Genomic DNA, 57,671 nt, shown 5'->3' on the forward strand with positions numbered 1-57,671 from the left:
ACTCCTGAAACTAACCAGACGCAGGCTCACGATGTAATCCCTTCAGATGCCAAGCACAGTCACCATGACAACGACACTACCAATCGCTCTATTTTGCAACAGCTCGACGGTGTATTGGCAGAGCGTAAACAAGCAGATGCTGATAGCTCATACGTGGCAAGCTTATACGCAAAGGGTTTAAATAAAATTCTAGAGAAAGTTGGCGAAGAGAGTACTGAAAGTATCATTGCCGCCAAAGATTTTGCCAATTGCGACGAAAATAGCAATAAAGCGCAATACGATGACGCTCGTCATGAGCTCATCTATGAGGTTGCCGATGTCTGGTTTCATACATTAGTAGGACTGGCGTGGTTCGATATTGAGTCGGATGCGGTATTAAATGAGCTAGGTCGACGTTTTGGTCTATCAGGTATCGATGAAAAGGCGGCTCGATAGTTTCTATAAGCTTGGCCATTGCCCTGTTTGATTATTGTTGATTTCACCTTTTTGTCACAAGTGCAGGTTATAATATAGCTCTGCTTTACTTCGCATTGTATGTCGAGGCTGTTTATTGAGTATAACAATATTCAATACACCCAAAGTAGGCATACAAAGACTGAAAATCAAGACACAAGGATACCTTTATGGGTAGTTTTTCTATTACGCATTGGCTGATTTTATTGGTGGTAGTGGTGGTCGTATTTGGCACCTCGAAGCTTAGAAATGCTGGCAAAGATTTGGGCGGCGCAGTCAAAGGCTTCAAAGAAGCGGTCAAAGACGAAAATACTGAGCATGCTAAAAAGCATGTGGTGCTCGATCATGATGGCAATGCACACACTGAAGAGCGCCCAACAACCACCAAGGTTGATGATACGCATAATGTATAGCCTCTAGACAGTGACCTTTTAGACAATGACATCGGAACATTATGTTTGATATCGGCTTTTCTGAACTACTCCTCTTTGGTGTTATCGCCCTAATCGTCTTGGGCCCAGAAAAACTGCCACAGGCAGCGCGTACCGCTGGGCAGTGGTATGCCAAAGTTCGCCGCACGGTATCCACCCTGCAATCTGAAATCGAAGCTGAGCTTGATTTGGCAGAGACCCGCCAGCTTATGCAAAAAGAGCTGGCCAAAATTCGCCAGACTGAAGCAGATATGAGGCGCGAGATGGCGGAGATGCGCGGCAGTATGCAAGAGTTTGAATCCTCGCAAAACCAGCATTTAAAAGCATCGCCTGATCCAGGCAATGACAATACGCCTAGTCAAAGTAGTCAAGTCAGTAGTGAGAATGATGATAATCGACCAGTGCAGCCAAAAGCGTTTGACTACGCCTATGACAGTAATAGACAGGCTGAGAAACCAGAAAGCCCTGAACAGTCATCGGCACAAGGCGATAATGATAGTCTAAAAACTGACTGTAGTGATAACGTCAATCCAGTGTCTCAAACCATCACAACTAGACCGTGGGAAAATATGTGGTTTCGTCTTGGAGCTTATGATAAAGCGCGTCGTTTGCCGCAACCGCCCTACTTACCAAATTATAAAGCCGATATCTTACTAAACAGCCATATAGACAGTCCTTTACCTAAACAGGCTTCTGTTCATGAGCAGGAGAGTCATTAGTGGGCTTATTTAAACGTAAAAAAAGCCGTCAAGAAAAAGTCGCGGATTCAGATATCGAGACCTCAACAGCTACCCTTGATGGTAATGTCGACAGCAATACTGAGGACTCTGGCGATATCTTAAGCTCACTTGGCGATATGCCGATTACCGAGCATTTGATTGAGCTGCGTAGACATCTCATAAAGATATGCGTCGCGGTACTGGTAATATTTTTAGCATTGGTCGGATTTTCACGCGAGCTCTATGATTTTTTGTCCAACCCATTGGTTGCCCAGTTGCCTGCCAACGCAACGATGATCGCGACGGATATCACCTCTAACTTTATGGCACCGATACGCCTGACTGTTTTTGTCGCTGCATTCTTTGCAATGCCCTACATCTTGTATCAAATCTGGTCGTTTGTCGCTCCTGGTCTCTATAAAAAAGAGAAAAAAATCGCTATTCCCGTTTTAATGTCCTCTATATTTTTATTTTATGCGGGTGTGGCTTTCTCTTATTTTATTGTACTCAAAGGCGTTCTCAAATTCTTTATTATGTTCGCGCCGCAGAACGTCTTGCCGATGACCGACATCGACAGTTATTTAAGTTTTGCACTCAAACTCTTTATGGTATTTGGTTTAACCTTTGAGATTCCAGTCGTCACCTTGCTATTGATATTGACGGGCGTCGTCTCCATTCAGAGCTTAGAAGATAAACGCCGTTATATTATTGTCGGCTGTTTCGCCGTTGCTGCGGTCGTGACACCGCCTGATGGGGTGTCGATGTTGATGCTCGCCATTCCGATGTGGTTGTTGTTTGAGCTAGGATTATTTTTAGCGAAAATATTAATTAAAGAAGAGCACAGTCCTGCCTTAGCAAGCGATACAGGGTTAAATAAAGAATAACATCACTTGTCAGATACTTATTCCAAAAACAGCCAACGCGCTAATCTGTTACTATAACCTGCTTATTTCTACCTTTATTTTCTATCAGTTTTTTTATTATTGTCATGTGCACTTGCAAGTGCACATGACGAGTCAGCCATTGTCTATGCAGTGGCTTTTTTTACCCCCGTCATTTTTGATCCGTTTTACTCTTTTAGGTAATTTTTTATGTCCGCATCTATGCCAGCTTATATGAGCGATCCCACTGATGAGCAACTAAGCGCGCTCAACATGGCGATGGATCACAAGTCATTTAAAGTAGTGGCTTATGCGGGTGCTGGTAAAACGACGACCTTAAAACTGATTGGTGAGCGTTTGCGTGGACGCGGCTTATATTTAGCCTTTAACAAAACAATTGCCAATGATGCACGCTCAAAGTTTCCACCACATGTGGAATGTCGCACTTTTCATTCGCTTGCCTATCGTCATGTCGCCCGTGATATCACTGCTAAGCTGTCGTTACCGCGTTTTTCACCCAAACGTCTGGGTGATGATTTGGGTTTGCAGCCCGTGCAAGTGCGTCGGCAAATGGATGGTATAAACAAATATATTACCCTTACTCCAGCCCGATTATCGCGTTTTGTCAGTGACGCCGTCAGCAATTTTTGTAGTACGCATGCCAGTTATCCTGCACCTAGACATATATTGTTTCCCAGCTGGCTCGATGATTCTGATGCCGAGCAGCTGCGTGAAATGCTCTACCCTGCTGTTGAGCAGCGCTGGTTACAGTCAATTGATGCACGCCATCCTGCTGGTATCGGGCATGATATTTATCTTAAATTGTGGGCATTATCGAAGCCTAGTATTCCCGCTGATTTTATTTTGTTTGATGAAGCCCAAGATGCCGATCCCTTGATGATGGGAATTTTGACCCAGCAGCCACGGCAAGTGATTTATGTGGGTGACGCTCATCAGCAGATTTATGAATGGCGCGGCGCAGTCAATGCGATGAAAAAACTGCCCTTACCACAAACCTTGTTGACCCAGTCATTTCGTTTTGGCGAACCGATTGCTGAGATTGCCAATACTTTGCTCAAAGCATTGCAAGAAGACGTCCCGTTAAAAGGCAATCCTAATAAGCAATCTTCTACTGATAAGGGTATGGTACATAGTAAAAAAGATGCCATCCTTTGCCGCACTAATGCCGCCGCAATGTCGCAATTATTAACTGGATTAAAATTGGGTCACCGCGTGGCGCTACAAGCCGATACCGATCGTATGCTTAAATTTTGTCAGGCAGCTGAAAATTTAAAGAATGGTAAATCGGCGTACGGTGTACCTGAACTGGCATATTTTTATAATTGGGGTGATGTGCAAGAGTATTCTGAAACCAATGAAGGCAGTGATCTAAAAACACTGGTGAAACTCGTCGATGATCATGGCACCAATGTCCTGAGCCAAGCGGTCAATAGTCTCACCAGTATCGAAAATGCTGACTATGTTATCTCCACTGCCCATAAGGCCAAAGGGCTCGAATGGGGAAAGGTACAGCTGGACGATGATTTCTATTATGATGTGACGACCAATGCGGTCAAGATCAGCCCTGAAGAGTTGCGTTTGCTCTACGTCGCTTGCACACGTGCCCAGAGCAATTTGGACATCCATAATATTAAAGACTTGATATCAGGTTTGCAGACAGGCAAAAAAGTGATTTTTGGGACTTAATGCTATAATATATATCAGTTATTTCCCAATTTGGTTAAATGCCTGTACATAATCGCCTAAAATACCCGCACGCTCTAGCATACTAAAGGCATTTACAGATGCATCACGCTCATGTTCCTCTGTGATTAAGCACTACGAACATACCTCATTATCATCATTTATCATTGGTTCTTTACACGAGCTACAAGAAAAAGGTGATTTTATGACTCCGTTTCCATCAAATATATATGTTTCAAAACTACTATCTATTAAATAAGGCGTCGATGTTGTTTTTCCTACATTTGCTTTTAGAAAAGAAATATCATATTTTTTTGATAATTCGATACCCTGCTGTAAAAAAATAGACTCTATTCTCGGCCCTGCAATTATTTTACTGATACAGTCTATTGGTATGTATAAGATCATGTTTCCATATATATTTTCAATATCACCGTCACCAACTATCAATCTTCTCTCTAACTCATAATTCCAACATGAACTCTTTGTGAAATAAGCAGCGTAATACGCAGATTGTTGTAGAAACATAAGATACCTCGGCTTTCCTATCTGATAAGCCCTTTGAAGAGTGCTCTCTATCTCTGCTCTTGCTTCATCCTGATATGTGACATCATCTAAGCCTCTATGATCTATATAATTAGACAGCTTATCTTCATCAATCTCTATCACAAAACCTGTGCCATTATTGGCATAGTGTGCCCACATTGGCGTCACAATAGGCGATTTTGAAAAGCAAGTTGTAGGATATTGCTGTATCTCACTGACTATTGATTTATAGAAAGCAAGAACCTCTGGTGTTTGGTTAAAACTGATTGTCAAAAAAAGCTCATAAGGATCATTATAGTCTTTGGGATAAGAGCACTTTAAGCTGCAAAAACCCTCTTTTTCAAAAGCCATATTGAGAATTTCTGCTCCCATATACTTATAAAGTTTTTTTCCCATGCGCACAAAATCCTTTAATATTTAGTAGTTAAAATTCAAGAAAAAATCATACTCAGTTTACTGCCGCTATAAGGCTTTAATCATGTTGGAAACTGTTCGAAGGTTTTCTCAGTATAACTTTTAATACAGCCTCTCATAGCTTATTAACAACCACATAATTCAACACAGATAAGCTATCATACTTTCCTATTATCTATTATAATTTTTAGCAGTGAACAACAAGCATGAATACTAATCAGCAACTTCAAATACGTCAAAATACCATCCGTCAGTTATTCGCCAATCCCGTCCGTCTCCTTGCACCAATGGAAGGCTTGACCGACCCATTAATGCGGCAAATCCTCACGCAAATTGCATCAGACTTGGGTCGCCCTTATGATTGGTCGGTTAGCGAATTTATCCGTGTGACTCAGCACGTATTGCCTGCGCATGTATTTTATAAATACGCTCCAGAACTGCATCATGATGCTAAAACTGCCTCTGGCACGCCTATTCATGTCCAGTTGCTCGGTAGTGAAGCGCAACTCATGGCAGAAAATGCTGCTTATTCTGCCGAGCTTGGTGCACCGGCGATTGACATCAACTTTGGTTGCCCTGCCAAGACGGTCAATAGCCACCGTGGTGGTTCAGTATTATTGGATGAACCCGAAACCATGTATCAGATTATCAGCGCGGTGCGGCAAGCTGTTCCTGTTCATATTCCAGTATCAGCCAAAATTCGTTTAGGTTACACCGATACCAGTCGTATGTATGATATTAAAGCTGCGATTAGCGACAGTGGTGCTGATTGGCTAACCATTCACGCACGAACCAAAACCCAAGGCTATAAACCACCAGCCTATTGGGACAAAATTCAGAGCTTTAACACGCTCGATATTCCAGTCATTGCCAACGGTGAAATATGGAATACAGAGCACGCGCAAAACTGTATGACTCAAGCTGGTACAGAGCATTTGATGTTAGGTCGCGGCGCGGTTACTCGTCCAGATTTGGTTGCTCGTGTGGATTGCGGTTCAGATGATGCCATGCTAAGTGCGGCAACGTTGTCATGGGAAGCAATGGTCACCCATCAGATAAGATTTTTGGAAGGTCAGGCTAAAACTGAAGTTATCTTGGTTGGTCGTTACAAGCAGTGGTTAGCAATGCTCATCAAAGGCTATAGCGAAGCAAAAGTTTTATGGGACAGTATTAAAAGAGAAAAAAATAAAGCAGCTATCATTAGTGCACTGCAAGCCAGTGTGCGCCAATAATAGCTGCTTTTATCTTAAAGCCAATCTGTTTTAAAACAGAATTATCTTAAAGCCAATCTGTCTAACGAATAAGATTAAATACTCACTCTAATCGCTAAATAGAATAACATCAAACAACAGGCAATCGATAACACCCAAAGTATGGAGCGAAACGTCGCCAAATTAGTAATATAAGCCACGCAAAAACCGATACGAATCAGTACGTACAACCACGCCAGTATATTGATAATCGATTGTGGTACGAAAAACAGCATTGCCGTCAGTACTGCTGCCAAAAATATTGGCAACGTCTCATAGCTGTTTTGCTGGGCCGCGTTAGCACGTGCGGCCGCGCCCGTCGTACCTTGTAAAAAATCACGTGGATGGGCATTGTCAGCCAAATTAAAGCCGCCAATAGCTTTCGCTGTCAATGCCATGGCAAGCGGTAGTAAACTTGCTGCGACCATCGCCCAAATTGCGGACGCTGCGGTATCAGAGACTAATTCCAGAAGTGCATTCATTAGTATACTTGCCCCTACCCTGAAATCACTTCGAAATCATGGGTGACGTTCACCCCACCTTGTACCAACATTCTACTGGCCGAGCAGTATTTTTCTGCTGACAGTTTTATGGCCTTCTCTACTTGGCTTTCCTTGACATCTTGACCTGTCACCACAAAATGCATGTGAATGTCAGTATAGACAGCTGGTACAGTTTCAGCACGCTGAGCGGTAAGCTCACAACGTACGTCTGTCACCTCTTGGCGCGATTTTTGTAAAATCGCTACCACATCGTAGCTAGCACAACCACCAAGCCCCAATAGAATCAGCTCCATCGGACTTGCGCCTTTTTCTTTATCTGCATCGATCTGTACATTATGCCCTGATGGTGACACGCCCATAAAGGCTTTATTTTCTTGCCACGTTACACTTGCTTTTGACTCTGACATCTTGACCATTCCTTATTTTAATTAGCTCGTTGCCCGATTTTTATTTTCTGGCAATATGTTTTACTTGGCTAGTGTAGCATAAGCCAATGGCACATTTTATCGAGCCCTTATCACCCAAAATCATTATCGTTATGAATGGCTCACCTATTTGTCTTTTGCAGCCTTATTTTTAATTAAACCTTTTTACTAAAATTTTCTTAGCAGTGAATTAACATTCATACACCGCCTACTGTTTATTATTCAAACCTATCCTCTTATAGTTCGAACCTATCTTTGTAGTAAGATTCTCTAAAAAACATTACAAAAGTTTAATTATAACTGGTTGATTTTAAACAGTTAAGCTCGTGAAACATTTTATAGCAAAATACTGTTACACATTTTGCTTGTTTCTTGGTTTAATAACGGTAATGAATCTTATTTTGACCTAATATCGACAACCATCACCTTATAATAATTATGATTGCTGTCACGGTTCTAGCTCAAAATAAGCTATTTTAAATAAATTAAAAAGGTTTAATCATGATAGATGCAGACGGCTTTCGCGCCAATGTCGGCATCATCTTGGCAAATACACAAGGGCAGGTTCTGTGGGCAAAACGTATTGGTCACAACGCTTGGCAGTTCCCACAAGGCGGTATCGACCGTGGGGAGACGCCGATGGATGCGATGTATCGCGAGCTCTGGGAAGAGGTCGGCCTACACCCGCGTCATGTAGACTTATTGGCAGTGACGCAAGATTGGTTGCGTTATCGTCTGCCAAAACGCTATGTGCGGCATGGACAGCACCCTTTATGTATTGGGCAAAAACAGAAGTGGTTTTTGCTACGCTTAGATGAGACGAACACTCAACATATCCGCTTTGATGAGGGCAAACCAGAATTTGATCATTGGCAATGGGTCAGTTACTGGTATCCACTTGGACAAGTGATTCATTTTAAACGAGGCGTTTATCGCCGTGCCTTGCAAGAGCTAGTGCCTGAGCTACCTCTAAGACAAGAGCTGATTATTCCTGAACAAGATAATCACTTGTTGATAGGATGAACTGACATTTTGATTAAAAGTAACACGTAATAGAAGAGCCTGTATCCTTTAGATGCAGGCTCTTCTATTATATAGCGATTATATCTTGCGGAATAATTATGGCTTGATAGCAATTTTTAGTACGCCGTTACGCTGATGCATGAACAAGTCATAGGCCTCTACGATATCATCCAAGGCATAGGTATGCGTCACCATCTCTGATAAATCCACTCGACCAGACTCGATGACATTCATCAATCGGCGCATACGCTCTTTACCTCCTGGGCAGAGAGCCGTTCTTATCGTATGATCGCCAAGACCAGAAGCAAAATGAGCCATTGGAATGACTAAATCTTCAGAATACACACCCAAGCTTGAGAGTGTACCGCCTGGTTTTAATATTTTGAGACATTGCTCAAACGTAGACTGTAAACCTAACGCCTCGATACTGCTATCCACCCCACGACCACCAGTGATTTTCATGATCTCATCAACCACGTCAACTTCTGTGAAGTTTAGAGTAATATCTGCTCCCAGTTTCTTTGCCATGGCCAAACGGTCATTATTGCCATCGACAGCGATAATCATCGAGGCGCCTTTAATCCTTGCCCCAGCAGTAGCGCATAAACCGATAGGTCCTTGTGCAAATACAGCAACCACATCACCAATCTGAATATTGGCGTTTTCTGCGCCTTTGAAGCCTGTCGACATAATGTCAGGACACATCAACACTTGCTCATCCGTCAGTCCATCTGGCACTGGACATAGATTGGCCTGCGCATCTGGCACTAGCACATACTCTGCTTGCGTACCGTCAATGTGATTACCAAAACGCCAGCCGCCTGTGGCTTTATAACCGTGACAAGAACATCTACCATCTGCATCAAGATAACCACCGTCTTGTGACGGGAAGCCATCTTGACTGGCATAGGAGGTAAACGTTGGGCAAATGGCGCCAGCAATGACTCGCTGCCCTTCTTCATAGCCCATGACTGCGCTACCAAGCTTTTCAATGATACCTACTGGCTCGTGACCAATGGTCAAGCCTTTTGCAACGGCATACTCACCTTTAAAGATATGGATATCAGTACCACAAATGGTCGTGGTCGTAATTTTTATCAAGGCATCATTAGGGCCTACATCAGGGATTTTTTTATCTACAATTTCAATTTTACCTGGTTCAATAAATATCAGTGACTTCATCATGCTCATTTCACACTCCTTGTTTTATAAACATTTACTCAACTGGTATGAACTTTAGTGACATATATATTTATCTTACGCCATATAAATAGTAATTTAAAGTGAAATCCATTCTTTAATAAAGGGATTGGTGAGTCTCTATTGTTAGATATTAAAACTGTAGTATCAAACTTCTCATGGAAATTGTACGTGAGCCTTATTAAGAGTAGATGAAAAAGCTAATAGATGAAAAGCCTATAGGCTACTTATGACTATCATGCTGACATTCTTTATAATTATCATGCTGACACTCTCGGCTTACTAATCTAGCAATCTCATCCACTGCTGAATCTGCCAACTGAGAATGACATTTCAGGGTTAAAATGCTTTGGGTACGTGTCGCATAAGTGGGCAAATTATTTTGCGTATGATTAAAAGTGACAGGCTCTATATAAATAGAAGACAGAATCTGCTCAATCTCAACAGCCACTCCAGTCTCCGGCAGCTTATCCACTGGCGCTTGCGTATTGTCAGACAATACCGCAAAGGCAGCTTCTTGCCAGTACTCAGGTTCGCTATTCTCAGCGATTAGTGGCAATACTTCTTGGCGCAGCCTGCCTCGCAGCTTTTCAGTTTTAAACCAGCTGTCCTCAGGCTGACCATTGGAAATGACATGCAGTCCTGCATATAGTGGCATAGGAGCATGACCACGATTATTGACAATAACGGCTTGCTCACTATCACCAATAATGAGATTGAACCCAGCATAGTTTTGCAAACTAATCTGCCGTGCAAACTCCATCGGGCTGATATCACCGGTTAAGAAATCCGTGACTAGCGCCCCGCGTGAGCGCTCATCAGAGCTTGCCTGCACGCCATCGCGAAAATTCAATACCGCAGCCCAACGTCCGTTTTGCTGATAATATTCTTGAGGCGCTTGATGACTGGCTTGATGGGGCTGTTGATGAATACCCAGCCAAGTACCGCCACTTTGTACATCGCGTCCTGCAAAAACAGGCTTATCTTCCCATTGATGTAGCAGCTCTGTCGGACGCTGCAAAAACTCATCGCGATTGGACAATAGCACCAAAGGCAGCTCATCAAATAGTTGCCAAGCAATGGCGACAATACACATAAGACTCCTAATTTTACTAAAAATGTGCTTAGCAAACAGCCAAGCTTGATTTCAGTTTAACTTAGTTCACTGACAGATTAGTTTACTGATAAGTTTTTGCTAGCAGGATAACTAATCTGAGAGGTCGACTGTATGACTTTTGATTGTTTGCTTGGTAAATCAAGCTCCCACGCAACCATGCCTTTATTGTCATTCCAGTCACGCTCAGTCACTGGCGGTGTATGAGTGACGGTTACTTTAAGACTATCGTCGCGGCTAATTGGCTCACTGCCTAATACTTGTAAATGCATAGGTCGGTTTTGCTGATTGGTAAATTGATAAGCTTGTGTTTTAGTCAAGGTTTGCGTGCGATTAAACGCGCCTTTATCACCCTGCTTATCTTCATCAGCTATCTGCTTTACGATGGTATTAGGGTCAATACCAAAACCGATACCTTGCTCTTTGAGCGCTTGATAATTATAGCGCGCCTGCCCGACATAATTATCATCACGGTATAGCTGTAGCGAACCATCTACCCAAGCTGGTGTCAAGAACGGTGCGGATGCATACCAATAGCCAGCTGCCTCCACGCTCGGCGTACTACGAATCCATAGCTTGCTACTGCCCGACTGCTCATCAATGACTGTCCGTACGCGCCTGCCATCGCTTGGAATACTAATACGCTGCGGCAAGCGGTATTCGGTAATGCCGTTTTTATTCTGACTGCTAACGGTAAAGCTTGGCAGCGGCGCCATGTTAGGTGTCGAGGCACCGTCATAGCTGTCTCTTGCAGATACCACAACAGGCATGTTTTCCGCCATAGGTGGTACAGATATAGTCCGGTTTTCTCTATCTTCTTCATATAAAGAAAAACGCTCAACTCGTGGTAATTGGCTAGTGGTGTTTTGATTGGGATTGACAGAGCTTAGCATCAAAGGGACATCGAGCCAGTTTTCTCCTGTCTGCTGGGCAATAACCGCAGAGGCAATGATATTTAATTGCTTGGTTTCAGTATTCAGCCTTGCTTGATACGTTGGCTCCCAACCCGCGCCGCGTACTTGATAGTGTAATTTTACACTGCTTGGTACTCGACTGGCAGTACGTACACTCACTTGAGTCACACTATTTTGAGTGGAAGTCGCGCTGCCCGCCATTAGTTGGTTGAGCGCATCTTGTGCACGGGCTTGGCGCTGCTGAATTTCTAGTATGCGTTTATTGATACTGACCGCTTGGGTTTCCAAATCTCGCGCATTATTGGCAAGCGTGCCATCTGTACTGATTTGCGTGACCTTGGTTAAATTCTGCAAGTAAGCTTTAGCTAAGCGTGCCGCTTCTAACTCAGCATTGATAACTGCCAAATTATCTTGCTGTGTCTGTACTCTCGCCTCACCTTGATACTGGCACTGTGCTGCTTGCTCATCGCTTAAAGTCTCGATACTGACTTCACCAATATTGATGCCATTTGCTGCTTGTACGCTCACACTGTCTTTATCGATATAAGGGGACAGACAAGAAAAAACCAATGTCTGCTCGCCGCTACCATTGATTGGTAACGCACGAGTCACGCTAGCTAAGCCCTGATAAATGGTCACTTGCTCAATACTACTATTCGCTGCCTGAGCAGGAGTCAAAGCTAAAGCCGCTAAGCTAAATAAACCCAGTGGCGTCAACTGTTTTTTACAAGGTAAAAACTTAGGTAGTATTGCTACTTTTGATAACTTAGCTTGCATAATCATTCCTTAAAAATACGGTTAATCCATTAATACGGTGCATTAGCGCAAGCGCGCAGTATCTAACGCTTTATTAAATATAATGAGGCAATATTTATGATGGCACTTATCTTCAGCAGATTTTTTATATCTTAGCGGTTTTCTGGCTTTCTTTCTAGATGTTACCCGTAGCAGATAAGTTGTTACCATGAGATGAGCCTCACCGTAATTTGGTATGCCTCACTGGCTATTTTTGCTATTATGAGCAGCATTCTATTACCAAATTTATGATGCCCTTATGATGATACATCCTCAGTACGATCCTGTAGCGCTGTCTTTGGGTCCAGTAGAAGTGCACTGGTATGGCCTAATGTATTTATTAGCATTTGCCGCCGCCTTTGGTCTGGCTTGGTATCGCAGCACAAAACGTGACAATTGGAACACTGACATGGTGTCCGACTTGGTGTTTTTTGGCGCACTTGGCGTCATTTTGGGCGGTCGTGTCGGCTATGTACTGTTTTATCAATTCGGTGAATTTTTACAAAACCCCGCTTATCTTTTCAAAGTCTGGGAAGGCGGTATGTCTTTCCATGGCGGCATGATTGGTGTCTTACTGGGCATGTTATATTTTGCCCGTAAGTATAAAAAGACCCCGTTTCAGGTGCTGGACTTTATCGTTCCTTGCGTGCCAACAGGCTTATTATTTGGTCGTATTGGCAATTACATCAATGGCGAGCTATGGGGCCGCGTCTCTAACGGTGGCTACAACTGGCTTACCTACTTCCCGCAAGCGGCTGCTACTGATATGCAGCAATTGCAAACCAACCCTGAGCTACAAGAGTTGATGCTTGAAGTAAATGGGCAGTATTTGCTACCTCGTCATCCCTCACAGCTGTATGAGGCACTTGCCGAAGGGTTATTATTATTCCTATTCCTATGGTGGTATTCATCAAAACCGCGCCCACGTATGGCAGCATCGGCAGTATTTTTATTAGGCTATGGCATCAGCCGCTTCATCATTGAATTTTTCCGCCAACCAGATGCTGACCAAGGATTTGTATTACTAGGTTGGATGACCAAAGGGCAGATACTCAGCGCTCCCATGATTATTATTGGTTTCATTATGCTGGTATACGCTTACAAACGTGGTATCTATGACTGGGGTAAGCAGTCGGCTTATTAAGCACTAATTCACATCAAGTAGCCTGTTAAAAAACAATACAACTATGCGTTTTAATAGCGTAGAAGAGCAATTTTATGATTATGAGTAACTCCATTATTAGTAACAACAAGCAGCGTAAAAATGAGCAAGCCTATCTAGATTTGCTGCGTCTTGTCCTCACTGAAGGCACTGAAAAAGGCGATCGTACTGGCACTGGTACGCTGAGCCACTTTGGCGCGCAGCTCCGTTTTAATTTAGCCGATGGTTTTCCATTATTAACCACCAAAAGAGTCCACTTTAAATCTATCGTCTATGAGCTATTTTGGTTTTTAAGTGGCAGTACGCATGTTGATTATCTGCAAGCCAATGGCGTACGTATTTGGAATGAGTGGTCAACGGCTGAACAGACAGCGCGCTTTAACCGCCCTGCTGGTGATTTAGGCCCTGTCTATGGTCATCAGTGGCGCAATTATGGCGCAAGCCAGCGTGAAGATGGGAGCTACAATAATGATGGTGTCGATCAAATCACCCAAGTCATTGAGCAAATAAAAACCAATCCCAATTCAAGACGTTTGATTGTGTCTGGTTGGAATCCCGGTGAAGCAGATCAAGTTGCGCTGCCGCCTTGTCATACGCTATTTCAGTTCTTTGTGGCGGATAATAAACTGTCATGCCAGCTCTATCAGCGTTCAGCAGATTTATTCCTAGGCGTGCCATTTAATATTGCCAGTTATGCCTTGCTGACCCATATGGTCGCACAAGTATGCGGATTAGAAGTGGGCGAATTTATCTGGACGGGTGGCGATTGTCATATTTATCAAAACCACCGCGAGCAAGTTGAATTACAGTTGACACGTGAGCTTTATAAGCTACCAACGCTGACGCTTAACTCTAATGTGAATGATATTTTTGCTTTCAAATACGAAGACATTAGCGTTGATGGTTACGAGTCGCATCCTGCGATTAAGGCAAAGGTTGCAGTCTAGCCTTTGTCTGATTGAAAGTTTCAAATAAATGCAGCAAATGAAAGTAGCATGTTAAAGACAATAAAAAGGATACGTTATGAGTTATGCCCACACCGAAGTTGCCCAAATCGCAGCTATCAGTAGCAACCGCTGTATCGGCAAAGATAATGAGCTACCGTGGCATATCTCAGCAGATTTGCAGCATTTTAAAAGCATGACGACCAAACAAAATGATGGTGCGATTCAAGGTATCGTCATTATGGGTCGTAAGACGTTTGAATCAATGGGCAGCAAGCCTTTGCCAAAACGCGTGAGCTTCATCATCAGCACCCAGCTAGATTATGCCGAACAAAAAGGTTTGGTCGGCAAAAGCAATGCCTATGTGGTGCATAATTTAGATGATGCATTAACGCAAGCAGCAAGTCTGGCACATGGTGCGCATCTGGATACGATTTGGGTGATTGGTGGCGAGCGCGTCTTTAGCGACGCCTTAATGTATACCGACCGTATTGAACTGACCCACGTCGATACTGAGATTACGGATGGCGACGCTTTTTATCCTGAATTGCCAAATGAGTTTGAAGTGGCCGAAGAATCTGAGAAAATGCACGATGAAAAAAGTGCACTAGATTTTAAATTTGTGACCTATAAAATAAAAGCAGACTAGGTCAGCTGGTTATGAAACTACTACCCTTTATCTTTACTGGCATATTACTATCGGGCTGTCAGAGTCTAGCGATAAGAGAGCCTGTTATTAAGCCTGCTGAAATATTGCGTCAACCTCAGTTCACAGTTCCACACAGAGCAGCTAGACGTTTGAAAGCTGGTGAGGAATATGAAGTTGTCCTGAGCATGTTGATTGATAAATCTGGTCAAATTAGTTCCATTTCCGTTACTGAGTCATCAGGCGTCGTGTCATTAGACCGAAGTGCTCTACGTGATGCTAGAAAAATGATATTCAAAGCCGGTACTAAGGATAATGAGTTTATTACAACAAAAGTTACTGTACCCATTACTTATGTAATACATTAGAAACTGTTTACCCTACTACTAAAAATTTAGACAGATAGATAGGTAGGTAGAATGTAAACGCCTACTCGTGCAATACTTTATAAACCGTTTTTGCAAGTACTGGCCCAATCCCTTGCACGCCTGCCAATTCCTGCTGCGATGCACCGAGCAATTGTTGCAATCCGCCAAAATGATTGAGTAAATCACGGCGTCGCTTTTCACCGAGCCCCGGTATGACTTCTAGTACTGACGATGAACGGCGCTTGTCACGTTTCTTACGATGCGCCGTAATCGCAAAACGATGCGCTTCATCGCGAATATGCATCAGTAAATGCAGCGCCTTGCTATCCATCGGCAAATCAAGTGGCTCATGATCGATAAAATGCAGCACTTCAAGCCCAGCTTTACGTCCCTCGCCTTTTGCCACGCTAATCAGCAAAGTATCACCAAGAATACCTAACTCGGTTAATACTTCTTTAGCGATGCCAAGCTGCCCTTTACCACCATCAATCAGCAACAAATCAGGCAATGGCTGCTTTTTATAGCGCCGTGTCAGCACTTGTTTCATTGCGGCATAATCATCACCACCGACAATGTCATGAATCGCATATTGGCGATAATCACGGCGACGCGAGCCACCTTGGTCAAAGACTACGCAGCTACCAATGGTCGCCTCGCCCATCGTATGGGAGATATCAAAACACTCTATGCGATCAATGGTTCTATCAGTGACGTCCGCTAAGATATCTTTTAAGGCACCAAAGCGCGCATGCAACTCTAAATAATCACCCAGCTTGGTTTTTAGTGCGTTATTGGTATTGAGTTTGGCTAAATCTAACCATTCAGCACGGTGTTCACGGACACTGGTTTTGATCACGACTTTACTGCCAAAATGGCTCGCTAGCGCTTCACTGACCGCCACCTGATCCGGTAATTCATGACTCAACATGATTTCGGGTGGCAAGTCATCCGTCACCTGAAAATAAAATGAAGTAATAAATGCCGATAAATTATCAGCAAGTGGCTCGCTACTATCAACGTCAGGGAAGTAATTCTTACCACCCAGTACACGACCACCACGTACGGTCAGTACGTTGACGCATGTCATGCCTGCCTGACTAGCGATAGCAATCACATCCGCCTCACCTTGTACGATATAAACGGCTTGCTTAGCTTGTACTTCACGCAGCATAGACAGCTGATCGCGATAAAACACGGCCTTTTCAAAGTCTAATTCTTCAGCAGAAGCTTCCATTTTTTCAATCAAAGCGCTATGAATATCGCTAGAGTCGCCTTTTAGGAAACGAATGGTATTATTGACATCTTCTGCATATTCTTCGGCCGATACCAAGCCCACGCAGGGCGCACGGCAGCGCTTAATCTGATACTCAAGACAAGGACGCTTACGTTGCTTAAAAAAGGTATTGGTACATTGGCGCATTTGAAACATTTTCTGCATCAGCACCAGTGTCTCTTTGGCGGCATGAGCAGAGGGGAAAGGACCGAAAAAGCGACCTTTTTGGTGATTGCCTTTACCGCGACCATAAGCCAATCGCGGGTAAGGCTTATCTGCTGAAATAAACACATAGAGATAGGATTTATCATCGCGCAACAGTACGTTATAAGGCGGACGATATTCTTTAATCAAGTTTTGCTCGAGCAATAACGCTTCGGTCTCACTACGGGTAATAATGGTTTCAATATTATGTATCCGTGCCACTAGCGCCCGTGTTTTTGGATGGTCAATGGTTTTAGCAAAGTAGCTGTTAACACGGCTCTTGAGTGATTTCGCTTTACCGACATATAAAATATCGCCATTTTTACCCAGCATTTTATAGACCCCTGGCAAATTTGGCAGGCGCTGAATTAAATGCTTAAGACGGACTTTCTTGTCATCGACGGGACTCGATTCTGAGACATTGACCATAGAATTTATTGCTCTTAAAAGTCTTGTAATACTGCTAGTTATGGGGCGGGAGTCATTGTTTTACAAGCCAATTATTAGCCATAGCATCACCCATAAAAAAGCCAGCACCGAGGCTGACTTTTTATAGGTAAGCAAGATGTCATTAATGGCGGAAGTTAGCCATCAATGCCGGAATACCCGGTAGCATACCAACGATAGCCATCACGCCAGTCAATACCACAAACATAATACCCGGTATGATCCAGCGGCTCATTTTAGTCAAATTGGCGCTACGTTCTTTAGAGCCAATCAAGCCCAAGTTATCGAGCAACAACGTGAGTGACCAACCAAAGGCAGGATTTACAAGCGCTGAAGCAAATACTACGATTGCAGCAGACTGAGTCGTTTTTCCTTCGCGAGTCATCTCCATGCCAGCTTCAAGCAGTGGAATGAAAACACCAACGATTAAGGCCACACACATCACTGGCTGCCAAATAGCCAAATCCATCGGATAGCCCCAAACCCCTGCGATAATGCAGAACAATGCTGTCAATAAGGCACCGGCAGGAATCGGACGCTTGGCAATCGCTGCTGGGACAATATAGGTACCCCACGATGACGCAAAGTTAGCACCGCCCAATACAGAGCCAACTACCTGACGAAACGATGCGCTGGTCATTGTGTCATCGATATCCATGAGTACCTTTTCAGTACGTTTAGGATAGCTGATTTTTTGAAAGACCTGATGGCCTAAAAAATCTGGTGACCACATCGCAACCGCCAAAATAGCAAACGGCAGTACGACAATGAAACTTTCAACCGTCGGTAATCCTAACATCCAGCCGGTACTCTCGCCCCACCAATACATTGGGTTCATATTCGGCAAGCCTGGTGCAGTTTTGAACTCAAAGGGTGCACCCAATGCAAATGCAAGTCCGCCACCTAGTACACAGCTTAGCGGAACCGCAAGCCAGCGTTTTTGCCAATGCTCAAGCAATGCATATAACAGGATAGTAGCCAAAATAATGAAGAAGGCAATATGCGACATGCCAATACCTTCTGCCCATGCAAAGAGGTTTTTCACCTGTGAGGTGGTACCGATAAACCCTAAGTAAATCAAGAGACCACCGCACACGCCTTTACTGGTCAAGTTTGCCAGCAGACTGCCCCCTTTACTGATTGCCAATAGCAAACCGAAGGCACCGATGAGCAGACCAAAGGCCATCGGGTGACCACCAGCAGCAACGACGATAGGAATAAGCGGAATAAGGGGGCCGTGAGTACCTGCAAGGTTGGCTGTCGGGAGTAGAAATCCTGAAAATAAGATGATAAAAAATGAAACGATTAATAGCTCATAACGAACGTTTTCTAAAACAAACGCATCGCCCAAACCAAGTGGACCTGCAAATGTTGCCGCAATAGCACCCACCATAACCACTTTACCAATCGTCGCCGCCATCGCAGGAATCGTATCTTCATACTCAAAGCGATAATCACGAAACGGCAAATTGGGACGCCAACGTTTTGGCTGCATGATTTGTAGTTCATGATTTAGATAAGCGTCACGACTGTCAAAGCTTGCGCTTGGTTTGTGTAAATCAAGGTAGCTACCTGATGGCTCGCTGTCGTAATTAGATGGATTTGATGACTGCTGATTAGACCCTGAATAAGGGATCTGAGTGTTACTCATCACATTTCCTTATGTCGACTGAGGCTTTATTTAACTGATAATTTGATAGTGAAATTTAATGTGACTAAAGCGTCCATTAAAAATTGCAAGCCATTGTATGACATGAGAACTCGAAATGCGAACTTAGAATCACTAAAAAAGTCCATACACCATTATAATATATAAATTAAAGTTTCCATTTAATACAAAATTGAACTTAATAGAAAACTATGAGGAAAAAATACACTTAATATAAACTTTAAATTAGAATAAATGACCTTTTGTTTAATAATTATCTGTATCTAGATATTTGTTATCACATAACTAAATATTAAAGATAGTTATAATAAATAGTTTATTATAACTTTTAAGTAACTATAGAAAATCCATGTCAGTTACGCTTTAAGCCTAGCGGTTTTGATATTTTTTACTTATGATAAATGCCCTTTCGTGACTGCTCTTTGATAGAAGTACACTAAAAAATTTGATTCAAACGGTATCACTAAAAAATATAAAAGAAGCAATAGGACGAATTTATGAGTTTGCTACCCACCAATTTTGAGACGCTAAAACGCAGAGCCAAACAAAGTATCATGCCGTTATTGACACCCCACCTACTGAAGCTGCGTATCAACACTTATGCACCATACGTAGGCGCTGGTATCAGAATCGATCACCTCAATCTCGATCAAGGTTTGTGTGTGGTAAGTATGGGGCTGAATACGCTGAACAAAAACATCGTGGGCACTCAGTTTGGCGGCAGCCTGTATTCGATGGTAGATCCATTCTATATGATAATGCTGATGCACCAACTGGGCAGCAGTTACGTGGTCTGGGACAAAAGCTCACATATTGAGTTTATTGCCCCTGGTAATAGCAAAGTCACTGCGCGCCTAAAAATTCCTAGCAATGAAATCACCACGATTCAGGAATTAGCAAAAGACGGCGAGCCAGTATTTCGGGAATACCAAGCAGATATCGTCGATGATCAACAAAAAATTATCGCTACTGTCACTAAGACGCTCTATATACGCTTGCGTAAGTACAGCAAATCTAAAGACCAAAATAGCCGTATCGAAAATCTCGATGGTTAGAACTTTAAAGGCAATTTTTAAAACGTTTCTCTAGATTTGTGATTTAAAGCATATTAATTAAAGCGCATTAATTAAAACAACAGAAACAAAAACCCCAATCTGGCATACGCACAGATTGGGGTTTTGTCTTTTTTGGTACTACCCGCTTATTTATATGATAAACCTATGAATAAGGGCTTGTATCTGGCTTTTCGCTATTGCCGAATCGCATAATAGACGGTTCAGCAATAAAGCGATATTAAGCACAATGCTTAAAAGCAGATACTGGATATAATCTAAGCGTTAGCTTTTGGCTTAACAGCTTTAGGTGCACGCGGAGCAAGCTTCTCGCGGATACGTGCTGATTTACCAGAGCGCTCACGTAAGTAGTATAGTTTCGCACGGCGAACAGCGCCACGGCGTTTCACTTCGATGCTATCGATAATTGGTGAATGCAATTGGAATGCACGCTCAACGCCAACACCGCTTGAGATTTTACGTACGGTAAACGCTGAGTTTAAACCGCGGTTACGTTTAGCAATTACAACGCCTTCAAAAGCCTGTAAACGCTCACGCTCACCTTCACGTACTTTTACTTGAACCACAACGGTATCGCCGGGTGCAAAGCTTGGGCGCTCAATCAATTGAGCATTTTCGATGACCTGAACCAATGGATGCTTGTTGCTCATGAGAGTTATCTCCTCACATTAGATAATAGAGGCTTGACGCATATCACCTGTTTGTAATAATGGATCGTATCTTTTTAATGAGACACAACGTAAGTGGGTTATGACAAACGGCCATTATGCTATGACTCGTTTTGTTGTTGCTCAAAATTCTGTTGCTTAACTGTTTATCTTTTTAGCCGCTATCAACGCTGTTTTTTATCTGCTTTCGCCAATGCTTTTAGCCACTTTGCTTGCTCTACCGTTGGCGTAAACGCTTGCCATAAGTCTGGACGACGCGCTTGCGTACGTTCGACTTGCTGACTAAAGCGCCACTTCGCAATATTGGCATGGTGACCTGAAAGTAACACTTCAGGCACTGCCATACCCGCAAACTCATGCGGCTTAGTATAATGTGGACAATCAAGCAAGCCATCGACGAACGAGTCTTGCTCAGCTGACTTATCATCACCCATAATATCAGGCAGACGACGTATCACACTATCCATTAGCACCATTGCTGGTAGCTCACCACCGGTAAGTACGTAATCACCAAGCGATATTTCCATGTCGACATATTGCGACAGTAGGCGCTCATCAATACCTTCGTAACGACCACACAATATAATCATGCCGTCATACTCAGTCATATCGACCACACTACTCTCACTCAGCGTCTGTCCTTGTGGCGACATATAAATCACCGGACAGTGCGCTTTGTCGACACGGCAGCCGTGCTGAATCGCTCGTAGGCGCGCATCCTCGATCGCTTGGGATAATGGCTCAGCCATCATCACCATGCCAGGACCGCCACCATACGGACGTTCATCAATACGGCGATAATTATCACTGGTAAAATCACGCGGATTAATGCATTCAATCGTCACTTGTTTCTGAGTGACTGCTCGACCCGTGATTCCAAACTCACGAATCGTGGCAAACATCTCAGGGAAAATACTAATAACGGCAAAATACATTAGGTATCTACTTGCGCAGTGGCTAATATTGGCTAAATAAATCGGTGTTATTACTGATAAAGCTTAACCGCAAAGTTAAAACTATTATCAATAATCACTCGGCCATGCCACTAGCACTGTTTTTTCAGTCAGACTGACCTGTACTACAGTTTGCTTGTGCCATGGAATCAGGCGCTCATCGGCATCTAAGCTGTCTGAGTTTGCCGCAACCCGCATAATAGCGTGAGCACCAGTCTCAAACATCTCAGTAATGTCGCCTAGATACTCATCCTGCTCATTTACAACGCGCAGGCTGACCAAATCCGACCAGTAATATTCATCTTCAGCGGGTTCTGGCAAGATGTCTTGCTCGACCCAAAGAGTTACCCCGTTCATAGTCTCAGCAACATTGCGATCAGGAATCTGCTCAAACTGAGCCACAATTCCTGTGCCTTGCTCACGCCAAGCCTTAACGGTTAAAGGTTTCATGCCGGTAGCGGTTTTCATCCACCAAGGTTTAATGTCAAATATCGCCGTACGATCATCTGTCTCGCTAAATACCCAAAGCCAACCTTTGATGCCATAAGGCTTTTTGAGCTGACCAATTTTCATAAGGGCACTAGCGTTTGGAGCAGAAGACATAACGGCTAACCTAACAATGATGAACACAGCGAAGATAAATAAAAAGCAATTAAAAACGATAAACGCAGTTAAAAGCGATAAACAATTAATGGCGTACCTAGTTAGACCAGTTACGCTATGTTTTTTACTAAAGTCTATCGAGACTGCTTATAGACGAGCTATCAGCGTCTCAGTGACCACAAAACTTAAGCAGTTGCTTCAGTTTGCGCGACAGACTTGTTGAAAGCTTTTACCAATGAAGCAACGCGATCTGAAGGTTGTGCACCTTTTGCGATCCACGCATTGTACGCTTCCATATTTAGGCGTACTGCTTCTTCAGACTCTTTAGCGAGTGGGTTAAAAAAGCCGATGTTTTCAATATAGCGACCGTCACGCGCGCGGCGTTGATCAGCAACAACTACTTGATAAAATGGGCGTTTCTTGGCACCGCCCCGTGCTAAACGAATAACAACCATGTGAATTCTCTCTTTCGCAGGTATACCAAAAAGGGCATAATTATATCACAGTCTTGATTTATTGAAAACATAAACTGCGCTTATTTAATTATTTATTAACAATAGCTTAAATGCCCATCGATGTAAAATACAATTGATCATCACCACTGATTTTTAACTGAAGATACTGCCTCTACATCATGTCCAAATGGCTCGTTGCTGTATTATTCAGCGCTGTATTATTCGGTGCTATATTACTCAGTACTATATTAGTGCAAATTTGAGTATTCAATTGTTGCCTACTGTTTTAAAGCCATCCGTGTCATTCATTGATTATGCTACTCTATGACATAGTCAGCGAGTGAATGATGCTATCGCTCAAGAATCACAACTATTACGCTACTCATAAGTATGGCACGTTGTGTTTGAACGACATAAAAAAGCACCATTTTTACACTAAACTCAATAAAGCATCTTTTAATATGTTGGATCCATATGACCACACCAAAATCGCAACCACGTCGCAAAGGGCGGTTCACGCGCTCTTACTCCAACACTTGGCTGACAACCTTGATGGTCTCTTTCATTGTTCTTATCAGTGTCAGCTTGTCGATTCTGTTTTTTTGGCGCAGTCTATATTTACCCGAGCTTAAAAACCATGCGCGTTACTTAACGAGCGAGCTGCAGTTGATGAATAGTGTCAACAAAGACTGGAAAAATCGTCCTGAAGTACGCCAATGGATTTATCAACACTCGCATGTCGTGGTAGTGAATAACCCTAATGACTTTCCAGCAGTGTCTGATAAGGCATTTGTCGGCGTCTTCACTGATGTCTTACAACGCGAAATCGGTGCGCAATTGGGTCGACCTGTCGAGGTTTATTTTAAATTCAAACCGACACCGCAGCTTTGGGTGCGAGACAGCCGTGATGACAGCTTTTGGATTCGTGAACCCGTGGTTTATTACTCGCAATATAGTCCAGCATTATTAGTGCTGTTTCTCATTGGATTACCTATTTTATCGCTGCTGACTATTATTTTACTGGCGCGGCAATTAAATCGTCCGCTACGATATTTACAGCGTGCTGCGACCAACTATATTCGGCTCGGTCATGCCACTACGTTGCCAACACAAAAAGGACCTACGGAGATACGTCAGGTCAACATGGCATTCAATCGTCTATTCACGACGTTAAATCAAGCACAAAAAGAGCGTACGATTATGCTTGCCGGTATCTCGCATGATCTGCGAACGCCCTTAACTCGTATGCGTTTGACTGCTGAGATGTTACCTGATGACTTTTTTCGAGAGGGATTAATTTATGATATTGAAGACATGGATGCCATTTTAGAGCAGTTTATCTCGTTTATGAAAGATGGCTCCGATGAACCAGTCAGCCTAACCAATTTGGATACCATCTTTAATGAGATTATGGTGCAATTTGCACCAATGGAGTTCATCTATCAATCAGAGTGTCACAAAGTGGTTCCTGTGCGCCCCATGTCTATCAAACGCCTCGTGATCAATCTGGTCAATAATGCCAAGCGTTATGGCAAACCGCCCATTTACCTGTCAGCGACTGTTGTGCCAACTTTTATAGAAACCATTGAAGAGGAAGATAGCGATGTCGTCAGTGAAAATGTCGTCAATAGAGAGGCACAAGAACAATTGCTGATATGTGTGCGTGACTGTGGTGATGGCGTTGCAGAAGATCAGTTAGAACGTATTATGCAGCCTTTTGAGCGCGGAGAGACAGCACGTACCACACAAGGCAGTGGTTTAGGTCTAGCGATTGTCGACCGTATTGCCAGATTGCATCATGGGACAGTAGAAGCCATTAATCATCCCGACGGGGGTTTACAAGTGTGTGTGCGTATTCCCCTACTTTCCAAGGTTGCTGGAGATACAACCATGGCAGCCGATACACAAAAAACGCCTATCTTTAATGACAAGACATGGAACAAAGAAGACTGATAGCCGCTGAATGGTTCATCACTAAAGCTAATAAATGCTCAAAACAATTCGCTGCGACTATTTAGTTTTATAACACCTAGTCCTTGTTTCCAATGATAGGTGGAATATATTTGGCACTATTCGTAAACGCTAATGGCTGAGTAATATTTTCTTGCGCTGCTGTCAACGTTTGCGTTGTCGATGGCTGCTGCAAGAATAAATAGTAGCCCAACGTTATTGCATTTAATACCACCAAACCACCAAATAAATATGGCATCCTTTGCCCTCCTCTGATTTAAAGCTATCTTTAAACCGTTAATAATAAAAATTAACCGACAATTCTATCTAAGGTGTGTATTCATTCTAAACATGAAATTGAGAACACTGCTTAGAAATTGAGCAAGTTTATTTGTCAAACACTGCTTAATTGATGCCGCTATTTTTATACTAGAAAATAACGACAATTCTTTGCAGTGGCATTATTTATCTTCAAAACCACGCTCGCTTTTTTCTTGCGTCAGTTCATCAGCAGCCAAAATTTGTGTCAGTGGTTTGATAGGCCACGTCATGACAAATCGTGCACCGCCAAGCTCTCGGCTCTCATCGACTTTCATACTACCATTAAACCAAAAGGCAATGCGCGATACGATAGACAAGCCTAAGCCATAGCCGCCTGAGGCGCGTGTGCGACTGTCATCTAAACGTGAAAATGGAATAAAGACCTTTTCGCGATCTGCTTCTGGAATACCATGACCATCATCCTCAACAATAACAAAAGCATTGCCCTTTCTGACGCCAGCACTAATGATAATCGTGGTTTCTGCATAACGTAAGGCATTGCCCGCAAGATTTTGAATCACACGGTGTAAATAACGCCTATCTGCGACAGCGGTTACTTTAGCATTCGGCAGCTTGGTCACTATTTTGATAGGCTTACCCAAGGCATTGGTTTCACGCTCAATCTGCTCCAATAGCTCTCTAAGATTGACTGGTTCTAAATCCAGCTTTGGTGAGCCTTCTTCGAGCTTAGCATAAGTCAAAATCTCATCAATCAAACCATTAAGCGCTTCGATATCTTCATCAATAAAATCACGCTGCATAAAACGTGAGTCTTCGTCATCCGTATCAGCCAACATATCAACGGCAAAACGAATACGAGCCACCGGTGTACGCAGCTCATGTGATACCGCTCGCGTTAATTCTCGCTGCGACTCAATAAGGCGCTTGATATGCGAGGTCATGGCATTAAAAGTCGCGGCTAAACGGGCAATTTCATCTTGCCCAATGACTTGAACTTGACTTTCAAGATTACCTTTACTCACCTCATTGACGCCAACCTGAATCAACTGCAATTTACGCTCAAGCGGAAAAATCAACGCATACACGCCTAAGCTGATCAAAAACATGCTGATAAGAATCATACTAATAATCAGATTAAGTGGGAACCAATTGAATAATGGCACCGGACCAATCAATATCGCCATGTCATTGATTTCAGAAGGCACCACTACTCTAATAGCCGAATTACTTTTACTGCTATTGGTATCTTGTAAGGAAATAACCACTTCATCTCGGCGTAATCGTGCAAGCTGATCGGTATCCAAATCCAGTGTATTGACGGCTTTAAACTCTAAAGGAAAGGAAAACTTTTTTTCCAGCTCAGCCAAACGGGCACGCTTGTCAGATAACGTCACATAGTAAGACAAATCATCTAATAAAAACACAGCGATTGCCCGTACTTGCTGCTCAGTCACTTGCGATATTCTAGCGGTCAAAACGCTTTGATTGTCTGGTAGACGATAATACACATCGGCATAGACAGGTTGCTCGGTATAACGAACGACCGTATTGCCATTTTCAAAACGCCGCAGTTCACTGGCATTAAAGTCTACTTCATCAATAGGCAAAACTTTGAATTCTGAGCCAAATAAACTACTGGCATCAGACAACCAATATTCACGCTGCTCTTCACTTTCCTGATGAGCAATACCTTCACTCACCAGATGAAAAGCCCCTGTTGCCATGTTTTCACGGTAGGATTGGACGCGCTCTTTGTTGATGGTATCCATCAACAGTTGAGCAAACAATGCCACACACAAACAGACTATGAGTAGCCCAGCATAAATACGAACAAAGATACTGTGTTTTAAAGAAGAGACTAATGACATACGTGCCGTAACCAACTTAATGAATAAAAACTGCCGACATCATTCAGCAAACAAGCGCTGCGTGATAAATGATATCAAACACTGTTGAATAAAAAACCATTCTGGCTGCTGTATTTTAATTTATAACTGAGCATCACCTAAAATCCATTTACCTCATGTACATTTAGGCAGCACCCACAATAATTGCTTAATTAAACCACATAACGCTGTATTTAAGTTTAAAAATTAAAATTTAGCCACAAAAAAACCAGCCTAGTTGCTGGTTTCTTTGGTCATGCTAATGAGCAATAAGCCGTTGCCGGAGCAAAATTGACTTAGTTGCCTTCTTTAACGAACAAATACCCTTTACTACGAACGGTTTTGATACGTTTTGGATTTTCTGGATCATCACCGATTTTTGGACGAATGCGTGAGATACGAACGTCAATTGAACGATCTTGACCGTCATATTCGATACCACGTAGGCGCTCAAAGATATCTTCACGCGAAAGAATTCGACCCGCATTAGAAGCAAGCAACCATAATAAGTCATATTCAGCACTGGTGAAATCAACCAACTCATCACCTAAATTCACTGAACGACCGCCATTGTCGATGACCAGTTCACCAAATTCTAGGCGCTGCGGTACATCTTCTGATGGGGCATTTTCTGAGCGACGTAATAACGCACGAATACGTGCTAGCAAGACACGTGGCTGAGCAGGTTTAGCGACATAATCATCAGCACCCATCTCAAGACCCAGTACCTGATCCATATCTTCAGTACGCGCAGTCAGCATCAAAATAGGATTCTGATAGTGCGGGCGTACTTCACGACATACCGTCAGTCCATCGCTACCAGGAAGCATGACATCAAGTACGACCAAATCTGGTTGTTCACTGACGATGCGACGAATAGCACGATTACCATCGGTTTCGATAGCGACTTCTAAACCATTTTTGACCAAGTAATCTTGAGTCAACATGGCCAGACGCTCATCATCCTCAACAATCAAAATTCGGGGGGTGTTGTCTTCTTCATTCGTTGTCATTGTTATATCCTCTAATACATCTCATTTAAAAGCAGTAAAAGTAAGAGCGGTAAAATTAATAGCACCATTAAGTGGCACAATTGATGTTGGTATAGCTGTTACAAACTTGGTAGCACAGTATACTATTAAACATACAGCTTCCTATACTATAGCTTATAGTCGTTAACAAAACCTATAAACTACACCCATTAAAACTTTAGTTTACGTCCAAAAATTATGAGCTTTATACAAATAATAGCAAGTGAAATGTTTTTTTACGACCCTTTCCTCACCTGAATTTCTATAAGTAGCCAATCTTAATATAGCGCACAGCGATAGGATACTTGATTGATACCGATACTTGTATTCCTGTTACGTCTAATATAGCGACATATCACCTTTGCTGCCAGTGACTTTTTCATCTATTATCCCAGTATTGCCTATTATTATTCGATACATAAGTAGTAAATGCATAGTTCATGTATGCATAGTTAGTTAACACTCATATTAAAAATACTGGCTGTCGAGATCAAAATTGCATCATAAATCGTGTGTTTAGCCTCGATAAAAAAACATAGAATATTAAGTAATAGACATAAAAAAACAGCCCATAATGGACTGTTTTTTTATGTCTGTGGTAAGAGTCAAAAAGAAACTCTAAAATTTTCCACAAAAAATTAAGCGCGGTTTTTGTACTTACGGATAGTCTGTAGCTGTGCCACAGACTCTGCTAATGATGCTAAAGCTGCATTAGTTTGTACAGTATCCGATTGATTAACCAGCATCTGCTCAGCCTTTTTACGTGCTTCGACAATTTTGCTTTCATCAAGGTTATGTGCACGCATCGCTGTATCAGCCAATACGGTAACCATCTTCGGCTGTACTTCTAAAACACCGCCTGATACATAAATCACTTCTTCTTCACCGTTTGGTGTTTGCACTCGCATCGCACCCGGTTTTAACAAAGTAATAAGCGGTGTGTGACCTGGCAATACACCAATCTCGCCTTCGGTACCAGTAGCTATTAACATGCTAATTTCGCCTGAATACAACTCTTCACGAGCACTTACGACGCGACATTGTAACGTTGCCATACTTAACTCCTTACGATCAAAACACAATCAAAACTGCGAGGCGTTACTAACTGGCAAATAGACTTTTTATGGCCTATCTGCCCTTTAGCAAATGCTAACACAACTTACGCTGCAGTAGATTTCATTTTTTCTGCTTTAGCAACAACTTCGTCGATGCCACCAGCCATGTAGAACGCTTGCTCTGGTAGGTCATCGTATTCACCAGCGATGATTGCTTTAAAGCTAGCAATGGTATCGCGTAGTGGTACATATTTACCAGGTGCGCCAGTAAAGACTTCAGCAACGTGGAATGGCTGTGACAAGAAGCGCTGAATCTTACGCGAACGATAAACGACTAGTTTATCTTCTTCTGATAACTCATCCATACCCAAGATAGCGATGATGTCTTTTAGCTCACGATAGCGCTGCAAAATTTCTTGCACGCCACGAGCAACATTATAATGCTCTTCGCCAATGACTAATGGATCTAGCTGACGCGAGGTTGAATCTAGCGGATCAACCGCAGGATAGATACCTTGTGAAGCAATATCACGACTCAATACAACCGTTGCATCCAAATGCGCAAACGTCGTTGCTGGTGATGGATCCGTCAAATCATCCGCAGGAACATATACTGCTTGAACTGAGGTGATAGAGCCAGACTGAGTTGAGGTAATACGCTCTTGCAGCATACCCATCTCTTCAGCAAGTGTTGGCTGATAACCAACCGCAGATGGCATACGACCAAGTAGTGCTGATACTTCAGTACCGGCTAGTGTATAACGGTAGATGTTATCAACGAACAGCAATACGTCACGACCTTTGCCAGTGGCAGGATCTTTGGTATCACGGAAGTATTCAGCCATGGTCAAACCAGACAACGCAACACGCAAGCGGTTACCCGGTGGCTCATTCATCTGGCCGTATACCATCGCAACTTTAGATTTGCTAAAGTCTTCAGTGTTTACAACGCCGGCTTCTTGCATTTCGTGATAGAAATCGTTACCTTCACGAGTACGCTCACCAACACCAGCAAATACTGACAAACCTTCATGTTTTAGAGCGATGTTATTGATCAGCTCCATCATGTTAACGGTTTTACCAACACCAGCACCACCAAACAGACCAACTTTACCACCTTTAGCAAACGGGCAAAGTAGATCGATAACTTTAATACCAGTTTCTAACAGCTCAGTGCTGTTTGACTGATCCGCGTAGCTTGGCGCTTCACGGTGGATAGACCATTTTTCATCAGCTTCTACAGGACCTTCTTCATCGATAGGACGACCAAGAACATCCATGATACGGCCAAGCGTACCAATACCAACAGGCACAGCAATAGGCGCACCAGTATTAGTGACTGTTAAGTTACGCTTTAGACCTTCAGTTGAACCCATTGCGATAGTACGGACGATGCCATCACCTAGTTGTTGCTGTACTTCTAGGGTGGTTTCGGTACCATCTACTTGCAAGGCATCATAAATCTGAGGAACTTCACTACGGTTGAACTCAACGTCAAGAACCGCGCCAATAATCTGTACAATACGACCGCTACTCATTGCGTTCTCCTTGAACTTCTGTATATAGTGGGTTTCATAAGGGGTTTCAATTATGAAACAGCAGCAGCACCGCCAACGATTTCCGAGATTTCTCGAGTAATCGCCGCTTGACGCAGCTTGTTATAAACCAACTGTAAATCGTTAATTAGGTCACCAGCATTATCTGTCGCCGCTTTCATCGCAACCATACGTGAGGACTGCTCAGAGGCAATGTTTTCCATTACCGCTTGATACACAATCGACTCAATATAGCGGCCAAGCAACTCATCAATCAATGTTTTGATATCAGGCTCGTAGATATAATCCCAGCTCAGTTCTGTTTGAATGCCGCTCTCTTCTTCACCAAACGCACTGTCTGGTAAAGGTACCAACTGATTGACAGTCGGCTTTTGGGTCATCGCATTAACAAACTTATTATAAACCACATAGATGCGGTCTATTTTACCGTTAGTATAATCGTCAAGCATCGCTTGAACCGGTGCGTTTATCTGCTCAAACGTTGGCTTATCACCATAATCGGTTACTGCCGAGGTCACTTTACCACCAAAGTTTTTGAAAAAACTCACACCTTTAGCGCCAATGACTGCAAACTCAGTTTGTACAGATTGATCTTGATACTGCTGGATACTCTTAGATAAAGCTTTGAATAAGTTAATATTCAAACCACCCGCCAGACCGCGATCAGAGGTAATGACAATATAGCCAACCTTATTGACTGGACGCGAGACCATATACGGATGTTTATAGTCTGATGAGGCATGCACCAAATGTGAAATAACCCGGCGCATACTATCAGCATACGGGCGACCCACTTCCATGCGCTCTTGGGCACGGCGCATTTTACTTGCCGCAACCATTTGCATAGCACGAGTAATTTTTTGGGTGCTTTTAATACTGGTGACTTTGGCACGTATCTCTTTTAAGCTTGCCATAATGATTCCAATATAAGAGGGTTAAAAAGCATTGGCGCATGCGACAATTATTTAGTATATAACATCAATCTAACAGATTAATGTTATATATTTTGTGCATGACGCGATCTAATACCGTCAATGGTTAGAACAGTGGCGCTACTGTCTTAATAAAAAAATACAAGACAATGCGCCACTTTATTAGCCATCAAAGACAGCCATAACCAATTCGGCTTAACCCGTTAAATTAATAACTGTGATTTTGCTTAAAGGTCTCTAAAGATGACTTCAAACGACCTGCGATATCATCATTATAATTCGCAGTATCATCAATCTCACGCATCAATTCACTTTGCTCATCATGCATATAGCGTAAGTAAGCTTCTTCAAAAGAACCGATTTTTTCGACAGGAACGTCCGCTAAAAAGCCTTCATTCGATGCATAGATAACTGCAGCTTGCTCAGAGATTGACATTGGCTGATACTGCTTCTGCTTCATCAATTCAGTCACACGCTCACCATGATCAAGCTGTTCGCGAGTCGCGTCATCAAGATCTGATGCAAACTGAGCAAAGGCGGCCAATTCACGATACTGAGCTAGTGCAGTACGGATACCACCAGATAGCTTTTTGATGATCTTAGTCTGAGCTGCCCCGCCCACACGAGATACCGAGATACCAGCGTTAACTGCTGGACGGATACCTGAGTTGAATAGGCTTGATTCTAAGAAAATCTGACCATCGGTGATTGAAATCACGTTGGTTGGTACGAATGCAGATACGTCACCAGCTTGGGTTTCAATAATTGGCAGTGCGGTTAAAGAACCGGTTTTACCAACTACTTCACCATTGGTGAATTTTTCTACGTACGCCGCGTTTACGCGTGATGCACGCTCAAGTAAACGTGAATGTAAATAGAATACATCACCAGGATACGCTTCACGACCTGGCGGACGACGTAGCAATAGTGAAATTTGACGATAAGCAACGGCTTGTTTTGATAAGTCATCAAATACAATCAGTGCATCTTCACCGCGGTCACGGAAGTATTCGCCCATCGTACAACCTGAATACGGTGCGATATACTGTAGTGCGGCAGGCTCTGATGCTGATGCAACCACAACCGTGGTATATGCTAATGCACCAGTTTGCTCAAGCTTGCGTACGACGTTTGCAATGGTAGAACGTTTCTGACCGATTGCGACGTATACACACTTGATACCAGATGATTTCTGCGCGATGATCGCATCGATAGCCATCGCGGTTTTACCCGTCTGACGGTCACCAATGATAAGCTCACGCTGACCACGACCGATTGGGATCATGGTATCAACGGCTTTATAACCCGTCATTACTGGTTGATCTACTGACTGACGATCAATAACGCCTGGGGCGATTTTTTCGACTTTGTCAGTCATTTTGGCATCGATAGGACCTTTGCCATCAATAGGATTTCCCAAGGCGTCAACAACACGGCCTAGCAGCTCAGGACCTACTGGTACTTCAAGAATACGACCAGTACAATAGGCTTTTTGACCTTCTTGCAGCTTTAGGTAATCACCAAGTACTACCGCGCCGACAGAATCACGCTCTAAGTTAAGCGCCATTCCATAGATTTCGCCTTCAAACTCAATCATTTCGCCGTACATGGCATCTTCAAGACCATGAATCTGCACGATACCGTCAGATACTTTGACAATCGTGCCTTCATTCTTTGCAGTTGCACCCGCATCAAGGTCTTGAATACGCTGCTTAATCAGGTTACTGATTTCCGCTGGATTCAATTGTTGCATTGCCTTGTTTCCTTTAATTTATGATAACCCGCCCACTGACTTAAATGCTCTTACTTTCACGCAGATCATAGATGACTGCGCTGGTAAATGGCATTAGGCCGTTAGCTGTGTTTTTAACTGTTGTAACTTGCCGCGCATCGAATCATCAATGATTTTATCACCGACTTTGATGGTAGCGCCTGCCAATAGACTTGGATCGACCGACTCATGAATCACCACACTAGCATTTAACGATGCAGCAAGGCGCGTTTGAAGCATTTCACGCTGAGCGTCAGTCAATGGATAGGCAGAGGTCACGTAAGCATCAAGCTGCTTTAAGCTTATTGCCTTGTGGCGGCGATAATGCTCATAAACTTCAGGAAGCAGCGCCAGACGCTCTTGCTGCGCCAACTGCTTAATAAAATTATTGAGCGCTGGTGACACTTTAGGATAGCTAATACTATTACCATAACGAGAGCCTTTGCTCTCGCCTAGTAGCTGTTTAAAAGCAGAGTCGCTATCACCAGCCACTTGTGAGTCATAAAGATCAACCAAAGCAGCTGACTTATGCTCAGCCGTAACGGCTGGATTTTCTAGCCATGTACGGAACGCTTTGTCATTGACAATTGCACTGGCGACAAACAAGAAATTTTCCCACTCGTTTACGGCCCCGTTTTCGTTGGCATAGTCAAACGCGGCTTTAGCGTAGGGTCGTGCTAAGGTTGATAAGTCAGCCATTATATCCTCACAGTTACAGCTTTGCCGCCAGTTGGTCTAACATACTGGCATGTTTTTGCACATCGACTTTGTCTTGCAAAATCTTTTCTGCACCAAGTACAGCCAGTTCAGCAACTTGGGCACGTAATGATTCACGCGCTTGATTGATTTCTTGGTCGATAGACGCTTGCGCTTGTTGACGAATGCGCTCGCCTTCCACTTGGGCCTGCATTTTTGCATCTTCGACAAGCTGGTTGGCACTCTTGTTCGCTTGCTCGATTAAAGCAGCAGCTTTGGTCTTTGCAAGATCAAGCTCCTGCTGGACGTCTTGCTCAGCGGTCGCCAGATCTGCTTTTGCTTTTTCTGCGGCATTCAGGCCTTCAGCAATTTTACGCTGACGCTCATTGATGGCACCAATAAGTGGTGGCCACACGAATTTCATGCAGAACATCACAAAGATTGCAAAAGCAATGGCTTGACCGATGAGGGTAGAATTGATATTCACGTGATCACCTCTTTGTTAATGAAAAATCAGTTTCATTGATCATATTTGATAGCCAAATTTTGGCTATGGTTAAGATACAAACTTTGACTACCAAACATTTACAACTGAGCTTTCTGATTAACCTGCTAGAGGGTTAGCGAACAACAATAGCATAGCAATACCAACACCGATCATCGGAATAGCATCAAGAAGACCTGCTACGATGAACATACGAGTTTGCAGCTGTGAACCAAGTTCTGGCTGACGCGCAACGCCTTCTAGGAATTTACCACCTAGAATAGCAAAACCAATACCTGTACCTAGTGCACCTAAACCGATAAGTAGTGCTACTGCGATAACTGTGTAACCACCTAATACTGGATCCATGGATGTATCCTCATTTACCTATTGAATGTCTAATTAATGTTCAGTTGATGATGCAAGTGACATATAAACTATAGTCAGCATCATAAATACGAACGCTTGAAGTGTAATAATTAAGATGTGGAAAATAGCCCACGGTACTGATAACGCCCATTGAATCCAAAACGGCATTAGAGCAATCAGTATGAAAATCAACTCACCAGCATACATGTTACCGAATAGACGCAGACCTAAAGAGATAGGTTTCGCTATCAAAGTAACAAACTCTAAGATAAAGTTGATGGGTATTAAAATAATTTGTACGATAGGGTTTTTGGCACTAAACGGATGCAGTGTTAGCTCGCCAACAAAGCCGCCCAAACCTTTTTCTTTGATACTATAGAACAGAATCAGTATAAAGACAGAAAAAGACATGCCAAGCGTAATATTAGGATCCGTCGTTGGAACGATCTTAAAGAACACATGATGTGGATCATGTCCCATCATTGCGCCGATTTGGCCAGCAATCATAGGAATAAAGTCGACGGGTAGTAAATCCATCAAGTTCATTAAGAATATCCATACAAAGATAGTCAACGCCAAAGGCGCAATCAGCTTTGAGGTACCACTATACGAATCACGAACGTTGTTATCAACGAACTCAACGATCATCTCAACCGCGGCCTGAGTTTTACCCGGCACGCCTGAAGTGACTTTTCTAGCGACCATCCAGAAGATGGCGCAGAAAACAATGCCTAGACCAATTGACCAAAGCATAGAATCAAGGTGGATGGCTTTAAAGCCCATTGCACTAGCTTCTTCAGCAGTATAGGCAACTTTCCAGCCTTCGCCCGGCAGATAGCCGTACGTCCAGTTCGTTAAGTGGTGAGAGATATAGTCTGTTGTTGTTTGCTCGCCTGCCATAATGTCAGCTTCTTATTAATCAACGATTTAATCAACTACCAAAAATATGGTTGTCATCTGATGAGGTTTTAACGATCCTATTTGACCTGCTAGCAAGCCGATGAACCATGCTAAAGCGCTCATGTAATCAATAACATCCAACCCATAGTTCTATTACTAGTGCGCAATTTGATAACTTAAGATAAATTTTAGCTATCAAAAAAGGGCTTATGATGATTCAGTAATAGCCCTTGTATATGTACGCGAAATTATTATATCTGTGTTTACTTACTGCCGCGTTTCCACGATCGACGCTTAATACAGCGTTCATAAGCAAAATATTTAGCTGCCTATATTAATGCAGCGTTGTATTCGTGTAAAGTCAATTATGACTTTTTTATGCACTGTATGAATAAGTTAGCTACTATTAACGTTTACTAACATAGCTTTGCGTGATTAATTAAATTGTAAGAATTTAATTAGAGGCAATACTGATAGCTAATAATTGGCTATCAACTCCATTATCACACGCTATACTCATTTAAACGCTCATATCACAGTCTTTATAATCATTGGCGCTGTCTTTAGACAGTTTTGTATGTTTTGACTTTCTTATAAAATCAGTCATAGAGAAGCTGGACGGCAGGGTGACTTGCCTAGCACTATTAAGCACTCAACTATTGATATAGTCATCGTCTATTAATGCTAGCGTATATGCCACAACATCCAACTGTGACTAATTTGCATTACCATAAAACCGATAAACAGCGCAGGCGCAGATAGGGGTTGTACGGTAATAAAAATTAGTGCGAAACCAAACACAGTCAATAGCCATTTGGCCATTTGACCTCGATATAGCTGGCTAACAATATGTTGGCGCGCGCGATATCCAGTGTACCAAAAGATAAAAAAAGCAAATACAGCTTGGGTAGCAAAGCTGAGTAGCGCACCAATAGCGGCGCTTTTTGCAACAGTAAGCTCACTATGTAGCCAACTGGTATCTAAAGCCCAAGCAATAATAATAAGGATAAATAATATCCACGCTTGGCGTTTGATATAGATGCCAATTTTATCTTTTTGTGTGCGTTTGGCAGGCTTGGTCATCGGTAATGCAATCCTATAGCCTTACAGCATTGGGATAAGGTGGCAATATAACATCGTCGCGACACTTTTATCCGTGAACGGCTCACTCTACAGGTGTTACCTTTTAACCAAAATAAAACGCCACTTATTATAAGGGGCATACCACCGTTAAGCAAGAAAAATATACCTTTTATCAGTGACCTAGCTGAATCAATCATAGACATCATAGTTACTGACCAATGGATAACACCCAAAGTATGACTACATAATGGCTGCTCAAGCGTTGGAAGCCACTATGGTTAATCAGTTATCCTACGATATACATTGATAGATTTGCTGTGCCATCGTCTGCCAACCACTCACAAAGTCTTTACTATTGCTCATATCTTCAGGTTGCACAGTGGTTTTTACAGGCTGTAACTTAGCGAGTAGACCTTTGGCTGGTTGACTTGGGCTAACCAGACACATTTGCTTGGCTGGACGCTTCTCATTTAGCCAGCGTATTTGGCTTGCTCGAGGTGCTAAATGGTGGTCAGTGCTTAAACTGCCAACAAGCTTTAGGTTTGTGCTGGATTCGATGTATTGATAAGCATCATGATAGGCCCAATAAGGCTGGGTTTGCTGCTTGCCTTTAGCTTGTTTTACGAAAGATGCCACTCCCCTATCCATTCGCTGAGCAAATTTTTGCGCATTGGCCTGATAAAGTGCTTTATATTGCGGATTGGCATGGCTATGAATCACGGCAAGGGCACGAGTCATGGCTTTGGCATTATCGGGATCAAGCCATATATGTGGATCCAAGGTGCCAGAAATAGGCTTGCCTTGAACGTCACGTAGCGGATGACGATTAAAGGCATCAAATTCAAATAAGGCAATCGCATTGGGGGCGGTATTAAGGCTTGCCGCCAAGTTATTTTCTAATGGCTCACCAAACCACACGACAAATTTACTGTCCTGAATGGCTTTAATATCGCCTGGGCTGATACTGCCATGATGACCTACCTCCCCGGCCTGCAATAACTGCTTGGCGGGCGGTGAACCTTCAGTCACTGCTTGACTCAATAAAAACAGTGGGTAGTTACTCACGCTGACTGTTGCCGCTTGTGCACTCACAGTAAAGATGCCTAATGCAACTATGCCCGTAATGAGCCATCGCTGTAGTATAATGGTTGAGCTTAAAAAATATTTGAGAACTGAGTTCATAATAGATTCTTTAATGTATGAAAGATAAAATATAAGTGGAAACATTTAGACGTTATTGCCGTTGTATCTGAGTGATCATCAAGGTATCAATAAATAAGCCAAGATCATTTATCTGCTCTTATTTTTAGTATGTTATACTATAACATTATAAATTACTATAATAACAGTGCCATTTTTTTTCGTAGGAGCTTGCACCATGTCCACCAGTTTATCAGTCTGCGAACATTTACATGATGTGCAGGACTTTACGCCGCATGACGTGACCGAGCGCCTAATGGCAGCAAAAGAACAATGTCGCCTGAATGGTGCACGCTTTACCCCATTGCGCCAGCAAATATATCAATTGGTATTGGCAGCCAATAAACCTATCGGTGCATATGATTTGATCACGCAATTGCAGCAAATGCGCTTATCAGAGCCCAATAACAATGATGACAGCAGCGAAGCGCTTAGCTCGCAACAGCACCCAACGAAAGCGGCATCTAAAGAAATTAGCTCTAAAAAACAAATGCCAAAAAATGTCGCGCCACCCACTGTCTATCGCAGTCTGGAGTTTTTATTGAGTGAAGGCTTGATACATCAATTGACCTCTATCAATGCTTATGTGCCTTGCTGTCACCCGCGCGCGCAGCATACCGCAGCATTTTTAATCTGTGGTCAATGTCAGCGTGTACAAGAATGTAGCAGTGTACCCGTACAGGAAATGATGAGTTTTGCTGAGCAAGACGTTGGCTTTATTGTGGAACGCAGTGTGATTGAGCTGAGTGGTCGTTGCCAAGCGTGCCAGTAACACGCCCTAACCACTGAAGCGTAAGTCATTGTCATCCGTTTTTTATTTGTATTACTCATTCACTTATTGGTTGCCATACTATGAGCCTGTCTACCTCACCGTCTAATCAACCGAACTTTTCCGCTGTTGATGGTAATACCATTAATAATGCGAGTAAACTGCTGAGCCTAAGCAATATCAGCTACGACATTGGGCATCAACGCTTACTCTCACATATTGATATTGACATTGCGGTTAATGAAACAGTCAGTCTTATTGGACCTAATGGCGCTGGTAAGTCAACGTTGGTCAAACTTATTTTGGGATTGATTGAGCCAACTAAAGGGCACATTAACTCTCATCAAAATTTACAGCTTGGCTATGTGCCGCAGCGCTTTGCTGTACCGCCGATATTGCCATTACGAGTCTGCGATTTATTGGCACAAGCGGATAAAAGGCGCTTAACGTCTGAGCAGCGTCAATTTATCTTCGATAACTTGTCATTGACGCACTTATTATCGCGACAAATGCTGCACCTGTCGGGTGGTGAGACACAAAGGGTCTTGCTCGCGCGAGCATTGTTAGACAAACCCAACTTATTGATTTTAGATGAGCCGATGCAAGGACTGGACCCTGATACTGAGGTTTGGCTCTATCAATTTATTGATGAGCTGCCGGAGTTTTTGCGTTGTGCCATGCTGGTGGTATCGCATGATCTGCATTGGGTCATGAAAGGCAGTCGACGCGTGATTTGTCTTAATAAGCATATTTGCTGTGAGGGACAGCCAAGCGAGCTTGCCATTAGTAGTGAATTTCAAAAGCTATTTGGGCATCATTACGAGCAGCCCTATGTGCATCAACCACATGCCTGTGAGCATCACGCCCCAAGCGAATTATAATCATTAAGACGCGTCGCACATTCACAAATATAAAATATATCGAAGCTTGATGACTCAAACACATATCGAGCTTTATAAAAACTTTTATGGATATTTATTATGACTGCTTGGTTAGCCATCATTGCCCCCGCTTGGATCGCTGGCAGTATTTTAGCGTTACTATCAGCGCCTTTAGGTTGCTTAGTCTTGTGGCGACGCATGGCCTTTTTTGCTGATGCTTTAGCACATGGCACCTTGCTTGGCGTGGCTTTAGCAGTATGGTGGCAATTACCTATGGGCATTGGCATTGCCTTGGTCAGCGTCATGGTAGTGCTAGGGCTAGTATTAATCGATGATGAGCGCCTGCCTGTCGATGCGGTTTTGGCCGTCGTGGCGGTGTCATTGTTATGCTTAGGCTTATTGGCTTTGACTCAGTTGACTGACCAACAAGCAAACGTACTGGGGTTTTTGTTTGGTAATTTGCTAGACCTTGATTGGGCAGACTTACCTCTGCTTGCGGGTAGTGTACTAGTGGGTTTGGGCTTACTACGCTATATATGGCCTGCACAAATTAAGCTTGCCACTCACGAAGCATTGGCACGTATCCAAGGTATCAACCCGACACGCCAGCGGCTGTTCTTTATGGGCGTATTGGCGGGATTTTGTGCGATTGCCCTGCAAGCGGTTGGTAGTTTACTAATCAGTGGTTTATTGGTATTACCAGCATTAACGGCACGTCTGTGGTCATCATCGCCAAAACAAATGGTCGTTATATCGCTACTGATCGCACAGCTTGGCGTGACGCTTGGCGTTTGGGGAAGCATCTGGCTAGATATTCAGACAGGACTTGCTATCGTATTAATATTAGCCATTTTATTTTTTATCGCGCTGATTTTCTCAAAGCTCAGCACGGCAAAAATTTGGTCAGCGCGCCGCTAGACAGATTATGGTTCACATAAAGCCGCTGGTTTTTTTATCCTCTTATCCAACTTTATTTCATCAATATGATAGAGCTTTCATTGACTTTATGTTATAAACTTGCCCTAATACCATCGACATACTAGCGGCGTCAAGCCAAAAAACATATTGGTCAGACCAAAATTCATTAGTCTACTCGATGCAGGACATCCATTTATTTATCATTCGTTTTAACAGCATCACTTATTTCGATTCGATGAGGGACTGACCCAATGCTAAGCTATCCTGTTAATAACATTAGCACACCAGATGAACAGGTAAACATACTACAAATCACAGATTTGCATTTATCAATGCCCGTTTCTTCTAGTGTTGATGGCGATACTAGTAATAGCGAAGCCACTGTCTGTCAGCAATGCTTTGAAACAGTACTACAGCAAGCATTGAATAGCGACATTCGCTGCGATTTGATTATCGTGACTGGCGACTTAGTCAATGAAGTCAAACCCGCTATTTACGATCATATTTTTGAGGTATTGCAAGCCACCCATATTCCTTTTGCTTGCATCGCAGGCAATCATGATGTGACGGATGAGATAGGCAGTGACTTGCCCTTCTTTGAGCGCGAACTGATTGCTCAACCTGCCGACCCGCGCTTGCTAAGCAGGCATGTCATTGAGACTGATCGTTGGCAGCTGTTGTTATTAGACTCATCCATCACGGGTAAAGTCGCGGGCGAGATAACGCCTACCGATATTGACTGGTTATACGAAAGACTCGGAGCCTGTGATAAGCCTGCGCTGATTGCTCTACATCATCATGTCATTCCCGTAGACTCTGACTGGATTGACACGCATATGGCAGAGAATAGTGAGGCCTTTTGGCAGCGCCTGTTAGGATTTGACCATCTCAAGGTCATTATCAGTGGTCATACGCACCAAGAGCAGGTTCGCCATCGTCAAGGAGTCACGGTCTATAGTACGCCTTCTACTTGCTACCAGTTCAAGCCTTATGAAAATGACTTTTCCTATGATAAAAGCGTCCCGCCTGGTTACCGTTGGTTGCAATTAGCCAACAATGGAAAGGTTGCAAGCTGGGTAGAAAGACTGGATACTTGACGCCCAGATTTATTGGCAGCCATACTGATGTAAGCCCTTATATTTCAAGCTATTGACTGATATTTCTGAGTTCAGAATACAATGGCTGGCACGGTAAAAACGACATGATGATGAAAAATGACTTCATTATTGTCAGAAACAATGATACAACGTATAAAACGAAATGAGGACTGCCTAGTATCTGGTATTAGGTAGAATTATAATAGCTAGGATGGCTAAATCGATCACAGCTAAGTCTTCACAGTCAGTGATTTGTCGCATTATTAAGACAACGCTATTTAAATAAAAATATGCATAACCATATACCCGACCATTGATAGATTGCTTTGAGCATATCAAGATAACTGTACTATTAGATCCGCTGTGTTACTTGTGTTACCAAGTGGTAAAACGTTTTATAAAGGGACAAATTATAGCGTTTATGACATTGATAGCGTCTTGTCTTTTGATACGTCGTTTTATTGAATTAATTTGAAAAAAGTAGGATACCCATATGAGCACCCTGACCACGAATCCAAGTGAAGCTAAGTTTACTCCTTATGTGCCTGCCAAAGACGAAGAGTACATGTCTGATGCGCAGTTAGAGCACTTTAAGGCTATATTATTAGATTGGAAGAGCCAACTGATTGGCGAAGCGGATCGCACCAAGACTTATATCCAAGACGAGTCCAGTGCTATGCCAGATATCAATGATCGCGCCACCCAAGAAGAAGAGTTTGCCCTCGCATTGCGTACGCGTGACCGTGAACGTAAGCTCATTCGCAAAATTGATAAATCTATGTCAGAAATTGAAAATGATGATTATGGATTTTGTGAAACATGTGGCGTAGAGATTGGTCTGCGTCGTCTCGAAGCGCGCCCAACGGCTACCCAGTGTATCGATTGTAAAACCCTGTCTGAGATTAAAGAACGCCAAAATCAAGGCGCTTAAACGAGTTACGACTCATCTCAATAGTAGAATGTAAGCATAAGCGACCAAAATATGGTCGCTTATTGCGTTTTAGCTGGCTGGTTTTTAGTCAATAAATCATGGCTGATACAGAGCTTTAAGCTTGCTTATATTGATTTGCTAACAAAACAGACTCATTTCACAAATATCTTTTTACGGATATATTTATTATTCTATCTTCTACCTTTTTTACCGATAATTTCCTACTTTGAAAACTAACCTTATTCCTATGCCCACTCCAATCATACCAGTACAGCCGATTGGTCGTTTTGCTCCCTCACCGACTGGTGAACTGCATCTTGGCTCATTGACGACTGCGCTTGCCAGCTTTTGCCATATAAAATCCATTGGTGGTAAATGGCTACTGCGTATTGAAGACACTGATACCGAACGCTGTGATCAGCAATTTACTGAGCAAATCTTGATTGATTTGGAAGCGCTTGGATTGTACTGGGACGGTGATATCATTTATCAATCTGAGCGTATTGATATTTATAATGATTATCTACACTCAGCCCTGCATCCGCTCACTTATGGTTGTCAGTGCTCGCGTAAGGATTTGGAGCAATACTGGGCGCAAGAAGAGCTGAGCCCAGCTTATGACGCTAACCCATTGCAACCAAACAGGAAGCGCTATCCACGCTGCTGCGTCAGCGCTGACCTTGATAGAGAGCAACATAAGCTACGCATACAGCTACCGAATTATAAGATTGGTTTTAACGATGGTATTCAAAGATTGCAGTGGGATAATCCTCAGCAGACATTGGGTGATATGGTGGTGCGTCGCCAAGATGGTATGATCAATTATATTTTGGCTGCCAGCCTTGATGATGGACTGCAACAGGTGACACATATTACGCGCGGTCTAGATATCCTACCCATGACGACAGCGCAAATCAGCATCATGGATGCTGCACGCTTACCTGCCATCGATCACTGGTATCACTTGCCACTGATATGTCATGCTGATGGACAAAAACTCTCCAAGCAAAACCTAGCACAACCCATTGATACACGAGATCCAAGTAAACTCATCGCCGATGCTTTACAACTATTACAGCAACCAGCCGTCGATAGAGACACACCTACTCGTATGTTAAAGCAAGCCATTGCTCAATGGGACAGTATGCCGCTACAAGGCAAGCAACAGTTAAATATGCCCAATGGATAAAAACCAGCTAGCAAAAAGCGCCACTATTTAGCGACGCTTCTTTGGATAATGCCAGTTATGATGCATCGAGCCTATCACTAATGCTCAACCTATCAATAATAACGGCATTGGCTTTTTTCGATTTCAGGGCTTTCTTTATAAATTTTTAGCAATAACGCAACCATCACCAAACTAATCAACATCGAAGAGCCGCCATAACTGAAGAATGGCATGGTCAATCCTTTGGTTGGAATCGCGCCCATATTCATCGCCGCATTGATAATTGTTTGTGCAATAAACACCACACCGATACCAAAGGCGGTATAGCTCATACGCATCTGCCGACGTTTGAGCGCGTTATAACTGATACGCATCGCGCTACCGATAATCAGCGCTTCGAGCACCAGTACCATAGTAACCCCAACAAAGCCTAACTCTTCCCCTGTAATGGCTAGTAGAAAATCAGTATGTGCCTCGGGCAAATGCGACAGTTTTTGTACGCTCTCACCATAACCAACGCCTGTAAATTGTCCACGACCAAAGGCAATCAAACTGCGTGCCAGCTGATAATCCGTGTCTTGCACATCATCAAACGGATCCATAAATGACATCACACGTACCAATCGGTACTGCGCTGTCGTCACCATCAAGACCGCACCACCGATGGCAGCCGCGCCCAGTGCTAAAAAGTGCTTGTAAGGCGCACCAGCGATATAAAAAATCGCAAAGATGGTACCTAAAATAACGACAAAAGAACCAAAATCTGGCTGTGACAATAGCAGCATGGTGATGAGTGCCACCACTAACATAATCCGCAAAAAACCGTCTAAGCCGTTACGAACTTCAAAAGAGCGACGCACCACAAAATCAGAGACAAAGACAATCATCACCAACTTGGCCAACTCTGCCACCTGAAAATTAAATACCCCTAGGTTCAGCCAACGCTTGGAGCCGTTAATAGGGGTACTAAATAGGGTTGCCACTAGCAGCATGCCAGTGATACCCAATAAGATAAATTGGGTTTCAGTCTTATATAGTGTTCGCAAAGACACGCTGTAATAAGAAACCGTAGCGACCGTCAAACCGATCATCATATACAGTAGCTGGTTTTTGAAAAAGTGCAGCTCTGTCATGCCGCGACTGAGGGCAAAAGGAATAGAAGCAGAAGCCACCATCAATAAACTGAGCACCAACATACCGCCAACACTCGATAGGAGAATGGCGCGTGCTGACGGCATAGAAAGAATACCATCTGAGCCAGATACTTGCTTCGGTTGGGACGAGGAACGAAAAAGAGAAGAGAGCGCCATAATTTTATATACACTAACGAACGAAAAAACACGGCGTCTATTAAACGCCACCGTTTAAAAAATAGAAAATAGACAGTACCAGACAGATTACTAAGCAAATAAGCTGACCATTCATGTTGCTGACTGGCTATGATTGACAGTAGCAGCAATCTATAAGCAAAACAATCATTTATACAGAAAATGCGCGCGCGTCGTAAAAGTCAATTCAGGGCAATCCTATTGCATTGCTCTTATTCTTTATTAAATACATGAGTTCTTTATTAAATGCTGAGATTCGCTAAGCACTTATCATGCAAAGGCTTAAATCACCAAACCTTTTATTCCGCAGTCATCATATCTGACGACTCAGTTGCTAATTGACCAACCAACTGACTGAAATGCTCACCGCGAGCTGCGTAGCCACTATATTGATCAAAGCTGGCACAAGCAGGTGACAATAGCACCGCTTGCACTTGCGATAGGCTGCTTGTCGTGACTTGTTGAATGGTTGTAAAGGCATTTTCTAAAGTTTGGCATTGATGTAACGCCACATCGGCGCTTATCTTAGCTGCGCGCAGATGCTGTTCAATCAGCGGCGCATCTTCACCAATAAACAGTACTTGGCTAACATACTGATTGATAAACGGCGTCAATTCACCAAACTGTTGACCTTTACCTTGTCCACCCAAAATCAATAGTAGTTTACCGTCCTTTGGCGCATAGACTGCGCCCAGTCCTTCGATAGCTGCCATCGTTGAGCCAATATTGGTGCCTTTTGAATCATTGAAATAGTCAATGTCTGCAGCATTTGCCACATACTGGCAACGATGCTCAAGTCCAGTAAACTGCTGTAAGGTATTCAACATACTGCCCAATGGCAAACCAGCAAGTTCGCCTAACGCTAAGGCTGCCTGTGCATTAAGCAGATTATGACGACCTTTAATCAACAGTTTATCTGCCGACAGTAGTTTTTCTGTACCGTGGGCAAGATAAATCTGGCCTTCAGGAGTAGTAATAAGACCATATTGACCTTTATCAGGAGCATGTATACCGGTACTCACTCTGGGCAAATTATCAGCCACGAGCGGACGCGTCAATGCGTCTTCGCGATTGATAACCACGGACTTAGCACCCTGAAAGATACGATGCTTGGCTTGATGGTAGCCCAGCATATCACCGTGGCGATCTAAATGGTCAGGTGACATATTTAGAACCGTCGCCACTTGCGCACCCAAATTGGTCACTGTCTCTAACTGAAAGCTCGACAGCTCAAGCACCGCCAGCTCCATATCAGTATTATCAAGCAAGGTCAGCGCTGGCACGCCAATATTACCGCCGACACCGACATTGACACCAGCATCCGCAGCCATTTGCCCGACCAAGGTGGTCACGGTGCTCTTAGCATTAGAGCCAGTAATCGCCACTATCGGTACGGTACAAGCCTCACAAAATAGCTGAATGTCACTAACCACTGGAATATTCGCTTGGCGGGCAGCGGCGACAGCTTCGGTAGCAAGTGAGATACCGGGGCTTATAATAATACGTGCCGCTTGCTGCAAGAGCTCGGCGTCAATCGCACCAAATTGGCGAACACTAATCTCAGCGGGTAGTTGATCTGCTAAGCTAGGTGTCACCTGAGCATCAGTGACAGCAACCTGATAGCCTTGATTGGCCAAATAGCGCGCAACTGATAATCCAGATTGTCCCAAACCGACCACGACTTGTAGACCACTGCCTTTGTGAAGTAAGGCATCTGTTGCAGTGTTGGTGGTCATATTTATTCCTTCTGTTGGACGAGCAAAATGGCATCAAACAAAACTAGTATATAAAGAAGCAAAATGATGCCGTCAAGATGAGACGCATCATAACGGTATCGTTCAGATTTCGGTACTGGTTTTTTATGACGATGTGCTATTATGCGCCTGTTTTTATATTAAGTGGCTAATGCTATAATAGTTGCCTTAATCTGTAAGTGACTGGGTATTTACCCAAGCATTTTAGTTTAGCATGTTGTCACAGTTAGCACGCTATTGTCACTTCTGTTTGGCAAAGTTACTACTATAGACGGGTCATGTCGAGCGGCTATTTTTATTTGATAGATTATTTATTACCCTCTACCGCAGCATATCATTGCTGACGCTATTCGTTATTGTAGGTGCTCTTATAAATGCCCTGCTTTAAGCACCTTATTTTAACTATTTTTTTAGGTAGTCTCACTGAATTTATCATCGTATCAATTATTGGTGAGCGTATTAGTGATACCAGTAAGTAAATCAGTAGACCTACTTATTACCGACCTTTAATAATTCAATACTGCAATATGACACAGCACATATTGCCGTAAAAGAAAGATGAATAGCTACTTTTATAGCGACGCGATCATTTTATGAATGAGTAATGATTACTTTTTTTGCCTCTAACCCTATGCAGTTTACTTATGACATCTTTTATTGATAACTTACGTGACGAATGGTTTTCCAATGTTCGCGGCGACGTTTTATCCGGTTTGGTCGTTGCCTTAGCGCTGATTCCTGAAGCCATTGCCTTTTCTATTATCGCGGGTGTTGATCCAAAAGTCGGCTTGTATGCCTCATTTTGTATCGCGGTCGTGATCAGTTTCGTCGGTGGTCGTCCAGGCATGATTTCGGCAGCAACTGGGGCAATGGCACTGGTGATGGTTGACTTAGTCGCCGAGCATGGTTTGCAGTATTTGCTAGCTGCCACCTTATTGTGCGGTGGGATTCAGATTGTGATGGGTATCCTAAAGCTCGGTAATTTGATGCGCTTTGTGTCTCGCTCGGTAGTCATTGGCTTCGTCAATGCGCTCGCGATATTGATCTTTGCCGCCCAGCTGCCTGAGCTTAACCCGATGACTGAACGCGTTGGCATGACAGTTTATATTATGACGGCGGCGGGCTTAGCGATTATCTACTTGTTTCCACTGATTCCTAAAATCGGTCGCGTGATTCCGTCACCGCTGATCTGTATCATTGGTTTGACCGCTGTCGCCATGTATATGAATCTTGATATTCGTAATGTCGGCAGTATGGGCGATTTGCCTGATTCATTACCGATGTTCTTATTACCTGACATTCCATTGAACCTAAATACTTTACTGATCATCGCGCCTTACTCTATCGCACTTGCCATCGTTGGTTTATTAGAATCGATGATGACAGCGACTATCGTCGATGATTTGACAGATACGCCAAGCGATAAAAACCGCGAGTGTCGCGGTCAAGGGATTGCCAACGTCGTATCAGGTTTCTTCGGTGGCATGGCAGGCTGTGCCATGATTGGTCAATCTATGATCAACGTCAAATCTGGCGGACGTACGCGTCTGTCCACTTTGATGGCAGGTATCGTACTGCTCATTATGGTAGTGTTCTTAAGTGAATGGGTCAGTCAAATTCCAATGGCGGCACTGGTCGCTGTGATGATTATGGTCTCTATTGGTACTTTCAACTGGCAGTCTATTCGCGAATTTAAAACGCATCCGATGTCATTTAACATTGTCATGCTAGCGACTGTTTTGACCACAGTATTTACGCACAACCTAGCTTATGGCGTGGGCGTGGGCGTGCTGCTATCGGCGCTGGCATTTGCCAATAAAATTGGTCAATTCTTAACGGTATTTAGCGAATATGATGAGAGTACTAATACCCGTTATTATTATGTGCAAGGACAAGTATTCTTTGCTTCTACGACTCAGTTCTTAAACAGCTTCGATACCAAAGAAGCTTTGGACAGTATTCAAATTGATGTCAGCCAAGCGCATTTTTGGGATGTCAGTGCCGTAGACACCTTGGACAAACTGGTCATGCGCTTGCAACGTGAGGGCATTGATGTCAAAGTGGTGGGACTCAATAATGCGAGCCGAACACTGATTGATCGCTTCTCTATCCACGATCGCCGAGATATTGGCTTATTGGATTAAACAAAGCCACGTCTATTTATTGAGCTAATATTGATTAACCGCTCATAAATAAACAGTTGAATAAACAGCTGCATTGGTGCAAAGGGTTGGGCATAAGCATTATCGCCCCACCCTTGAGCTAAGCAGCTGTCTTTTTATTCTGTCTTTTTAATATTGGAATAATGTGGTGGTCTTATGAGTAATTTGAAACCAGATAGTGTGATTGCCTGCTTGGACTGCCCAGACCACGTGCAAGCAGTGTTAGAAGCCAGCATGTGGGCCGCGACTCGTCTACAAGCACCTGTTGGACTGTTGCATTCTGTACCGAGCTTACAACAAAAAGCGGCTGTGAATTATTCAGGCTGCCTAAATATCGATGATGAAAACATGCTGCTTGAGCAATTCACCACCAAGGAGCACTTGAGTAATTGTGAGCTAAAAGCCCAAGGTAAGCTTTTGCTCCATCAAGCCACCACCTATTGCGAGCAGCAGCGCCAAAAACTAAAAACCTATACCCTGCATCGCCATGAACACCTCAATGAAAGTATCGATTACGTCGATGACAAAGCACAATTGATTGTTATAGGTCACAATGTCACCTGCAAATCGACATTGAGCCAGTTAATTAGAGTCAGTCACTGCCCCATTTTGGTGACTCATGCACCATTTTTGCCCCCTACGACCGCGTTGTTTGCTTTTGACAACAGTCCTACATCTCATAAATTGCTCAATTGGCTCTGCAAAACCTCACTGGTTCGCGCATTAACCGTTCATATCGTGATGGTCGGTAAAGAAAACTCTGGAAACTGCGATGCGCTACGTGAGGCTTATGCGCGGCTCAAACAAGCAGGCATCAAGTCTAAAAAAGCCTTGCTGGACTGCCGCGATGTCACTTCGGCTTTGAATTATTATCAAAATGAAAATGATATCGGCATGCTGATGACCGGTGCCTTTGGCCAATCTCGTCTGCGTGAACTTCTAAAAGGTAGCGACACAAAAAAACTGCTCGGTAGCACCAAAACCCCCTACCTACTCTTCCCAAAGGTATAGGCTTTAGCCGATCTACGCAGCCACCCCTCTCTCTTTGAGCGCAGAGCCTATACATCCATGTTAAGCTCTGCCGCTTACCGTATCACACAATTTTCCCTATTTTCTCCTCAAGTGATTCGTTTCATATACCAAACTAGGTTAGCAAATCATCACAGGAAATAGATGGATGGTCTCCCCAAGCACCTAAAAAGTTGGTTATAATAAAGTTTTCGTCAGTTCAACGCTAAAGGTTAATTCGCATTCTCTATGCTCATAACGGTGGTTTATACCATTGCAGCATAACCAGTATTTTTTGCCATAACTATAGCTGTTTTTGAACAAACAAATCCAATCTTACCTATCCCCCTTGAGTAAATTGGCACAGTTCTTGAATGACTAATAGTAAGCATGGCAGCGATACGATGCACCACAATGCTTCGATCAACCTGCGGCATCACACAAATAAGGAATATTTTATGAAGCTAATCACTGCGATCTTAAAACCGTTTAAGCTCGATGATGTACGTGAAGCGCTTTCTGACATCGGTGTTAAAGGTGTCACTGTTACTGAAGTCAAAGGTTTCGGTCGCCAAAAAGGTCATACAGAACTCTATCGCGGCGCAGAATACGTGGTGGACTTCTTACCTAAAGTAAAAGTCGAAGTGGCTGTTATTGATGAGATGGTCGAACCTGCTATCGAAGCCATCACTCGCATCGCTAGCACGGGCAAGATTGGTGACGGCAAAATCTTTGTCACTGCACTCGAGCAAGTTATTCGTATTCGTACGGGCGAGACAGGCCCTGACGCTATCTAACGCGCAAGGCCATATAGACACAGATTTATAGATCATACCGATAGCTGTATTGCATCAATTCAAGGGGGAATTAACATGCAAAATCAAATCTTCGAGCTCCAGTACGCACTTGATACATTTTACTTTTTAATTTGCGGGGCGCTCGTCATGTGGATGGCAGCAGGCTTCACCATGTTAGAAGCTGGACTCGTCCGCTCAAAAAACACCGTTGAGATTTTAACCAAAAATATCGCACTTTTTGCTACCGCTTGTACCATGTACATGATATGCGGCTATGCCATTATGTATGGTGGCAACCTATTCTTGAGCGGTATCGCGGGTAATGAAACGCTGGTAGCAGATGCCCTAGCAGCCTCCGCTGAAAACGGCTTTGACGGTGATTCTGTTTACTCCGCTGCGTCTGATTTTTTCTTCCAAGTGGTGTTTGTTGCAACCTGTATGTCGATCGTTTCAGGAGCGGTGGCTGAGCGCATGAAGCTGTGGTCGTTCTTATTATTTGCTGTGGTGATGACTGGTGTCATTTATCCATTAGAGGGTAGCTGGACGTGGGGTGGCAATGATGTATTTGGTATGTTCAATTTAGGCGACATGGGTTTTTCTGATTTTGCAGGTTCTGGTATCGTCCATATGGCGGGTGCTGCGGCTGCATTAGCAGGGGTATTATTATTAGGTGCACGTAAAGGCAAGTATGGCCCTAATGGTGAAATACGCGCCATTCCAGGTGCTAACTTACCACTGGCAGCGCTTGGAACACTTATTCTCTGGATGGGTTGGTTCGGTTTCAATGGCGGCTCGGTGCTAAAACTGGGTGATATTGCCAGTGCTAACTCGGTTGCTATGGTGTTTTTGAATACCAATGCAGCAGCGGCAGGCGGTGCAATTGGTGCTTTAATAATAGCACGCATCATCTTTGGCAAAGCTGACTTAACTATGCTCTTAAATGGTGCACTCGCAGGATTAGTCGCTATCACAGCAGAACCCTCAACCCCATCTGCATTACAAGCAACACTGTTTGGTTTGATCGCTGGCGTTATCGTTGTGCTATCTATCTTAGCATTGGATAAAATAAAAATAGATGATCCAGTGGGTGCTATCTCAGTTCATGGTGTAGTCGGTCTGTTCGGTCTACTTATCGTACCAATTACCAATCCAGCAGCATCGTTCGTAGGTCAGATTGCTGGTGCAGCCACTATCTTTACTTGGGTATTCATCGCCAGCTTAATCACTTGGGCGGTTATCAAATTAGTGATTGGTCTGCGTATCTCTGAAGAAGATGAGTATGAAGGTGCGGATATAGCAGAGTGTGGTATGGAAGCATATCCAGAATTTGTGAGATAAGCTCTTAAGCCAATGTTAAAATATATGTACTGAAAATCCCGCATTACCAAAAGGTATTGCGGGATTTTTATCTATTTATAACTATTAAGTCTAATACTAAAAATAAGCTATCGGCTTATTTCTTTTTCCACGTTTGACTGCGTGAGAATGGACCGATATAACCTTTTAGATTTAAGGTGTTGCCACTCAAGTTTGCGGTCATACGATAGTCTTTGCCCTTTTCAGGATCAGTAATCGTACCACCACTATATTTGCCACCACCATCAGACTTTAAACCTTTAATAATGGTCGTACCAACGTGCTTTTTGCCTTTGGCTGAGTTGGTAGCGATAAGCGTACCTGTTAGTACACCGTTTGACTCAGTAATCTTTACGGTACCTTTTGGCTTACCTTCATCAAATGTCTGCCACGTAGTATTGGCCAAAGGATCAGCGGCGAATGCCATGCTTGCTAAACTGATACCTGCAACAGCTAGAGTGGTTTTGGTAAATAATTTCATAGACTGATTCCCTTCATACAATGATTACTCGAAACGTTATGTTTCTGATCTCCTAGGCTTATCCTTCGCTAAAATCCTTATTAACAGCTATGCGACTTTCTACTCTTTGGGAGCGGTTATCGCATCTAAAAAAGCTGCTCATCAAAATTTTATACGACATAAGCGATGTCTTGACTCATTATAAGCAATTTTAAGCTTTTGCCTAGTAATTTTTTTATAGTTTATTATTTCTATAAAAATTGAACTATATCAAATAGTTACAAAAAAGGATTGTCGATATTTTTATCCAACCGGTCATCTTTTTCTTTTGACTTATGCTGACTATTATTGTAAATGGAATTATTTTCAAATGCCTGAATAGTCTTGCTTGTTAGCTCATGTAACTGTTGTGCTTGCTTATATCCAGTAGCATCAAGAGTCAAATCAATATCGCCATATATAATAATTTTATCTGTTTGGTTTTCGATGATAAGCTCACCGATTTGCATGCTTTGGTGGTCATTGGCAAATGGATCAATCATTTGATTCTCCTTTTTATTAACGATATCTTGCGTAATTTTTGGATTTTTTGTGCCTTTTATTATATATAGACTCGTGTCACAAAGGCATTATGCTTGCAATTGGGCGATTACCCACTCAAGAATCGCCCAAACAAACAGCATCCAAGCCGGCTCTTCTGTTGGCTCATCGGGCAACTCGGAGCTTTCACCCGCCTTTAATGGCAGATCAAATGCCTGTGTTTTAGTTTTGGCATCCAAGACGGGCAGCACATCGATACCAATTCTAGTCGAGAGTTCATCAACACTAATAACCTCTATGCGCTCCGACTCATCATTGGGTGCATAATAGACCCCTGCTTGATTAATCGCTGGTATATAGACGGCTTTAAAGAAATGACTGGGCACCAGTACACGATCTGCCAGTTGCTTAGTTGTTTTGCCAGTAAAGGCTACTCCTGTAATGCTATAAACCTCTCCATATTGCTGGGTCAAATAGCGAGTGGCTGATTCAATATTACGCCAGATATAGCGATTGTTGCGCGGTGACTGCGGGGCGATATTGGCAAGGCTAAAGCTATCATATTGTTGACTGCGATTCGCCATATCGGCATTGGGCGCTAAATGCCCGCGATCATAGCCAGAGCCTGAATAGTCGGACAATGAGGCGCGTGCGGATTTTGGCAACCTACTTTCTTCATGAAAGCTGTCTTCACGATCGATTTCTTTTGCTTGTTGTAAACGCTTGCGATCCAAATATTCTGCCGACCAAAGCGGTGTACGCGATACGCCAGAATACATAACGGCAAAACCATCCATGCATAAAGCTTGGGTTTTGTTGCTTAGCTTGGTATTGATAAACTCAGGATAGACACCGCCATAAAAGGACTCGCTACACTGAGTAAAGTCATCAGCATGCGCTGAAGTTATACTTACGACTACCGCCATCACGGTCATTGTAATACTGTTTTTCAAACGGGCATTGAGCCTACCGAAACTTATCATTCAACTTTCAACCATCTATGCTTGTCATTACGTATACGCTATCGTAGCAGGCGTTTGTAAATAAAGAAAGATAAGGTGCAAGTCGTGACATTCTAGGCAGTATCCGCTATACTAAGCAGTCTGAAAACGGTGAAGTGGGTGAGTGGCTGAAACCGCACGCCTGGAAAGTGTGTATGCGTTAATAGCGTATCGAGGGTTCGAATCCCTCCTTCACCGCCAATCTTATAAAACCCTAGTTTTCCCACCTTGTCCCAAACACTCCCATATAGCTCTGCAACCCTTTATAAATAACGCGTCTAGCGTTTTTTTTATGTCTACTGTTTTCCCAATCTATCCGAATATAACCCACCTATCCCGTAGCTTGTGTTGGTCTATCTGTTGGTCTATGATTTCATTAGACCTCAAAAAGACCAACATCTAAGCTTTACAATTCAGCTTTAGACCAACGTATTTGTTGTATCGCCTGAATTATATAGCTTATAGCCATAAGGAATAGACCAACATGTTAAGCGATAGTAAGATACGTAAGCTCAAACCAAGTGAGAAATGTACACCTTCACGTCCTGACAAATACAGTGATCAGCAAGGGCTACAGCTTTTAGTACGCAGTACAGGCACGAAAACATGGATAAGCGCCTATCGCTTTGATGGTAAGCAAACACGGCTCACACTTGGTACTTACCCCATCATGTCATTGGCAGGAGCTAGACAAGCCAATACTGAGATTAAAGCGCTACTAGCAGATGGTATCGATCCAAAAAATAAAAAGCGTCAAGATAGGCTCGATAATGTTCATGCACAAAAATTCAACGATTATGCATTAAACTGGCTCGCCGAACGTCAGCGTAACGTCAAGCCACGTACCTATCAGCAAGACTATAACCGTATGCATAAAGATGTGTTGCCCCACTTTGACGGCATTGCACTGAAAGACGTGAGCTTTGAAGATTGTCGATCGATGGCAGATGAGATCGAAAAGCGTGTGAACAAAGACAGTGAGCCGCCACGCGAGGTAACCAGACGCACTATCGATCTGGTGGCTAATGTCTTAAGACGTGCCAAACGTGAACGCATCATTGAGCAAAACCCAATCGATGATCTAAAGGCGCTCTACCCCAAAGCCAAAAGTCAGCACATGAAGCACGTAGATATCCATGAGCTACCTGCCCTACTCCAAGCTATCGAGGGCTATCATGGTCATGATCAAACACGCTTAGGTATGAAGTTTTTAGCTTATTCATTTTGTCGCACCATTGAGCTACGTATGATGAAGTGGTCACACATCGATTTTGCGAACCGTCTATGGCGTGTTGATATCGATAACCTTAAGGTTTCCCGTAAGCATGTGGTTCCACTGTCAGATCAGATGCTCGCAGTGCTAGAGGAAATGAAACCTATCACAGGGCAATATGAATACGTGTTCTATCACACAGGTATGCATCAGCCGTATAGTGAAGAGTTTATTAATAATGCGCTTGATATTTTAGGGTACGCTGGCAAACAGACAGGTCACGGCTTTCGGCACATCGCGTCAACCAACCTAAACGAGCTAGGCTATATGGGCGATGCGATCGAGAAGCAAATGGCTCATGATAAAAAAAGCAGTATCCGAGCAGTTTATAATCATGCGCAGCATTTAGAAGAGCGTCGTAAAATCATGCAAGTTTGGGCTGACTTTTTAGACCTACTCAGAGACACAGGCGAGGTTGTGGATTTCCAAACGGCTCGGCAGCGGATTGAAAAGTCACTTAATGAGCAGACTCAACCATCACTATCAGATATGGATAGTGGTGATTTAATACAAGCTTTGAAGGATAAGGGAATTAGTAGTAAAGACTTGCAAACCTTACTATTCGATAAATGAGCTAGCGCTAACGTAGATTAAGGCTTACCTTAAAGTCATACTCTAATCATCCGTCTTTTCTGCAATGAGCTTATCATACATTTGCTCTATCGAATTATTAACCAACTGCTTTAACGTAAACCCACTATAAGCCATAAGCTCTTTTAATTTAGGTATATTTTTCGTAGATATTTTTACCATGTCATTGTCACTTGAAGGATTGTCGTTAACATACTGCTTTTGACTACGCCATGCCTTTTGCATACTAAACAATACGTAGGCTCTAAGCGAAAAGCCTTTTTTGTTTTTGGTGCCTATGGATGGGTCATCTACGTTAGATAGTACATCCAGACTTGCAAGAATAAGCTCATATTTTTCCTGAGTATTTTCTGGAAAAAATATCCCCTTTAGTATGATATGTTCACGACCTTTTCCGCATAGATATTTGTAACTCCAGTCAATCATTTGATCGTTGTTAGGGTCTATCCAGTCAAAGTTTTCTGTGCGGTTTTTTAAGTATATAGATTTAACAAGCTCTATACTTACTGTTCTCCGGTCTCCAAATCTCTGCAGTATTAATGAATAATTAGGAAGGTTTTCCTCATATTCTTTATTAAACATATAGATATTATAGCGTAAAAAGTCGGCTACTGCCTGAATCAGCTCTTTCCTACCTTTATAAGCTTCATCAACTATTAAGTGGTTAATGAGATGGGCTAAAAATAACGAACAGCGTAGGTCGTTTTTAAACCACTCTAAGTATGTCTCTGGCAATATATTATCAATCTTGTATCTAACAAGATTGTTAAATTCTTCTAAAGGGTTATCGCAATATTTTAAATGAAAAATGAGTTGGTTTGCATAATCATCACCATCAAACGATATATTCTCCCAACTTCTGCCTTGAAAAATGTTGCTTATATAGAGTAGTGATTTTGCGTCACTCTCTCCAATTTTTGATAATGCTTTGTTAAAATCTTCTATGCTTCTTTTCTCGTTTTTGACGTCTCTTATATATTCATCAGCTACAAATCTTATGATTTTAGAGAAAATATATTGTCCTGTGGCCGGATCAAAAACAGGATTAGGATTGTCAACAAACACTGGATTCGCAGGATACACGTTGTGCACTTGGGTTGATAATGCTGTATTCATGATGTTTTTTTCCTTGAAAATAGCTAGCAAAAACCTGGAAAAATTGCGGTATAAGTCTAATAAACCTTTGGGGAAAGTCTAGTAAATTTCTAGCAAAAATAAGCTGTATCCCTTGGTATTGTAAAGTATTTTATAAACATAGCATAAACGGTATTATTTGTATTGTACATATTAACAAAAAGCGTAACTCTATCCTTTTATTATCTACCAATAAACTGCGCTTTATTAGCGATTTCGATCATTTAAACTAAGCCTTACAGTGTTATTTTTTTGCATGCTTAATGGGTTATTTATATTATATAAGAACATTAACTGCCAATTCTTACCATTAGTATAAAAGATTAGAAATCGTATTAAATAATATTTTACTGATCAAGCTAACTATATGAATCGAAAACTCATATAGGAATTGTAATGAATAATTATTATCAAACCGAAGGAAATATACTGACAGATGTCGATAATATCGTAACTATGATTTTGTTTAGC

At 42.9% G+C, this 57,671-nt stretch carries 56 protein-coding genes and 1 tRNA gene (2 of these 57 cut by a window edge); 26 read left to right on the top strand and 31 right to left on the bottom strand.

Annotated elements, in window-relative coordinates:
* The 5 genes from hisIE to I3252_RS06495 form a co-directional block, all read left to right on the top strand.
* Positions 1 to 435, top strand: partial view of a bifunctional phosphoribosyl-AMP cyclohydrolase/phosphoribosyl-ATP diphosphatase HisIE gene (gene hisIE, locus I3252_RS06475; RefSeq protein WP_238034603.1) — the 3' portion only. 420 nt of this gene lie to the left of the window's left edge; only the last 435 of its 855 coding nucleotides appear in the window; its start codon lies beyond the left edge, outside the window; it ends in the stop codon at positions 433 to 435.
* A 188-nt stretch (positions 436 to 623) separates the two neighbouring features.
* A complete protein-coding gene (gene tatA / locus I3252_RS06480) occupies positions 624 to 866 on the top strand; it encodes a Sec-independent protein translocase subunit TatA (RefSeq protein ID WP_045445916.1) in 243 nt (80 codons plus the stop codon).
* 41 nt (positions 867 to 907) lie between these two features.
* Entirely contained in the window at positions 908 to 1,603 is a 696-nt protein-coding gene (gene tatB / locus I3252_RS06485) for a Sec-independent protein translocase protein TatB (protein WP_238034604.1), read from the top strand.
* Positions 1,603 to 2,487: a twin-arginine translocase subunit TatC gene (tatC, locus tag I3252_RS06490; protein WP_238034605.1), complete on the top strand. Its 885-nt coding sequence runs from the start codon at positions 1,603 to 1,605 to the stop codon at positions 2,485 to 2,487. The genes tatB and tatC overlap by 1 nt, the downstream gene beginning before the upstream one ends.
* A 207-nt stretch (positions 2,488 to 2,694) precedes the next feature.
* Positions 2,695 to 4,191, top strand: coding sequence for a UvrD-helicase domain-containing protein (locus I3252_RS06495; RefSeq protein ID WP_238034606.1), 1,497 nt, complete (start codon positions 2,695 to 2,697; stop codon positions 4,189 to 4,191).
* 132 nt (positions 4,192 to 4,323) lie between these two features.
* On the opposite strand, the gene I3252_RS06500 is transcribed toward I3252_RS06495, so the two are convergent.
* Complete coding sequence (locus I3252_RS06500) at positions 4,324 to 5,130, bottom strand: DUF2971 domain-containing protein (protein ID WP_238034607.1); 807 nt, start codon at positions 5,128 to 5,130, stop codon at positions 4,324 to 4,326.
* A gap of 224 nt (positions 5,131 to 5,354) precedes the next feature.
* On the opposite strand from I3252_RS06500, the gene I3252_RS06505 reads away from it, so the two are divergent.
* Complete coding sequence (locus tag I3252_RS06505) at positions 5,355 to 6,380, top strand: tRNA-dihydrouridine synthase (protein WP_238034608.1); 1,026 nt, start codon at positions 5,355 to 5,357, stop codon at positions 6,378 to 6,380.
* 74 nt (positions 6,381 to 6,454) lie between these two features.
* Here I3252_RS06505 and I3252_RS06510 read toward each other — a convergent pair whose 3' ends face one another.
* Both I3252_RS06510 and I3252_RS06515 read right to left on the bottom strand, forming a co-directional pair.
* Entirely contained in the window at positions 6,455 to 6,880 is a 426-nt protein-coding gene (locus I3252_RS06510; protein ID WP_198332641.1) for an MAPEG family protein, read from the bottom strand.
* A gap of 14 nt (positions 6,881 to 6,894) precedes the next feature.
* Complete coding sequence (locus I3252_RS06515) at positions 6,895 to 7,308, bottom strand: OsmC family protein (protein WP_201554959.1); 414 nt, start codon at positions 7,306 to 7,308, stop codon at positions 6,895 to 6,897.
* A gap of 519 nt (positions 7,309 to 7,827) precedes the next feature.
* Here I3252_RS06515 and I3252_RS06520 point away from each other — a divergent pair.
* Positions 7,828 to 8,349 (top strand): RNA pyrophosphohydrolase, encoded by a 522-nt coding sequence (locus I3252_RS06520; protein WP_045452438.1) that lies wholly within the window; start codon positions 7,828 to 7,830, stop codon positions 8,347 to 8,349.
* 96 nt (positions 8,350 to 8,445) lie between these two features.
* Here I3252_RS06520 and I3252_RS06525 read toward each other — a convergent pair whose 3' ends face one another.
* The 3 genes from I3252_RS06525 to I3252_RS06535 all read right to left on the bottom strand — a co-directional run bounded on the left by I3252_RS06525 (position 8,446) and on the right by I3252_RS06535 (position 12,354).
* Entirely contained in the window at positions 8,446 to 9,540 is a 1,095-nt protein-coding gene (locus tag I3252_RS06525; RefSeq protein WP_238034609.1) for an NAD(P)-dependent alcohol dehydrogenase, read from the bottom strand.
* 232 nt (positions 9,541 to 9,772) lie between these two features.
* A complete protein-coding gene (locus tag I3252_RS06530) occupies positions 9,773 to 10,645 on the bottom strand; it encodes an NRDE family protein (protein ID WP_238034610.1) in 873 nt (290 codons plus the stop codon).
* 77 nt (positions 10,646 to 10,722) lie between these two features.
* Positions 10,723 to 12,354: a DUF4139 domain-containing protein gene (locus I3252_RS06535; protein WP_238034611.1), complete on the bottom strand. Its 1,632-nt coding sequence runs from the start codon at positions 12,352 to 12,354 to the stop codon at positions 10,723 to 10,725.
* A 277-nt stretch (positions 12,355 to 12,631) separates the two neighbouring features.
* On the opposite strand from I3252_RS06535, the gene lgt reads away from it, so the two are divergent.
* From lgt to I3252_RS06555, 4 genes are all read left to right on the top strand, one after another.
* On the top strand, positions 12,632 to 13,516 hold the full coding sequence (gene lgt, locus I3252_RS06540; RefSeq protein ID WP_087813630.1) for a prolipoprotein diacylglyceryl transferase: 885 nt from the start codon (positions 12,632 to 12,634) through the stop codon (positions 13,514 to 13,516).
* Between the two features lie 74 nt (positions 13,517 to 13,590).
* A complete protein-coding gene (locus tag I3252_RS06545) occupies positions 13,591 to 14,481 on the top strand; it encodes a thymidylate synthase (RefSeq protein WP_238034612.1) in 891 nt (296 codons plus the stop codon).
* A gap of 76 nt (positions 14,482 to 14,557) precedes the next feature.
* The gene (locus I3252_RS06550) at positions 14,558 to 15,127 is read left to right on the top strand and encodes a dihydrofolate reductase (protein ID WP_238034613.1); all 570 of its coding nucleotides are present in this window, start codon (positions 14,558 to 14,560) and stop codon (positions 15,125 to 15,127) included.
* An 11-nt stretch (positions 15,128 to 15,138) separates the two neighbouring features.
* A complete protein-coding gene (locus I3252_RS06555) occupies positions 15,139 to 15,492 on the top strand; it encodes an energy transducer TonB (RefSeq protein ID WP_087813633.1) in 354 nt (117 codons plus the stop codon).
* A 61-nt stretch (positions 15,493 to 15,553) separates the two neighbouring features.
* On the opposite strand, the gene uvrC is transcribed toward I3252_RS06555, so the two are convergent.
* Both uvrC and I3252_RS06565 read right to left on the bottom strand, forming a co-directional pair.
* The gene (gene uvrC, locus I3252_RS06560; RefSeq protein WP_238034614.1) at positions 15,554 to 17,398 is read right to left on the bottom strand and encodes an excinuclease ABC subunit UvrC; all 1,845 of its coding nucleotides are present in this window, start codon (positions 17,396 to 17,398) and stop codon (positions 15,554 to 15,556) included.
* Positions 17,399 to 17,540: 142 nt separating this feature from the next.
* Positions 17,541 to 19,067, bottom strand: a complete 1,527-nt coding sequence (locus tag I3252_RS06565; protein WP_238034615.1) for a DUF3360 family protein — start codon at positions 19,065 to 19,067, stop codon at positions 17,541 to 17,543.
* Between the two features lie 515 nt (positions 19,068 to 19,582).
* Here I3252_RS06565 and I3252_RS06570 point away from each other — a divergent pair.
* A complete protein-coding gene (locus tag I3252_RS06570; protein ID WP_198330012.1) occupies positions 19,583 to 20,140 on the top strand; it encodes a DUF4442 domain-containing protein in 558 nt (185 codons plus the stop codon).
* Positions 20,141 to 20,415: 275 nt separating this feature from the next.
* On the opposite strand, the gene rplS is transcribed toward I3252_RS06570, so the two are convergent.
* The 4 genes from rplS to rpsP all read right to left on the bottom strand — a co-directional run bounded on the left by rplS (position 20,416) and on the right by rpsP (position 22,837).
* Positions 20,416 to 20,808 carry a 50S ribosomal protein L19 gene (gene rplS / locus I3252_RS06575; protein WP_045445905.1) on the bottom strand — a complete coding sequence of 131 codons (393 nt, stop codon included), beginning with the start codon at positions 20,806 to 20,808 and terminating at the stop codon, positions 20,416 to 20,418.
* A 182-nt stretch (positions 20,809 to 20,990) separates the two neighbouring features.
* Positions 20,991 to 21,761 (bottom strand): tRNA (guanosine(37)-N1)-methyltransferase TrmD, encoded by a 771-nt coding sequence (gene trmD, locus I3252_RS06580; protein ID WP_193008853.1) that lies wholly within the window; start codon positions 21,759 to 21,761, stop codon positions 20,991 to 20,993.
* 87 nt (positions 21,762 to 21,848) lie between these two features.
* A complete protein-coding gene (gene rimM / locus I3252_RS06585) occupies positions 21,849 to 22,382 on the bottom strand; it encodes a ribosome maturation factor RimM (RefSeq protein ID WP_045445903.1) in 534 nt (177 codons plus the stop codon).
* A gap of 185 nt (positions 22,383 to 22,567) precedes the next feature.
* Complete coding sequence (gene rpsP / locus I3252_RS06590; RefSeq protein ID WP_045452431.1) at positions 22,568 to 22,837, bottom strand: 30S ribosomal protein S16; 270 nt, start codon at positions 22,835 to 22,837, stop codon at positions 22,568 to 22,570.
* A 474-nt stretch (positions 22,838 to 23,311) separates the two neighbouring features.
* Here rpsP and I3252_RS06595 point away from each other — a divergent pair, with 474 nt between their 5' ends.
* Positions 23,312 to 24,790 (top strand): ATP-binding protein, encoded by a 1,479-nt coding sequence (locus I3252_RS06595; protein WP_238034616.1) that lies wholly within the window; start codon positions 23,312 to 23,314, stop codon positions 24,788 to 24,790.
* A 76-nt stretch (positions 24,791 to 24,866) separates the two neighbouring features.
* On the opposite strand, the gene I3252_RS06600 is transcribed toward I3252_RS06595, so the two are convergent.
* The 13 genes from I3252_RS06600 to I3252_RS06660 all read right to left on the bottom strand — a co-directional run bounded on the left by I3252_RS06600 (position 24,867) and on the right by I3252_RS06660 (position 38,014).
* Positions 24,867 to 25,046: a hypothetical protein gene (locus I3252_RS06600; protein ID WP_045445897.1), complete on the bottom strand. Its 180-nt coding sequence runs from the start codon at positions 25,044 to 25,046 to the stop codon at positions 24,867 to 24,869.
* Positions 25,047 to 25,248: 202 nt separating this feature from the next.
* Entirely contained in the window at positions 25,249 to 26,937 is a 1,689-nt protein-coding gene (locus I3252_RS06605) for an ATP-binding protein (protein WP_238034617.1), read from the bottom strand.
* 314 nt (positions 26,938 to 27,251) lie between these two features.
* Entirely contained in the window at positions 27,252 to 27,968 is a 717-nt protein-coding gene (locus I3252_RS06610; RefSeq protein WP_045445894.1) for a response regulator, read from the bottom strand.
* Between the two features lie 656 nt (positions 27,969 to 28,624).
* Entirely contained in the window at positions 28,625 to 29,041 is a 417-nt protein-coding gene (locus tag I3252_RS06615) for a F0F1 ATP synthase subunit epsilon (RefSeq protein ID WP_021812807.1), read from the bottom strand.
* 104 nt (positions 29,042 to 29,145) lie between these two features.
* Positions 29,146 to 30,579 carry a F0F1 ATP synthase subunit beta gene (atpD, locus tag I3252_RS06620; protein ID WP_045452427.1) on the bottom strand — a complete coding sequence of 478 codons (1,434 nt, stop codon included), beginning with the start codon at positions 30,577 to 30,579 and terminating at the stop codon, positions 29,146 to 29,148.
* Positions 30,580 to 30,629: 50 nt separating this feature from the next.
* Positions 30,630 to 31,511: a F0F1 ATP synthase subunit gamma gene (atpG, locus tag I3252_RS06625; RefSeq protein ID WP_045445883.1), complete on the bottom strand. Its 882-nt coding sequence runs from the start codon at positions 31,509 to 31,511 to the stop codon at positions 30,630 to 30,632.
* 226 nt (positions 31,512 to 31,737) lie between these two features.
* Positions 31,738 to 33,282 (bottom strand): F0F1 ATP synthase subunit alpha, encoded by a 1,545-nt coding sequence (atpA, locus tag I3252_RS06630; RefSeq protein WP_055125356.1) that lies wholly within the window; start codon positions 33,280 to 33,282, stop codon positions 31,738 to 31,740.
* A 93-nt stretch (positions 33,283 to 33,375) separates the two neighbouring features.
* Positions 33,376 to 33,999: a F0F1 ATP synthase subunit delta gene (locus tag I3252_RS06635; protein ID WP_045445877.1), complete on the bottom strand. Its 624-nt coding sequence runs from the start codon at positions 33,997 to 33,999 to the stop codon at positions 33,376 to 33,378.
* 13 nt (positions 34,000 to 34,012) lie between these two features.
* Positions 34,013 to 34,483, bottom strand: coding sequence for a F0F1 ATP synthase subunit B (locus I3252_RS06640; RefSeq protein WP_045452424.1), 471 nt, complete (start codon positions 34,481 to 34,483; stop codon positions 34,013 to 34,015).
* 117 nt (positions 34,484 to 34,600) lie between these two features.
* Positions 34,601 to 34,849 carry a F0F1 ATP synthase subunit C gene (atpE, locus tag I3252_RS06645; RefSeq protein WP_010197960.1) on the bottom strand — a complete coding sequence of 83 codons (249 nt, stop codon included), beginning with the start codon at positions 34,847 to 34,849 and terminating at the stop codon, positions 34,601 to 34,603.
* 33 nt (positions 34,850 to 34,882) lie between these two features.
* Positions 34,883 to 35,749, bottom strand: a complete 867-nt coding sequence (gene atpB, locus I3252_RS06650) for a F0F1 ATP synthase subunit A (protein ID WP_055125357.1) — start codon at positions 35,747 to 35,749, stop codon at positions 34,883 to 34,885.
* A 684-nt stretch (positions 35,750 to 36,433) separates the two neighbouring features.
* Complete coding sequence (locus tag I3252_RS06655) at positions 36,434 to 36,832, bottom strand: ATP synthase subunit I (RefSeq protein ID WP_045452420.1); 399 nt, start codon at positions 36,830 to 36,832, stop codon at positions 36,434 to 36,436.
* A gap of 291 nt (positions 36,833 to 37,123) precedes the next feature.
* On the bottom strand, positions 37,124 to 38,014 hold the full coding sequence (locus I3252_RS06660) for a zinc ABC transporter substrate-binding protein (RefSeq protein WP_238034618.1): 891 nt from the start codon (positions 38,012 to 38,014) through the stop codon (positions 37,124 to 37,126).
* Between the two features lie 196 nt (positions 38,015 to 38,210).
* Between I3252_RS06660 and I3252_RS06665 the strand changes: the two genes are divergently transcribed.
* The 6 genes from I3252_RS06665 to gluQRS all read left to right on the top strand — a co-directional run bounded on the left by I3252_RS06665 (position 38,211) and on the right by gluQRS (position 43,817).
* Positions 38,211 to 38,804: a transcriptional repressor gene (locus I3252_RS06665; protein ID WP_201560617.1), complete on the top strand. Its 594-nt coding sequence runs from the start codon at positions 38,211 to 38,213 to the stop codon at positions 38,802 to 38,804.
* Positions 38,805 to 38,884: 80 nt separating this feature from the next.
* A complete protein-coding gene (locus tag I3252_RS06670) occupies positions 38,885 to 39,682 on the top strand; it encodes a metal ABC transporter ATP-binding protein (RefSeq protein ID WP_238034619.1) in 798 nt (265 codons plus the stop codon).
* A gap of 99 nt (positions 39,683 to 39,781) precedes the next feature.
* Positions 39,782 to 40,600, top strand: a complete 819-nt coding sequence (locus tag I3252_RS06675) for a metal ABC transporter permease (protein ID WP_238034620.1) — start codon at positions 39,782 to 39,784, stop codon at positions 40,598 to 40,600.
* 251 nt (positions 40,601 to 40,851) lie between these two features.
* On the top strand, positions 40,852 to 41,697 hold the full coding sequence (locus tag I3252_RS06680) for a metallophosphoesterase (RefSeq protein ID WP_238034621.1): 846 nt from the start codon (positions 40,852 to 40,854) through the stop codon (positions 41,695 to 41,697).
* A gap of 493 nt (positions 41,698 to 42,190) precedes the next feature.
* A complete protein-coding gene (gene dksA / locus I3252_RS06685) occupies positions 42,191 to 42,628 on the top strand; it encodes an RNA polymerase-binding protein DksA (RefSeq protein WP_045445865.1) in 438 nt (145 codons plus the stop codon).
* Between the two features lie 247 nt (positions 42,629 to 42,875).
* Positions 42,876 to 43,817, top strand: coding sequence for a tRNA glutamyl-Q(34) synthetase GluQRS (gene gluQRS / locus I3252_RS06690; protein WP_238034622.1), 942 nt, complete (start codon positions 42,876 to 42,878; stop codon positions 43,815 to 43,817).
* A gap of 92 nt (positions 43,818 to 43,909) precedes the next feature.
* Here the strand turns inward: gluQRS and ftsW are convergent, their stop codons facing one another.
* A complete protein-coding gene (gene ftsW / locus I3252_RS06695; protein WP_238034623.1) occupies positions 43,910 to 45,106 on the bottom strand; it encodes a putative lipid II flippase FtsW in 1,197 nt (398 codons plus the stop codon).
* Between the two features lie 317 nt (positions 45,107 to 45,423).
* Entirely contained in the window at positions 45,424 to 46,860 is a 1,437-nt protein-coding gene (gene murD, locus I3252_RS06700) for a UDP-N-acetylmuramoyl-L-alanine--D-glutamate ligase (RefSeq protein ID WP_238034624.1), read from the bottom strand.
* A gap of 662 nt (positions 46,861 to 47,522) precedes the next feature.
* Between murD and I3252_RS06705 the strand changes: the two genes are divergently transcribed.
* The 4 genes from I3252_RS06705 to I3252_RS06720 all read left to right on the top strand — a co-directional run bounded on the left by I3252_RS06705 (position 47,523) and on the right by I3252_RS06720 (position 52,183).
* Positions 47,523 to 49,022 carry a SulP family inorganic anion transporter gene (locus I3252_RS06705; RefSeq protein WP_238034625.1) on the top strand — a complete coding sequence of 500 codons (1,500 nt, stop codon included), beginning with the start codon at positions 47,523 to 47,525 and terminating at the stop codon, positions 49,020 to 49,022.
* 174 nt (positions 49,023 to 49,196) lie between these two features.
* Positions 49,197 to 50,051, top strand: a complete 855-nt coding sequence (locus I3252_RS06710; RefSeq protein ID WP_238034626.1) for a universal stress protein — start codon at positions 49,197 to 49,199, stop codon at positions 50,049 to 50,051.
* A 455-nt stretch (positions 50,052 to 50,506) separates the two neighbouring features.
* On the top strand, positions 50,507 to 50,845 hold the full coding sequence (locus I3252_RS06715; protein ID WP_010197981.1) for a P-II family nitrogen regulator: 339 nt from the start codon (positions 50,507 to 50,509) through the stop codon (positions 50,843 to 50,845).
* Positions 50,846 to 50,920: 75 nt separating this feature from the next.
* On the top strand, positions 50,921 to 52,183 hold the full coding sequence (locus tag I3252_RS06720) for an ammonium transporter (protein WP_238034627.1): 1,263 nt from the start codon (positions 50,921 to 50,923) through the stop codon (positions 52,181 to 52,183).
* Between the two features lie 115 nt (positions 52,184 to 52,298).
* On the opposite strand, the gene I3252_RS06725 is transcribed toward I3252_RS06720, so the two are convergent.
* The 3 genes from I3252_RS06725 to I3252_RS06735 all read right to left on the bottom strand — a co-directional run bounded on the left by I3252_RS06725 (position 52,299) and on the right by I3252_RS06735 (position 54,184).
* On the bottom strand, positions 52,299 to 52,682 hold the full coding sequence (locus tag I3252_RS06725) for a DUF2147 domain-containing protein (RefSeq protein ID WP_045445845.1): 384 nt from the start codon (positions 52,680 to 52,682) through the stop codon (positions 52,299 to 52,301).
* A gap of 257 nt (positions 52,683 to 52,939) precedes the next feature.
* Entirely contained in the window at positions 52,940 to 53,203 is a 264-nt protein-coding gene (locus tag I3252_RS06730) for a hypothetical protein (RefSeq protein ID WP_238034628.1), read from the bottom strand.
* Between the two features lie 87 nt (positions 53,204 to 53,290).
* Positions 53,291 to 54,184, bottom strand: a complete 894-nt coding sequence (locus I3252_RS06735; RefSeq protein WP_227678975.1) for a DNA/RNA non-specific endonuclease — start codon at positions 54,182 to 54,184, stop codon at positions 53,291 to 53,293.
* Positions 54,185 to 54,312: 128 nt separating this feature from the next.
* Between I3252_RS06735 and I3252_RS06740 the strand changes: the two genes are divergently transcribed.
* Together I3252_RS06740 and I3252_RS06745 are read left to right on the top strand one after the other, a co-directional pair.
* Positions 54,313 to 54,403 (top strand) — tRNA-Ser (locus tag I3252_RS06740).
* Positions 54,404 to 54,686: 283 nt separating this feature from the next.
* A complete protein-coding gene (locus I3252_RS06745; protein ID WP_238034629.1) occupies positions 54,687 to 56,048 on the top strand; it encodes an integrase arm-type DNA-binding domain-containing protein in 1,362 nt (453 codons plus the stop codon).
* A 42-nt stretch (positions 56,049 to 56,090) separates the two neighbouring features.
* On the opposite strand, the gene I3252_RS06750 is transcribed toward I3252_RS06745, so the two are convergent.
* Entirely contained in the window at positions 56,091 to 57,182 is a 1,092-nt protein-coding gene (locus I3252_RS06750) for a hypothetical protein (RefSeq protein ID WP_238034630.1), read from the bottom strand.
* A 414-nt stretch (positions 57,183 to 57,596) separates the two neighbouring features.
* Between I3252_RS06750 and I3252_RS06755 the strand changes: the two genes are divergently transcribed.
* Positions 57,597 to 57,671 carry the 5' end (the start) of an inovirus-type Gp2 protein gene (locus I3252_RS06755; RefSeq protein WP_238034631.1) on the top strand. Its footprint extends 864 nt past the window's final position, so the window shows 75 of its 939 coding nt (coding positions 1-75); the start codon lies at positions 57,597 to 57,599; its stop codon lies beyond the right edge, outside the window.

It is taken from the genome of Psychrobacter sp. Ps4 (assembly GCF_022129285.1).
Lineage (GTDB): Bacteria > Pseudomonadota > Gammaproteobacteria > Pseudomonadales > Moraxellaceae > Psychrobacter > Psychrobacter immobilis_A.

Coding starts and splice junctions, on each gene's coding strand:
- I3252_RS06525 (WP_238034609.1), bottom strand. CDS start 9,540: ATGAGCATGATGAAGTCACTGATATTTATTGAACCAGGTAAAATTGAA.
- I3252_RS06505 (WP_238034608.1), top strand. CDS start 5,355: ATGAATACTAATCAGCAACTTCAAATACGTCAAAATACCATCCGTCAG.
- I3252_RS06665 (WP_201560617.1), top strand. CDS start 38,211: ATGTCCACCAGTTTATCAGTCTGCGAACATTTACATGATGTGCAGGAC.
- I3252_RS06555 (WP_087813633.1), top strand. CDS start 15,139: ATGAAACTACTACCCTTTATCTTTACTGGCATATTACTATCGGGCTGT.
- I3252_RS06515 (WP_201554959.1), bottom strand. CDS start 7,308: ATGTCAGAGTCAAAAGCAAGTGTAACGTGGCAAGAAAATAAAGCCTTT.
- lgt (WP_087813630.1), top strand. CDS start 12,632: ATGATGATACATCCTCAGTACGATCCTGTAGCGCTGTCTTTGGGTCCA.
- murD (WP_238034624.1), bottom strand. CDS start 46,860: ATGACCACCAACACTGCAACAGATGCCTTACTTCACAAAGGCAGTGGT.
- I3252_RS06510 (WP_198332641.1), bottom strand. CDS start 6,880: ATGAATGCACTTCTGGAATTAGTCTCTGATACCGCAGCGTCCGCAATT.
- gluQRS (WP_238034622.1), top strand. CDS start 42,876: ATGCCCACTCCAATCATACCAGTACAGCCGATTGGTCGTTTTGCTCCC.
- rimM (WP_045445903.1), bottom strand. CDS start 22,382: ATGTCTTCTGCTCCAAACGCTAGTGCCCTTATGAAAATTGGTCAGCTC.
- I3252_RS06595 (WP_238034616.1), top strand. CDS start 23,312: ATGACCACACCAAAATCGCAACCACGTCGCAAAGGGCGGTTCACGCGC.
- atpG (WP_045445883.1), bottom strand. CDS start 31,511: ATGGCAAGCTTAAAAGAGATACGTGCCAAAGTCACCAGTATTAAAAGC.
- tatA (WP_045445916.1), top strand. CDS start 624: ATGGGTAGTTTTTCTATTACGCATTGGCTGATTTTATTGGTGGTAGTG.
- I3252_RS06720 (WP_238034627.1), top strand. CDS start 50,921: ATGCAAAATCAAATCTTCGAGCTCCAGTACGCACTTGATACATTTTAC.
- uvrC (WP_238034614.1), bottom strand. CDS start 17,398: ATGGTCAATGTCTCAGAATCGAGTCCCGTCGATGACAAGAAAGTCCGT.
- I3252_RS06750 (WP_238034630.1), bottom strand. CDS start 57,182: ATGAATACAGCATTATCAACCCAAGTGCACAACGTGTATCCTGCGAAT.
- dksA (WP_045445865.1), top strand. CDS start 42,191: ATGAGCACCCTGACCACGAATCCAAGTGAAGCTAAGTTTACTCCTTAT.
- atpE (WP_010197960.1), bottom strand. CDS start 34,849: ATGGATCCAGTATTAGGTGGTTACACAGTTATCGCAGTAGCACTACTT.
- I3252_RS06680 (WP_238034621.1), top strand. CDS start 40,852: ATGCTAAGCTATCCTGTTAATAACATTAGCACACCAGATGAACAGGTA.
- I3252_RS06600 (WP_045445897.1), bottom strand. CDS start 25,046: ATGCCATATTTATTTGGTGGTTTGGTGGTATTAAATGCAATAACGTTG.
- I3252_RS06715 (WP_010197981.1), top strand. CDS start 50,507: ATGAAGCTAATCACTGCGATCTTAAAACCGTTTAAGCTCGATGATGTA.
- I3252_RS06535 (WP_238034611.1), bottom strand. CDS start 12,354: ATGCAAGCTAAGTTATCAAAAGTAGCAATACTACCTAAGTTTTTACCT.
- ftsW (WP_238034623.1), bottom strand. CDS start 45,106: ATGGCGCTCTCTTCTCTTTTTCGTTCCTCGTCCCAACCGAAGCAAGTA.
- I3252_RS06670 (WP_238034619.1), top strand. CDS start 38,885: ATGAGCCTGTCTACCTCACCGTCTAATCAACCGAACTTTTCCGCTGTT.
- I3252_RS06705 (WP_238034625.1), top strand. CDS start 47,523: ATGACATCTTTTATTGATAACTTACGTGACGAATGGTTTTCCAATGTT.
- I3252_RS06545 (WP_238034612.1), top strand. CDS start 13,591: ATGATTATGAGTAACTCCATTATTAGTAACAACAAGCAGCGTAAAAAT.
- I3252_RS06570 (WP_198330012.1), top strand. CDS start 19,583: ATGAGTTTGCTACCCACCAATTTTGAGACGCTAAAACGCAGAGCCAAA.
- atpA (WP_055125356.1), bottom strand. CDS start 33,282: ATGCAACAATTGAATCCAGCGGAAATCAGTAACCTGATTAAGCAGCGT.
- I3252_RS06745 (WP_238034629.1), top strand. CDS start 54,687: ATGTTAAGCGATAGTAAGATACGTAAGCTCAAACCAAGTGAGAAATGT.
- I3252_RS06495 (WP_238034606.1), top strand. CDS start 2,695: ATGTCCGCATCTATGCCAGCTTATATGAGCGATCCCACTGATGAGCAA.
- I3252_RS06500 (WP_238034607.1), bottom strand. CDS start 5,130: ATGGGAAAAAAACTTTATAAGTATATGGGAGCAGAAATTCTCAATATG.
- I3252_RS06520 (WP_045452438.1), top strand. CDS start 7,828: ATGATAGATGCAGACGGCTTTCGCGCCAATGTCGGCATCATCTTGGCA.
- atpD (WP_045452427.1), bottom strand. CDS start 30,579: ATGAGTAGCGGTCGTATTGTACAGATTATTGGCGCGGTTCTTGACGTT.
- atpB (WP_055125357.1), bottom strand. CDS start 35,749: ATGGCAGGCGAGCAAACAACAACAGACTATATCTCTCACCACTTAACG.
- I3252_RS06725 (WP_045445845.1), bottom strand. CDS start 52,682: ATGAAATTATTTACCAAAACCACTCTAGCTGTTGCAGGTATCAGTTTA.
- rpsP (WP_045452431.1), bottom strand. CDS start 22,837: ATGGTTGTTATTCGTTTAGCACGGGGCGGTGCCAAGAAACGCCCATTT.
- I3252_RS06635 (WP_045445877.1), bottom strand. CDS start 33,999: ATGGCTGACTTATCAACCTTAGCACGACCCTACGCTAAAGCCGCGTTT.
- I3252_RS06655 (WP_045452420.1), bottom strand. CDS start 36,832: ATGACCAAGCCTGCCAAACGCACACAAAAAGATAAAATTGGCATCTAT.
- I3252_RS06530 (WP_238034610.1), bottom strand. CDS start 10,645: ATGTGTATTGTCGCCATTGCTTGGCAACTATTTGATGAGCTGCCTTTG.
- I3252_RS06735 (WP_227678975.1), bottom strand. CDS start 54,184: ATGATAAGTTTCGGTAGGCTCAATGCCCGTTTGAAAAACAGTATTACA.
- I3252_RS06710 (WP_238034626.1), top strand. CDS start 49,197: ATGAGTAATTTGAAACCAGATAGTGTGATTGCCTGCTTGGACTGCCCA.
- I3252_RS06730 (WP_238034628.1), bottom strand. CDS start 53,203: ATGATTGATCCATTTGCCAATGACCACCAAAGCATGCAAATCGGTGAG.
- I3252_RS06615 (WP_021812807.1), bottom strand. CDS start 29,041: ATGGCAACGTTACAATGTCGCGTCGTAAGTGCTCGTGAAGAGTTGTAT.
- tatB (WP_238034604.1), top strand. CDS start 908: ATGTTTGATATCGGCTTTTCTGAACTACTCCTCTTTGGTGTTATCGCC.
- I3252_RS06605 (WP_238034617.1), bottom strand. CDS start 26,937: ATGTCATTAGTCTCTTCTTTAAAACACAGTATCTTTGTTCGTATTTAT.
- I3252_RS06565 (WP_238034615.1), bottom strand. CDS start 19,067: ATGAGTAACACTCAGATCCCTTATTCAGGGTCTAATCAGCAGTCATCA.
- rplS (WP_045445905.1), bottom strand. CDS start 20,808: ATGAGCAACAAGCATCCATTGGTTCAGGTCATCGAAAATGCTCAATTG.
- I3252_RS06675 (WP_238034620.1), top strand. CDS start 39,782: ATGACTGCTTGGTTAGCCATCATTGCCCCCGCTTGGATCGCTGGCAGT.
- I3252_RS06550 (WP_238034613.1), top strand. CDS start 14,558: ATGAGTTATGCCCACACCGAAGTTGCCCAAATCGCAGCTATCAGTAGC.
- trmD (WP_193008853.1), bottom strand. CDS start 21,761: ATGTATTTTGCCGTTATTAGTATTTTCCCTGAGATGTTTGCCACGATT.
- I3252_RS06610 (WP_045445894.1), bottom strand. CDS start 27,968: ATGACAACGAATGAAGAAGACAACACCCCCCGAATTTTGATTGTTGAG.
- I3252_RS06660 (WP_238034618.1), bottom strand. CDS start 38,014: ATGAACTCAGTTCTCAAATATTTTTTAAGCTCAACCATTATACTACAG.